The 57,671-nt window shown below is 48.4% G+C and carries 53 protein-coding genes, 6 pseudogenes and 1 riboswitch (1 of these 60 running past the window's edge); of the genes and pseudogenes, 24 read left to right on the top strand and 35 right to left on the bottom strand.

Going from position 1 to position 57,671, the window contains the following annotated elements; translation table 11 throughout:
- On the top strand, positions 1 to 114 hold the 3' end of the coding sequence (prmC, locus tag C8R14_RS01310; protein ID WP_011633917.1) for a peptide chain release factor N(5)-glutamine methyltransferase. The gene continues 768 nt to the left of window position 1, outside the view; 114 of the gene's 882 nt are visible here — the last part of the coding sequence; its start codon lies beyond the left edge, outside the window; it ends in the stop codon at positions 112 to 114.
- 154 nt (positions 115 to 268) lie between these two features.
- Complete coding sequence (grxD, locus tag C8R14_RS01305) at positions 269 to 577, top strand: Grx4 family monothiol glutaredoxin (protein WP_011633918.1); 309 nt, start codon at positions 269 to 271, stop codon at positions 575 to 577.
- Positions 578 to 597: 20 nt separating this feature from the next.
- Here the strand turns inward: grxD and C8R14_RS01300 are convergent, their stop codons facing one another.
- Positions 598 to 1,017 (bottom strand): YqaA family protein, encoded by a 420-nt coding sequence (locus C8R14_RS01300; RefSeq protein WP_011633919.1) that lies wholly within the window; start codon positions 1,015 to 1,017, stop codon positions 598 to 600.
- A gap of 449 nt (positions 1,018 to 1,466) precedes the next feature.
- Here C8R14_RS01300 and C8R14_RS01295 point away from each other — a divergent pair, with 449 nt between their 5' ends.
- The 3 genes from C8R14_RS01295 to C8R14_RS01285 all read left to right on the top strand — a co-directional run bounded on the left by C8R14_RS01295 (position 1,467) and on the right by C8R14_RS01285 (position 3,675).
- Positions 1,467 to 2,099, top strand: a complete 633-nt coding sequence (locus C8R14_RS01295) for a glutathione S-transferase family protein (RefSeq protein WP_011633920.1) — start codon at positions 1,467 to 1,469, stop codon at positions 2,097 to 2,099.
- Positions 2,100 to 2,370: 271 nt separating this feature from the next.
- Positions 2,371 to 2,655, top strand: a complete 285-nt coding sequence (locus tag C8R14_RS01290; RefSeq protein WP_011633921.1) for an Lpp/OprI family alanine-zipper lipoprotein — start codon at positions 2,371 to 2,373, stop codon at positions 2,653 to 2,655.
- Between the two features lie 564 nt (positions 2,656 to 3,219).
- Positions 3,220 to 3,675: a hypothetical protein gene (locus C8R14_RS01285; RefSeq protein ID WP_041353445.1), complete on the top strand. Its 456-nt coding sequence runs from the start codon at positions 3,220 to 3,222 to the stop codon at positions 3,673 to 3,675.
- Positions 3,676 to 3,759: 84 nt separating this feature from the next.
- On the opposite strand, the gene C8R14_RS01280 is transcribed toward C8R14_RS01285, so the two are convergent.
- From C8R14_RS01280 to C8R14_RS01245, 11 genes and pseudogenes are all read right to left on the bottom strand, one after another.
- Entirely contained in the window at positions 3,760 to 4,863 is a 1,104-nt protein-coding gene (locus tag C8R14_RS01280; RefSeq protein WP_256201548.1) for a phospholipase D-like domain-containing protein, read from the bottom strand.
- Positions 4,860 to 6,218: a hypothetical protein gene (locus C8R14_RS01275; protein WP_011633924.1), complete on the bottom strand. Its 1,359-nt coding sequence runs from the start codon at positions 6,216 to 6,218 to the stop codon at positions 4,860 to 4,862. Before C8R14_RS01275 ends, C8R14_RS01280 begins: the two co-directional genes overlap by 4 nt.
- A 289-nt stretch (positions 6,219 to 6,507) precedes the next feature.
- Positions 6,508 to 6,673: pseudogene (locus C8R14_RS13930) on the bottom strand (IS5/IS1182 family transposase); the annotation flags it as partial.
- A gap of 13 nt (positions 6,674 to 6,686) precedes the next feature.
- Positions 6,687 to 6,785 (bottom strand): annotated as a pseudogene (locus C8R14_RS13925) (IS5/IS1182 family transposase); the annotation flags it as partial.
- A 71-nt stretch (positions 6,786 to 6,856) separates the two neighbouring features.
- On the bottom strand, positions 6,857 to 8,062 hold the full coding sequence (locus tag C8R14_RS01270; protein WP_011633925.1) for a J domain-containing protein: 1,206 nt from the start codon (positions 8,060 to 8,062) through the stop codon (positions 6,857 to 6,859).
- 33 nt (positions 8,063 to 8,095) lie between these two features.
- Positions 8,096 to 8,293: a hypothetical protein gene (locus C8R14_RS01265; protein ID WP_041353446.1), complete on the bottom strand. Its 198-nt coding sequence runs from the start codon at positions 8,291 to 8,293 to the stop codon at positions 8,096 to 8,098.
- A 137-nt stretch (positions 8,294 to 8,430) separates the two neighbouring features.
- A complete protein-coding gene (locus C8R14_RS01260; protein WP_011633926.1) occupies positions 8,431 to 9,612 on the bottom strand; it encodes a pyridoxal phosphate-dependent aminotransferase in 1,182 nt (393 codons plus the stop codon).
- On the bottom strand, positions 9,609 to 11,726 hold the full coding sequence (gene ovoA, locus C8R14_RS01255; protein WP_011633927.1) for a 5-histidylcysteine sulfoxide synthase: 2,118 nt from the start codon (positions 11,724 to 11,726) through the stop codon (positions 9,609 to 9,611). Before ovoA ends, C8R14_RS01260 begins: the two co-directional genes overlap by 4 nt.
- Positions 11,727 to 11,942: 216 nt before the next feature.
- A pseudogene (locus C8R14_RS14345) lies at positions 11,943 to 12,339 on the bottom strand (transposase); the annotation flags it as partial.
- A gap of 167 nt (positions 12,340 to 12,506) precedes the next feature.
- The gene (locus C8R14_RS01250) at positions 12,507 to 13,130 is read right to left on the bottom strand and encodes a PEP-CTERM sorting domain-containing protein (protein WP_011633928.1); all 624 of its coding nucleotides are present in this window, start codon (positions 13,128 to 13,130) and stop codon (positions 12,507 to 12,509) included.
- Positions 13,131 to 13,619: 489 nt separating this feature from the next.
- Positions 13,620 to 15,740 (bottom strand): S8 family serine peptidase, encoded by a 2,121-nt coding sequence (locus C8R14_RS01245; protein WP_011633929.1) that lies wholly within the window; start codon positions 15,738 to 15,740, stop codon positions 13,620 to 13,622.
- 83 nt (positions 15,741 to 15,823) lie between these two features.
- Positions 15,824 to 15,904, bottom strand: a riboswitch (cyclic di-GMP riboswitch).
- Positions 15,905 to 16,127: 223 nt separating this feature from the next.
- On the opposite strand from C8R14_RS01245, the gene apaG reads away from it, so the two are divergent.
- Complete coding sequence (gene apaG, locus C8R14_RS01240) at positions 16,128 to 16,511, top strand: Co2+/Mg2+ efflux facilitator ApaG/CorD (RefSeq protein ID WP_011633930.1); 384 nt, start codon at positions 16,128 to 16,130, stop codon at positions 16,509 to 16,511.
- Between the two features lie 12 nt (positions 16,512 to 16,523).
- Positions 16,524 to 17,258 carry an SAM-dependent methyltransferase gene (locus C8R14_RS01235; RefSeq protein WP_011633931.1) on the top strand — a complete coding sequence of 245 codons (735 nt, stop codon included), beginning with the start codon at positions 16,524 to 16,526 and terminating at the stop codon, positions 17,256 to 17,258.
- 84 nt (positions 17,259 to 17,342) lie between these two features.
- On the opposite strand, the gene C8R14_RS01230 is transcribed toward C8R14_RS01235, so the two are convergent.
- The 4 genes from C8R14_RS01230 to cutA all read right to left on the bottom strand — a co-directional run bounded on the left by C8R14_RS01230 (position 17,343) and on the right by cutA (position 21,872).
- Positions 17,343 to 18,611 (bottom strand): dicarboxylate/amino acid:cation symporter, encoded by a 1,269-nt coding sequence (locus tag C8R14_RS01230; RefSeq protein WP_256211894.1) that lies wholly within the window; start codon positions 18,609 to 18,611, stop codon positions 17,343 to 17,345.
- A gap of 265 nt (positions 18,612 to 18,876) precedes the next feature.
- Complete coding sequence (locus tag C8R14_RS01225; RefSeq protein WP_011633933.1) at positions 18,877 to 19,422, bottom strand: TlpA family protein disulfide reductase; 546 nt, start codon at positions 19,420 to 19,422, stop codon at positions 18,877 to 18,879.
- 155 nt (positions 19,423 to 19,577) lie between these two features.
- Positions 19,578 to 21,521, bottom strand: a complete 1,944-nt coding sequence (gene dsbD / locus C8R14_RS01220) for a protein-disulfide reductase DsbD (RefSeq protein ID WP_011633934.1) — start codon at positions 21,519 to 21,521, stop codon at positions 19,578 to 19,580.
- A gap of 12 nt (positions 21,522 to 21,533) precedes the next feature.
- Positions 21,534 to 21,872: a divalent-cation tolerance protein CutA gene (gene cutA, locus C8R14_RS01215; protein ID WP_041353448.1), complete on the bottom strand. Its 339-nt coding sequence runs from the start codon at positions 21,870 to 21,872 to the stop codon at positions 21,534 to 21,536.
- A gap of 119 nt (positions 21,873 to 21,991) precedes the next feature.
- On the opposite strand from cutA, the gene C8R14_RS01210 reads away from it, so the two are divergent.
- Complete coding sequence (locus tag C8R14_RS01210) at positions 21,992 to 22,186, top strand: hypothetical protein (RefSeq protein ID WP_011633936.1); 195 nt, start codon at positions 21,992 to 21,994, stop codon at positions 22,184 to 22,186.
- Between the two features lie 102 nt (positions 22,187 to 22,288).
- On the top strand, positions 22,289 to 22,972 hold the full coding sequence (locus tag C8R14_RS01205; protein ID WP_011633937.1) for a TIGR04211 family SH3 domain-containing protein: 684 nt from the start codon (positions 22,289 to 22,291) through the stop codon (positions 22,970 to 22,972).
- A gap of 37 nt (positions 22,973 to 23,009) precedes the next feature.
- On the opposite strand, the gene C8R14_RS01200 is transcribed toward C8R14_RS01205, so the two are convergent.
- Positions 23,010 to 23,885 (bottom strand): thermonuclease family protein, encoded by an 876-nt coding sequence (locus C8R14_RS01200; RefSeq protein ID WP_011633938.1) that lies wholly within the window; start codon positions 23,883 to 23,885, stop codon positions 23,010 to 23,012.
- 125 nt (positions 23,886 to 24,010) lie between these two features.
- Between C8R14_RS01200 and C8R14_RS01195 the strand changes: the two genes are divergently transcribed.
- The 8 genes from C8R14_RS01195 to C8R14_RS01160 all read left to right on the top strand — a co-directional run bounded on the left by C8R14_RS01195 (position 24,011) and on the right by C8R14_RS01160 (position 29,121).
- On the top strand, positions 24,011 to 24,826 hold the full coding sequence (locus tag C8R14_RS01195; protein WP_011633939.1) for an ABC transporter ATP-binding protein: 816 nt from the start codon (positions 24,011 to 24,013) through the stop codon (positions 24,824 to 24,826).
- A 37-nt stretch (positions 24,827 to 24,863) separates the two neighbouring features.
- Positions 24,864 to 25,661, top strand: a complete 798-nt coding sequence (mlaE, locus tag C8R14_RS01190) for a lipid asymmetry maintenance ABC transporter permease subunit MlaE (RefSeq protein WP_011633940.1) — start codon at positions 24,864 to 24,866, stop codon at positions 25,659 to 25,661.
- Complete coding sequence (mlaD, locus tag C8R14_RS01185) at positions 25,661 to 26,140, top strand: outer membrane lipid asymmetry maintenance protein MlaD (protein ID WP_011633941.1); 480 nt, start codon at positions 25,661 to 25,663, stop codon at positions 26,138 to 26,140. Before mlaE ends, mlaD begins: the two co-directional genes overlap by 1 nt.
- A gap of 15 nt (positions 26,141 to 26,155) precedes the next feature.
- Positions 26,156 to 26,773, top strand: coding sequence for an MlaC/ttg2D family ABC transporter substrate-binding protein (locus C8R14_RS01180; RefSeq protein ID WP_011633942.1), 618 nt, complete (start codon positions 26,156 to 26,158; stop codon positions 26,771 to 26,773).
- Between the two features lie 6 nt (positions 26,774 to 26,779).
- Positions 26,780 to 27,094 carry an STAS domain-containing protein gene (locus C8R14_RS01175; protein WP_011633943.1) on the top strand — a complete coding sequence of 105 codons (315 nt, stop codon included), beginning with the start codon at positions 26,780 to 26,782 and terminating at the stop codon, positions 27,092 to 27,094.
- A gap of 61 nt (positions 27,095 to 27,155) precedes the next feature.
- The gene (locus C8R14_RS01170) at positions 27,156 to 28,070 is read left to right on the top strand and encodes an ABC transporter ATP-binding protein (protein ID WP_011633944.1); all 915 of its coding nucleotides are present in this window, start codon (positions 27,156 to 27,158) and stop codon (positions 28,068 to 28,070) included.
- A complete protein-coding gene (locus C8R14_RS01165; protein WP_011633945.1) occupies positions 28,067 to 28,822 on the top strand; it encodes an ABC transporter permease in 756 nt (251 codons plus the stop codon). Before C8R14_RS01170 ends, C8R14_RS01165 begins: the two co-directional genes overlap by 4 nt.
- A gap of 44 nt (positions 28,823 to 28,866) precedes the next feature.
- Positions 28,867 to 29,121 carry a BolA family protein gene (locus tag C8R14_RS01160; RefSeq protein ID WP_011633946.1) on the top strand — a complete coding sequence of 85 codons (255 nt, stop codon included), beginning with the start codon at positions 28,867 to 28,869 and terminating at the stop codon, positions 29,119 to 29,121.
- A 55-nt stretch (positions 29,122 to 29,176) separates the two neighbouring features.
- Here C8R14_RS01160 and odhB read toward each other — a convergent pair whose 3' ends face one another.
- From odhB to C8R14_RS01120, 8 genes are all read right to left on the bottom strand, one after another.
- Entirely contained in the window at positions 29,177 to 30,469 is a 1,293-nt protein-coding gene (gene odhB, locus C8R14_RS01155) for a 2-oxoglutarate dehydrogenase complex dihydrolipoyllysine-residue succinyltransferase (RefSeq protein ID WP_011633947.1), read from the bottom strand.
- 21 nt (positions 30,470 to 30,490) lie between these two features.
- Complete coding sequence (locus tag C8R14_RS01150; protein ID WP_011633948.1) at positions 30,491 to 33,349, bottom strand: 2-oxoglutarate dehydrogenase E1 component; 2,859 nt, start codon at positions 33,347 to 33,349, stop codon at positions 30,491 to 30,493.
- A gap of 161 nt (positions 33,350 to 33,510) precedes the next feature.
- A complete protein-coding gene (gene gltA, locus C8R14_RS01145; RefSeq protein ID WP_011633949.1) occupies positions 33,511 to 34,794 on the bottom strand; it encodes a citrate synthase in 1,284 nt (427 codons plus the stop codon).
- Positions 34,795 to 34,851: 57 nt separating this feature from the next.
- Positions 34,852 to 35,085 (bottom strand): FAD assembly factor SdhE, encoded by a 234-nt coding sequence (locus C8R14_RS01140; protein ID WP_011633950.1) that lies wholly within the window; start codon positions 35,083 to 35,085, stop codon positions 34,852 to 34,854.
- A complete protein-coding gene (locus C8R14_RS01135; RefSeq protein ID WP_011633951.1) occupies positions 35,082 to 35,777 on the bottom strand; it encodes a succinate dehydrogenase iron-sulfur subunit in 696 nt (231 codons plus the stop codon). The genes C8R14_RS01140 and C8R14_RS01135 overlap by 4 nt, the downstream gene beginning before the upstream one ends.
- Before the next feature lie 128 nt (positions 35,778 to 35,905).
- On the bottom strand, positions 35,906 to 37,336 hold the full coding sequence (gene thrC / locus C8R14_RS01130) for a threonine synthase (protein ID WP_011633952.1): 1,431 nt from the start codon (positions 37,334 to 37,336) through the stop codon (positions 35,906 to 35,908).
- Positions 37,337 to 37,460: 124 nt separating this feature from the next.
- Positions 37,461 to 38,777, bottom strand: a complete 1,317-nt coding sequence (locus tag C8R14_RS01125) for a homoserine dehydrogenase (RefSeq protein ID WP_011633953.1) — start codon at positions 38,775 to 38,777, stop codon at positions 37,461 to 37,463.
- Positions 38,778 to 38,883: 106 nt separating this feature from the next.
- Entirely contained in the window at positions 38,884 to 40,110 is a 1,227-nt protein-coding gene (locus tag C8R14_RS01120) for a pyridoxal phosphate-dependent aminotransferase (protein ID WP_011633954.1), read from the bottom strand.
- A gap of 291 nt (positions 40,111 to 40,401) precedes the next feature.
- Here C8R14_RS01120 and C8R14_RS01115 point away from each other — a divergent pair, with 291 nt between their 5' ends.
- The 3 genes from C8R14_RS01115 to C8R14_RS01105 all read left to right on the top strand — a co-directional run bounded on the left by C8R14_RS01115 (position 40,402) and on the right by C8R14_RS01105 (position 44,089).
- A complete protein-coding gene (locus C8R14_RS01115) occupies positions 40,402 to 40,785 on the top strand; it encodes an Mth938-like domain-containing protein (protein ID WP_011633955.1) in 384 nt (127 codons plus the stop codon).
- A 96-nt stretch (positions 40,786 to 40,881) separates the two neighbouring features.
- The gene (gene ppsA / locus C8R14_RS01110) at positions 40,882 to 43,257 is read left to right on the top strand and encodes a phosphoenolpyruvate synthase (RefSeq protein WP_041353449.1); all 2,376 of its coding nucleotides are present in this window, start codon (positions 40,882 to 40,884) and stop codon (positions 43,255 to 43,257) included.
- Positions 43,258 to 43,261: 4 nt separating this feature from the next.
- Positions 43,262 to 44,089 carry a pyruvate, water dikinase regulatory protein gene (locus C8R14_RS01105; protein WP_011633957.1) on the top strand — a complete coding sequence of 276 codons (828 nt, stop codon included), beginning with the start codon at positions 43,262 to 43,264 and terminating at the stop codon, positions 44,087 to 44,089.
- 41 nt (positions 44,090 to 44,130) lie between these two features.
- Here C8R14_RS01105 and C8R14_RS01100 read toward each other — a convergent pair whose 3' ends face one another.
- Positions 44,131 to 44,649 carry an NlpC/P60 family protein gene (locus C8R14_RS01100; protein ID WP_011633958.1) on the bottom strand — a complete coding sequence of 173 codons (519 nt, stop codon included), beginning with the start codon at positions 44,647 to 44,649 and terminating at the stop codon, positions 44,131 to 44,133.
- 134 nt (positions 44,650 to 44,783) lie between these two features.
- On the bottom strand, positions 44,784 to 46,481 hold the full coding sequence (locus C8R14_RS01095; RefSeq protein WP_011633959.1) for a glutamine--tRNA ligase/YqeY domain fusion protein: 1,698 nt from the start codon (positions 46,479 to 46,481) through the stop codon (positions 44,784 to 44,786).
- 278 nt (positions 46,482 to 46,759) lie between these two features.
- On the opposite strand from C8R14_RS01095, the gene lysS reads away from it, so the two are divergent.
- The 4 genes and pseudogenes from lysS to C8R14_RS01075 all read left to right on the top strand — a co-directional run bounded on the left by lysS (position 46,760) and on the right by C8R14_RS01075 (position 50,747).
- Positions 46,760 to 48,268 carry a lysine--tRNA ligase gene (gene lysS, locus C8R14_RS01090; RefSeq protein WP_041353714.1) on the top strand — a complete coding sequence of 503 codons (1,509 nt, stop codon included), beginning with the start codon at positions 46,760 to 46,762 and terminating at the stop codon, positions 48,266 to 48,268.
- A 101-nt stretch (positions 48,269 to 48,369) separates the two neighbouring features.
- Positions 48,370 to 49,026, top strand: a complete 657-nt coding sequence (locus C8R14_RS01085) for a hypothetical protein (RefSeq protein ID WP_011633961.1) — start codon at positions 48,370 to 48,372, stop codon at positions 49,024 to 49,026.
- Positions 49,027 to 49,461: 435 nt separating this feature from the next.
- A pseudogene (locus tag C8R14_RS14505) lies at positions 49,462 to 50,100 on the top strand (transposase); the annotation flags it as partial.
- Positions 50,101 to 50,219: 119 nt separating this feature from the next.
- Positions 50,220 to 50,747 (top strand): phosphate-starvation-inducible PsiE family protein, encoded by a 528-nt coding sequence (locus C8R14_RS01075; RefSeq protein WP_011633962.1) that lies wholly within the window; start codon positions 50,220 to 50,222, stop codon positions 50,745 to 50,747.
- 461 nt (positions 50,748 to 51,208) lie between these two features.
- On the opposite strand, the gene wrbA is transcribed toward C8R14_RS01075, so the two are convergent.
- From wrbA to C8R14_RS01040, 8 genes and pseudogenes are all read right to left on the bottom strand, one after another.
- Positions 51,209 to 51,832, bottom strand: a complete 624-nt coding sequence (wrbA, locus tag C8R14_RS01070; RefSeq protein ID WP_011633963.1) for an NAD(P)H:quinone oxidoreductase — start codon at positions 51,830 to 51,832, stop codon at positions 51,209 to 51,211.
- Positions 51,833 to 51,925: 93 nt separating this feature from the next.
- Positions 51,926 to 52,546, bottom strand: a pseudogene (locus C8R14_RS01065) (IS6 family transposase).
- Positions 52,547 to 52,722: 176 nt separating this feature from the next.
- The gene (locus tag C8R14_RS13675) at positions 52,723 to 53,553 is read right to left on the bottom strand and encodes a glycoside hydrolase family 3 C-terminal domain-containing protein (RefSeq protein ID WP_011633964.1); all 831 of its coding nucleotides are present in this window, start codon (positions 53,551 to 53,553) and stop codon (positions 52,723 to 52,725) included.
- 2 nt (positions 53,554 to 53,555) lie between these two features.
- Positions 53,556 to 54,608 carry a glycoside hydrolase family 3 protein gene (locus C8R14_RS13670; RefSeq protein WP_256328250.1) on the bottom strand — a complete coding sequence of 351 codons (1,053 nt, stop codon included), beginning with the start codon at positions 54,606 to 54,608 and terminating at the stop codon, positions 53,556 to 53,558.
- Between the two features lie 247 nt (positions 54,609 to 54,855).
- A complete protein-coding gene (locus C8R14_RS01055) occupies positions 54,856 to 56,028 on the bottom strand; it encodes an RtcB family protein (RefSeq protein WP_011633966.1) in 1,173 nt (390 codons plus the stop codon).
- Between the two features lie 80 nt (positions 56,029 to 56,108).
- Positions 56,109 to 56,855: an SDR family NAD(P)-dependent oxidoreductase gene (locus C8R14_RS01050; protein WP_011633967.1), complete on the bottom strand. Its 747-nt coding sequence runs from the start codon at positions 56,853 to 56,855 to the stop codon at positions 56,109 to 56,111.
- Positions 56,856 to 56,967: 112 nt separating this feature from the next.
- The gene (locus C8R14_RS01045; protein ID WP_011633968.1) at positions 56,968 to 57,375 is read right to left on the bottom strand and encodes a TraR/DksA family transcriptional regulator; all 408 of its coding nucleotides are present in this window, start codon (positions 57,373 to 57,375) and stop codon (positions 56,968 to 56,970) included.
- Positions 57,376 to 57,580: 205 nt separating this feature from the next.
- A pseudogene (locus C8R14_RS01040) lies at positions 57,581 to 57,671 on the bottom strand (IS5/IS1182 family transposase); the annotation flags it as partial.

Below are 57,671 nucleotides of genomic sequence, written 5' to 3'. Positions count from 1 at the left end.
GATGTCTGCCGCAGATTGCTGGATAAAACCGGTTTTTCCCATATATTCACCAGATCAGATCTTGCTGGGATAGATAGGGTAACGGGGGGACAGTATGGATTGGTTCCGGCATAGAAGTTTATATCACCATCTGGAAATTATTCTGGATATAAAGATTCAAACAGGATGAGTAGTATTAACCAAGGTTTTGTATAAATTTGTTCCAGTTGAAGTGTTTGCTGTTCAGGAAACAAGTAGCTGCTTTATAAATTTAAAGAGGAAATTAAATATGGATATCGCTGATTCTATTGAGCAACAGGTATCAACGCACCCGGTGGTTTTATATATGAAAGGTACTCCACAGCAGCCACAATGCGGTTTTTCCGCTAATGCTGTACAAATATTGAGTGCTTGTGGCGTTGAGGATTTTTTCGCTGTAAATGTATTGGCTGATCCGGAAATACGACAGGGTATCAAGGATTATTCCAGCTGGCCCACCATCCCTCAGCTGTATGTCAACGGGGAGTTTGTTGGTGGATCGGATATCATGGCTGAGATGTTTCAGAATGGTGAACTGAAAAAACTGCTGGAAAAGTAAATTCGATTGCTTGTGAATTTCTAACTGATTGCTGCAGCGATTACCCAGTAGCGTGCAAATTTTCCGATAGCAATAAAAAATGCTGCGGAGGCCCAGTTGATCCGCAGCCATCCGGCAGCCACACATAATATGTCGCCGATGAGTGGCAACCAGGACAGGAATAGTATGGGTGCTCCACGGCGACGTGTCCATTCCAGCCCATGAACATGGCGGCCAAGCTTTTTTGACAAAGCCTGCTCATCGGGCAGAAAACGACCAATCACGTAAGAACTCAGTCCTCCTAATGTATTTCCCAGCGTGGCAACATTCAGCGCTGGCCAGAACAGATCCGGGTAGGCGATCAATACCCCGACAAGCACAGCCTCGGATCCTCCGGGTAATAACGTTGCGGCAAGAAAACTGCTGGTAAAAAGTGCTAACAAGCTGGCGCTTTCATCCATATAGACAGTAGTGTGGTTTCTTTGTAACAGATGGTTGATCTGAAGGCATTACAGTAAATATCTGCAAGCTACATACTTACTATTGCATCAGTTTACCATCGCGGTTGCCGTTATTCTTCACTGGTGACAAATACTGATGCTGTTAAAAACGTCCTTCAGCGCGGGGGAAGATAAGAATGCTTTAGATGTCGTCATTAGGTTAAGTGGCAGTTAATTTATTATGTTCTTAGCTGCTCTTCCATGCCACGTATTCTAGTTGCATAATTGTATATACTTGATAGTAAGAGTTGAGGGACTGCAAGCCGCCGATACCGGCCAGGGGAAAATGAAAAATTTTGACTTGATGAGATTAAATATTTACTGATAAGACATTCTCACGTGAGTAATAATGAACAGGATGCACACTTTTACCCTTGAAATTGCAGTGACTTCAATAACGGAGTTGATCTATGCTGATCTATGATGCTCATAGCCCTGCGCCACGCTGTCTGCGAATGTTTTTGTTGGAAAAGCGATTACAGTTACCGGCAGTAACAATTGATGTCATGACAGGAGAAAATCGTCAGTCAACGTATCTGGCTATTAATCCGACGGGCCAGACCCCGGCTTTGCGTTTGGATGACGGCAGTATGCTTACGGAGGCTGTTGCTATTGCAGAATACCTTGAAGAGCGCTACCCCTCACCCAGTTTGGTCGGAAACTCACCCGAGCAGCGTGCACAAACCCGTCAATGGTGGCGGCGAGTAGAGCTTAATATCACTGAATTCATACACAATGCCTACCATTATGCTGAAGGATTGGCTCGGTTTGAATCGCGCATTCCAGTCGTGCCTGAAGCAGCTGATGGAATGAAGCGCGTGGCGCAGGATCGTTTGAACTGGTTGGATGGTATGTTCGGAACAGGTCCATATCTATGTGGTGAACGCTTTACTGCGGCTGATATCTGGCTGTATGTGTGGCTGGACTTTGGTCAGTCGGTCAACCAGCCGTTTGATCGCAACCTGCCGAATATAAACCCGTGGTTCGAACGTATCGCGGCGCGGCCCAGTGCTGAGCTTAGTAAGGCATTATTGAAGACATAGAGCAGCACCTCTATGTGCTGTATTTTTCAGGTTTAGAGGATGCAGTGCAGGAAATGTGAAACCTGACCTGAATGGGTAGCTGGTCAAGTGCAAGCAAAATGTCGCCGCATATTGTAACTGCAAAACTGGTTGGAGTTTCGGCCCGTATTACATTTGATTTATTTTTGTAATGTAATACAAACCGAACTGGGTTGCTCGTTGTTTCTCCCGGAGCAGTGAGTAAAAATGTGTAGTAATGTGTGTTTGTTTTTTTATTAAGGAGACGAGTGGTATGGATAAGAAAAGAATGGTATCAATGCTGGTATTGGTAGGTGCTTGTGCAGGTTTGTCCGCTTGTGCGACGACAGGTGATGTTGATGCACTCAGATCCCGTGTGGATGCACTGGAATCCAATGTGTCTGCAGTACAGTCAGATGCAGCGGCTGCCAGGGCAACTGCTAACGATGCAGTAAATATTGCGAATCAGGCAATGGATAAGGCTAACGAAGCCAATGCACGCTCGATTGATACTGAGACAAAAATTGATCGCATGTTTAAACGTGCGATGCACAAATAAAGTAATTGTTTTGTAATTACCTCGGGTTTTGCTTGTTCATTTGTGATTTTGGCTCTTACGCTTATTCATTTGAAACAAAGTAAGGCCCGAGGTGATTCTGGTGTCTGTTTCGGTTAGCAGATTCTTGAAAATATTACAGTATTGCTGACGCTTGTAAGAATTCAGGAGTACTTCAGAGTTATCTATAGCTGGCAGTGATACCACTCGTGTCAAGGGTATCTATCTCACATTGTATTCGCCCAAAATATTCGGAAGCAGTTTGTGGCTACTTGAAAAACGAATGTTCAATATTAACAATATGCTTTACCACAGAAAGGTCAGGAAATGAGTGGGCGGGAACAATACGAGATGCACAAAGACCATATCCGATCAAATGGACTGGATAAGGTTATAAATTTTCAAGAAAACATCGACTACAAAGATAGCGCGTTTGATGCTGTCTCTGGGAAATAAAAAATCCCATTCCCGCCAAAAACTGATGATTTAGTTCGCTTGCACAAGTTAATCAGGCATAGAAGGCCCTTTACAGTCCTTGAATTTGGGCTTGGGTATTCAACTGTGATCATGGCGGATGCTTTGGAGAAAAATCAGAAAGAATGGGAAAATCGGCGTAAGAAACCTGATATACGGAACAGATTTATGTTTCAGTTATTTGTGGTGGATGCTTCCAGTGAATGGATTCAAAATGTAGAAGACCGGTTTCCAGCGCATTTGCTTTCACGTGTGCATTTCCAGCATAGCAATGTTGAAATAGGTACATTTAATGGCCAGCTCTGTCATTATTATAAGAATCTGCCTGACGTTATCGCTGAATTTATTTACCTTGATGGGCCATCCCCCAAAGATGTACAAGGAAGTATTAATGGCTTGAGCTTCAATTGCGACGAACGAACAGTGATATCTGGTGACCTGCTGCTAATGGAATCAACTTTTCTTCCCGGTACACATTCATTCTTGTTGATGGGAGAATCAATAACACACGGTTTCTCCAGAGAAATTTTACAAGAAACTATGATGTGAAGTATGACAAAGAGGGGGATATCACTACGTTTGAATTATTGGAAGAAAGGCTGGGCAGATACAACTTATTAGGATTGGATTTTTTTAATAGCCTGCTGGATCTGATGTTGGCCTGATATATTCACTTTTTAACCTGTCCCAGCAGCGTGCAAAGGACTCAAAAATAGCAGGATTGCTGGAAATGGCAGCAATCTCATGATTCAACCAGAACGATGGCTTGGTCCAATTAAAGCTCCCGAAGATTGACCAGGCACAATTGCCATCCTCAACCAGTACAAATTTGAGGTGCATGGGCAGGGAGTCGGAATGCCGGATGCGTTTAAAACGGACTCCGGCGCTGGTTAATTGCTGCTCCACCTGTGGAGTGACGCGCCTGAGCGTCGATTCTGCCAATATTTCCAGGTCAACGCCCTGCCTTGCCAGCTTGGTCATAATATCAACTGCGCGACCCATCCTTATATGCGAAGCCGCAACCCGAACACGGCCGCTGTTAACATTATGCAGGAATCGCACGATAGGATGAGTATCGACCCGGGGCCAGAAATAGATATCGGTGTCTGCGCTGTGGATACTACTGCTTATGCTCTTGGTAAAACGATAGAAAAGCCCTGGTGGTGACTGGTGTAGCTGTCGTGCATGCTCGGTCAGTTTCTCGACCAGTGTTGGATCCCTAAATCCAACTAAAACGTTATAACCACGATCCTGATCACCGATTTCTAGAATGATATTGGGATCGTCTTCCGAACCGTTTCCGGACGGATTGAATGAACCGATAAAGGCAACCGGTTCAGGGTGTGAAAAACAGTATAGTTTCTCATGCAGCTGGGGTTTCCATGGTTTTGTCGCAGGCGATGGCAACCCGGGGATGGTAATAACGCGTAGTGCATTGCCTATTCCATCTGGCCCTGAGAGCAGGGTAATTACTTCGTCGTTAGCATAGGGAATACGCGGCCTGCCTTCCAGGCTTAGTGTGACACGGACACCACGTTGATGCGCCCGAATGAGTGCTTTCGCCAGACAGATATCACGGAAATAATACGTCACCCAATCAATGGTTCCCCCAGCAGGGACGGCAGCAATTCGGGCTTCCAGCAAATTGCGCAGCTGGCCAACAGGCTGGTTTGGGCCACCAAAATGGACTTCAGGAGAAGAAATTGCTCTGGCTTGTGGTGCCAGAGCTTTGTTCAATGAAATCCACATAACGCTTTAATCTGACCCCATACTGAGTGGGATTCCTTTTGTTTATCTGTTTCGCCAGCTTCTTCTGTTTTCATCCGCCTGGCCTGCTCTTCCAGCAGAGCGACGTAACGCGGCAAAACATCGGCGCCCCCAACGTGCAGCATTTCATTAATGAAGCGCTGGCGATGTGCCTCGATATAAAAATTGTCACAGCCAGTGGTTAAGAATCTATCAATCAGTTTGTATACATCATCGCGGCATTTCAGTTCCGTTTCGGGCATGAAATGCGCGAGCGCAGATCGGCCGGCATGCAAATAATCAGCAGCCAGTACGGGTTTTTTGGCTTTGACCGCTTCAAATACCACTGAAGTGGCCAGGTCGATAATGACATTTGCCCAATTCATCAAGGAAATGGAATGAACACTGTCTTTCGCTATGCTGACGTTTGGAAGGTGGCGCAGGGAGGTGCTACCAGTCAGTGGTTGTCTCCAGCCGCCGCGTGTGTGCGGTTTGATTACCAGTTCTACCCCGGGGAATGCAGCAATCATATTCACAATGATATTAACCTCTTCCCAGAATGTGGTGAATTCACGCTTTCTCAAGAACATGACGATTCTAAGCCGGGTATCTGAGTTGGTACTTAGCTGGTGGGGAGGTGACAGCTTGGCCAGTTTATTCAGCCATTCGTCACAATAGCGCGGTGAACCCAGCACGGCGATTGCCTGATTGTTCAGAAATGGTCGGAAACGGATCGCACATAACTCATTCGGAACCACGAGTTTGTCAAATATTTTTGCATCCGCATACAGGGTATTCGGTTGTATAGCTCGTTCATGATAGCGTATCAGCTGGTTGGCATGAGGGCTGTCGCCATGTGGTAGCGATACCGCACCGAGCCCCTTTGTTTTCGCCATTGTAACAATGGTTTCGATCCACTCGATGGGGATGGGCGAGACGCTAGTGACCCAATCAAACACAATCACACCTTCATCGGTATCAGTAAAAGTGCGTTTCAATAGCTGTTTAGCCGTACTTTGCCAGATCGGATCGCGCTTTCGGGCATCATATTTCCTGGCCAGCACTTCTGCGAGTTTACCAATCAGGAAGATACGTCTTACGCCTCTGATCAGCAAGAATGTCTGTAGACGCCATTGCAAAAACTCCAACGGGGAGAGTAGTTCCCGGATATGCGCTATGCGAACATGGTCGAGGCTACCTAAATATTTAATGCGGTAATCATTCAGGAATTTTTCATGTCCCAGCAGAACCACATCTCCATGATGACCTGATTCAGACCATTTTGAAACAACTGGAGTAATATGATCTATATCGTTGTAGTGACGAAGAAAAAATAGGGCTTTCATAATGAATTATTGCTGAACGCTGGCGGGCGTAAGCAAGTAAAATTTCGTCATTGGTAAATTTATAATCAGAGCAGAGACTGATGTTTAGTCCCACTTTGTGTGGTGGTATGGATTAATGGTTACCTTGAAAACCCCTGTTTTTGAAAATATATTGCTCGTAAAATCAATGTGTTACATACAAATCTTTTCGGAATTTATAGGTTTTTCGAGGTGCCCTAATGATAAATTGCTCTGGTTCATTTTGCCAGCATTTAATGATGTGTTCATAAGATGTGAATCCTAGCAGGACTAAATAGCTACGTTTGGCGATTTGTATTGTCACAAATACTCCCGGGATTTCGCACACTCACCTGGGTGGAAGGTTTACCCACATAGACGCTGTCGCACAGCAAATTTTGTACCTACTGCTGCTCCTGTTTGCAACGACGCAGCGCCAGCAAAGCCCCCGGCCTATCAACTCAGCCGTACTATACGTCTGGGACAGGTCTTCTTGCACGCACTCTCCGGCAACGACTTGCTAATTGCAAATCGTTCAGGATCAATATCGCTCGGATAACTTTTTCTCATGCCCTAAGCTCCTCACATTTCCAGAGACTTTCAACGGTTTCTTAGCCGTTGAGGTTTACCTGGATTGATATTCAGCGCTTGCGGCGACGAGAGGGTGATGATGGCTGTTTAGAAAAACTGTCCAGAAAATCATCCAGCATCTGCAACTCATCAAACTCGTCGGGCTCGTTATCCACCTGATAATGCTTGATAAAAGCAGCAAGCTGTTTGCCATCCTGAAACGCAACCAGATCAATATCAACCTGCCGCAAATTCATCTCCAAACGTGCAACTTCAGCATCTACCGCTTTATCCACACGATCCGGCTTAAGTTTTGGGGTCAACGGTACCAGCGCCCGATAAGGAGCCAATAACGATGCCAGTTCCGCCTTGAGCTTCGCCTGTTGTTCACGTAACACCTGGATATAATGGTCAATCTGTTCAACCGGCAAGTTGGTAAGATAGTCGGTATCAATTTGTTCAATTTCAAGTTGAATATTCAATAGTTCAAGCAAATCGCCTTTATCATAAGCTTGATTGACGCGCTGCATCAGGACGGTTTTTTCATCTGCTGTCAGATTGGCGCTTGTGCGATCAGGATGCAGGCTGCTGGCCAGTTTACGATAGACTTCACGCACTGACTGGATGATCTCTTTTTTTGCCGCAGCACGCTTCTCTTCGGCGGCTGTCTGTTTGGCTGATTTTCGCCGGTGCGAGCTTTGTTTAGCTTCACTTCTGGTTTCTTCCTCCTGCTGTTTGCGCATGGCTTTTGCAAGCATTTCTTCCATGCTGCCATCCGTATCGTCATCATCCAGGTGCACACCAAACAGATTTTCAACTATATTTTGCGAGAATGCCTTATCAAGCTCAGTCTGTTCATCATAAGTGAGATCACTGTATCTATCGTACAGTGCCACAATGTCTTCATCGCGCTGTTCGAGCAATAATTCATGCGCCAGATCAAGCATGATGTCGCGCAACTTGGCACGCTGCTGTCTGCCGCGAACTACATCACGCTGATGAAATTGCGTATCAAACAGATGCAACATGGCGATACGTTTTTCACGCAACTGTGCAAGCAGGGGCATCAATTCACTACCTATGCGCTGATTGTAACGCCCGCCGTAAATGTGCCACTCTGCAACCTGGGTACGTTGCTCGTCAATTTGCTGGATCAAGCGCTGGAAAGCGGCTTGCTGTTTAGTTTGCGGTTTTGTGTGCACCACAACATCGGTAACAGTGAGTTCGTTGCTATTGACAGGATCGAGTAATGATTCCTGACGAGGGATACAGGGCATAGTAAAAATTCCAGAATATGGAAGTCCAAAAATTCATTCAACGCCATTTCCAACAAAATTTCCAGTTTTTTTCAGCATTAGCAAGGTGGTGAAAAGCATTGGTGACGTTGCGAATACCTCGGCATGAAGCAATCCAGTAGTTAAGAGGATGAAGGCACTGGATTGCTTCGCACCAATGTGCTCGCAAAGATGGTGTTTTTTGTGCTCTTCTCCAAATACAAGTGCCACCATACTCCACCCTGTGTTTGCAAGGTGGCTGCAGGCTGACGTGACAATCCAGCACTATTATCTCTGCACTGCAAGATTATTGCCTCGTACTGCTACGTTAGTAAAAACAGGATAAAGCAAATAATATCGCCACACACCATTCAAAAGGAGTTGTTTTTTGTACGTTCAAGTGCGCTGCGGATGCTATTCAGTGCCTGCCTGATCCGGTGGCGGGGAGCTCCAATATTCATGCGCATGAAGCCGCTGCCTTCCCTGCCATAGGAAATACCAGCGTTTAGCCCGATTCCAGCTTCAAATATGAAAAAGTGCTTGAGTTCATCATCAGTCATACCCAGCTCGCGACAATCAAGCCACAACAGGTAGGTTCCCTGTGAAGGAATCAGCCGGATTTGTGGCAAATACTCAGCCAGATAGTGCTGAACCATCTCACGCGAAGATTCCAGATAGGCCATCAGTGCATCCAGCCATTCACCGCCTGCACGATAAGCTGCTTCAAACGCCACTATGCTGAACGGATTGGCGGCACTGATATGCATTATCTCCAGTTGATCGCGAATGGCTGCCCGGTGTTGCGGATCAGGAATAATCAGTGCAGACAAATTGAGCCCCGGAATATTGAACGTTTTACTAGGTGCTACCGCAGTGATAATTGCTTCCGATGAATCTGCCAGGTCAGCCAATATGTGATGCTTGTTACCCGGATAAATCAGATCCGCATGGATTTCATCCGAGACAACAATCAGGTTATATTGCCTGCTAATGTCCAGCAGCTTTTCCAGTTCCGATCTGCTCCACACCCGGCCAACCGGATTATGCGGGGAACAAAATAACAGCATGCGCGCAGAAGCCGCCTGCCGGGCCAGATCAGCAAAATCCATACCGTAGCTCCCCTGTGCCTGTTGCAAGGCATTGTTCAGCAGCTTTCTGCCGGTTCTTTTGACCACCGAGAAAAACGGGTAATACACCGGCGGCTGAACTATGACAGCTTCACCCGGTTTACTCAACGCAAGAACAGATGCACTCAGCGAGGGTACTACACCCGGACAGAAAACGATCCATTCGCGTGCTATCTGCCAGCCATGACGTGATTTCAGCCAATAGATTAGTGATTCATACAGACTGTCAGGAAATTGTGTGTAGCCATAAACAGGGTGAGTGGCGCGCTTGACCAGCGCTTCGGTGACGGCAGGCGGAGCGGCAAAATCCATATCGGCCACCCACAGCGGTATGACATCCGGGCGATTGAACGTTATCTCACGGCCATCATATTTGGTGCTGAATGTCCCGTCCCGGCCGATTTCACGATCAAAATCGTAACTCAAGTGAGTTTCTCCCAGAGAGTCACTTCTGACAACGTATGTTGGAATTTACGTCGTGTTTCACGAATGACAAATGGTACCTGTTGCGGTTCTCCAAGCAAACGGAAATGGCTGCCGAGCATTTCTTTCAGTCCATCCAGCGTGGTGAAATTTTCACCATCGCGCTTGAAACCGCCCACCCAGTGCTCCCGTTTGGTGTGTTCCTCCAGCCAGGTATAAGGTGAGGCCAGCAACAACAACCCGCCCTGATTCAGCCGTTCATGCACCATGGTCAGGAATTTGGCAGGTTCATACAAACGATCAATTAGGTTGGCTGCCATAATCAGATCATAGCCAGTCAATATCGGCTTGAGATTACAGGCATCCCCCTGGAAGAACTCAACCTTGTGCCTGAGCTCTTTCAGGCCGAGCCCGGCAAGGGTGCATTCCCGGTAAGAAACCAGCTCCCCTTCATCTGTCAGGGTATAACGCAGGATGCCACGCCCCGCCAGCATCACACCCTGATTAATAAAGCGTGCAGAAAAATCAACGCCGGTGACATGATCAAAATGGTGCGCCAGCTCGAATGTTGCCCGGCCGGAAGCACACCCCAGATCAAGCGCTTTATGCGCGGGGCGATTTCCCATTGCAGCAATGGCCAGTTTTGCCAATGCCGTCGGGAAATTGGGCACATCAAAATAAGTATTGCCATAGTGAAATTCTGCATACTCCGACAGCAGCTTGTCCGTTTCGTAATGTGAGCTGTGGTGCACAGCAGATGCAGCAGAAATCACATAGCGAAAGCCGGCATGCTGAAAAAAATGTCTGCGGAACGCATAGCGTGATGTGCGAATGGATTCATTTCCGCATGCAATCCATGACCCCCCCTTGATGAGATTATGCTGATCATCAAAAGTGGGTGTGGTGAAATCATCGTACAGTGGGTGGACTTCAAAGCCGGGAAATGGATGCATAGGCGTTTCTGTCCATTGCCAGACATTGCCGATCACATCAAAAAATTCACCGTGCTGGAATTTATCCACCGGGCAGCTGGAGGCATAGTAATCAAGATGGATATTGCCTTGTGCTCGTTCAGTACGGGGTACTTCGCTCAATCCAGCAACATCATATAAACGATACCATTCATCTTCAGTGGGTAAACGCACCGGCTGCCCAGTTGTTTTCGCTTTCCAGTTACAGAATGCCTTGGCTTCATGGTAATTGACCTCTACCGGCCAGTTCCACGGCATCGGTACCTCTTCCGTCATCAGGCGCAATAACCATTGATCCCCCTGCTGCACCCAGAACGTTGGATGAATCGCAGCGCTAAATTTTCGCCATGCCAGCCCTTCCTCTTCCCAGTGATCATCTGTTTTGTAGCCTTGTGCTTCGATAAAACCGAGAAATTCCTGGTTGCTGACCAGATAGCGGCTAGCCTGGAAATCAGGCAGCTCCGCCTCATGGTGGCCATATTCATTATCCCACCCATAAACAAGATCGGTTTTGTTCTTGCCCAGCACCACTTTCCCGGCCGGAACCGTAACCATCCCGTTTTCTGGCGCACTGCCGCTCTCGTGGCAAGGCTGCCAGGCAGAATGAGGCTGCACATAATCAAGTTTGTGCTGGCGGATCAGTACAGAAGACGTTTCCAGGTGAATACGCTCATGCTCCACCCCCATCACAATCGCCCACCACGGGCTTTCCCATGTAATTGGTAGTGTTAGTGATAATGAGCTGATGAGGGCATCTATCTTCTGACGCATGGTACGGCGATAGGTCATCACCTCCTCAACAGTTGGCCAGTCATAATGCGTGGCATCCAGATCATCCCAGCTCATCTCATCCACGCCCACGGCAAAGATGGATTCCAGCCTTGGGTTGATACGCTCCGTCAGCACGCCAGCCAAAACCAGCTTGTTGATAAAGAAAGTGGCGGTATGGCCCAGATAAAAAATCAGGGGATGGCGCAGAGAAATTGGTTTGATGTAATAGGCTGCATCACTGCGCAGAGTTTCGAACAACTGCTCATACCGATCCAGCGTCGTATGAAAATAGGCGCGCACTTCTTCGCGCTTGGCTTCGACATCATCGCCGTCCAGCACGGGTGTTCTTTGAAACAGATCAGGTTTAACAGACATAAGCTATTCAGGACAATGCTCCATCCTTCTTTAGAAATAGCAGATTATAACGCCACTTGTATAACGATCGTCGTGAAAGCAAGCTACTGAACAGGATCAGGCAGCAACAACTACTCCCCGTGCGGTAATGAAGTAATAAAGTCGAGACCAGTAAGAATGGAATGAAAATACCGGGGTAGAAACCAAACCAAGTAAACATGAAATTAGAAGTTGTTATCGCCGGCATTTTTCCGGCCATGAAAAAGTTTGTTCCACAATCCAGCACCTGGGAATGACCGCGAAAGTGTGCGGTTCACTTCTCCTGGCGTCAATGCAGTAATAGCGCCTTTGCGGTCGGTAACCCGCGGTTGTTACAGCAATGGCGTGAGGCAGTCCCAAGGTGTCAGCAGCATATGTCGTTTGATTCCAGACACTTTCTTACCTGCATCTCAGTTCTTTTCCCCGGCGGTATCCGTGTTTTTTATACTCTGGGTATCAACAATCATATGCTTGGGCATGCCTTGCGGCCAGCTTGGATACAGGCCTCTGATACCTGATTTTTTAATGCGCACTCTAACGCACTTACATCATCGACATCAGGGTTTTTCCATTTGGAGAAATACGCGTAAACTGTTTCTCATTTCAGGTGGTCACTGGATGTCCGTCTGCAGTCTCCTCGCAAAGATGAGGGAGTGGGATAAGAAGGTGTGGAGGAAGAGTTTGGGTGAGCGCACAAAAAAAGCGCCGGTTACCCGGCGCTTGAGTTTTATTTTATGAATAGATATTTGTTTTTGTAATGATTCAAGCCTGTTTACGACGGCGATTCAGACCAAGCCCCAAAAGTCCGGCACCAAACAACAACAGGCTGACGGGTTCGGGTATTTCACTGCTGCCGCCACCATTTTGCAGATCACGAACCAGGATGTCGAAATTGGAAAGGCCTGGAAATTGATTACCATTATTTACAAAGTTGATCTGGAAAGTGCCAGCGTTAGTGGCATTAATTGTTCTGTCATCAAAGAAGTAAAAAGCATTGTTATGCCCACCGTGCATATGAATCAGAAAATCCATCGTAAACGGAATAGACGGCGCGGTATTCAGGTCATTATCCGTGACCATCAGTTTCCATATGTCGGGGGTGGGTTGACCATTCTGGCCGTTATCTGCGGAAAGCGTGAAGGTTAAACCTTCATAAACAGCAGATACGGAATTAGTGGTGCCTGTGTTATCTCTTACCAGAAAATCCCATGAACTCCCAAAGTTCCAGCCCGAATTGGAGGCATTTGCGAAACTTTCAATTGAACTGGGGCTCTGGTCACTAGGATTAGCCGTGGGGCCAAAGAAACCATTTGATGCAACGCCATTAAATGTTACATCCGCGTTGGATAAAGCTGCATTCGCAGTACCAACGATCATCGTCAGCATGGCGCAGGCGACGCCTGCCTTAAGCGTAGCTGTCAGACGAGTCGCCTGTTTCTTCCGGGGGGGGCGATATGTTCGCCGTAAAAAGTTTTATCCAGTTTTGTCATTTTAATTTTCCTCCTGAAATCTTATTATTGATTAATGAAATTCTATTTATATATTAAGCACAAAACATGCCATATTGCTAATTGATTGAAATATAATGAATATTTGCAGGTGATCCTCGTCAGCAGGATATTTATGTAAAATTTTCCGACAAAAAACGCCCTGCGGGAGCAGGGCGCTGAATGCTGGGAATCAAAGGTAAGAAAATGATCAGGATATTTTTACAGATCCTGGTATTACGAGACTCTCCAGGCCGTGGCGATTACCAACGCCGCTGGATTACTGCCTGCTTCTCTGCGCTCGCAGTCACAAAGACGATAGTAGCGGCGCCGGATTGCCTTAATCCTGCAGATTGTGTCAGGACAGGATCAAGGTTATACAGCCTCCCTAATTTCTGACGCTGACAGTTTGGCTGACAAATTCACCATCCACGTTACCGGCTTCCACGGTAACGGTAAGCGTGCTGCCGCGCGGGGCGCTATCCCATGTATTCCAGCGGTAATTCAACGAGTTGCCGTCAATAGTGGTAAGGATGTTGCCATTCACTTTCAGGTTGATTTTGCGGGTGTTGTTGTCGGCTTTCACTTTGACGTTCTCAAAAAGGCTGACTTTCTGTCCATCCTTGAGATTGAACTGGTTAATTTTGGGTAAAGGCGCTTTCTGTGGATTGTTGTCGGAATTTTTTACACTGACCACCACCGGTGAGGAAGTGCCCAGATTACCGGCAGCATCAAACGCATACGTCACCAGGGTATAGCTGCCATCGGCCAGCGTGGTGGTATTCCAGGTAAAACGGTTGCCCGGTTCGGTGTCTTCCATCGCCTGCTTACCGTTAATGTGCAGTTCTGTACGCGCCACGCCGATGTTGTCGGAAAAATTTACACTTACGGATACGTTACCGGAGACTGTGCCACCAGTGGGAGAGGTGATGCTGATGGTCGGCGGTGTGGTATCTGCCGCCGTATTTTTTACGGTGATTTTAACCGGGGCAGAGGTACCCTGGTTACCGGCAGTATCAAACGCATACGCTACCAGGGTGTAGCTGCCGTCCGCCAGTGTGCTGGTATCCCAGGCGAAGGCGAAAGGCGGCTGGGTATCTTCGATCGCTTTTCTGCCGTTGACGTACAGCTCTACACGCACCACGCCCTTGTTGTCGGAATAATTGACATCCACCAACACATCTCCCAACACTGTGCCACCAGTGGGGGAGGTGATGCTGATAACCGGCGCAATGTTATCCACGTTAAATTGTGCATGAGCAGCATTCACCGCACCGGCAGCATTAATACGCCCGTGGCCGTAGTAGGCATCATGGCCGGGATCGCCGAGATCGAGAGAGGTGTTTTTGAGTATCTGATCGACATCTGCCGGGGCCAGATCCGGATTGGCAGAGAACATCAGTGCAGCGGTGGCGGCGACAATCGGGCTGGAGAAGGACGTGCCGGAAACGGAGCCGTACCCGCCGCCGCGCGTAGTGGTGTAAATACTTGCTCCCGGTGCAGCAACATCCACTGCGGGGCCGTAGCTGGACCAGCTGGCGCGTGTATCGTTACTGCCTGTTGCTGAGGCAACGATCAGCGCATCACTGGGGGCATAACTGATATATCCGCTGGAATTGCCTGCGGCGACGACCACCACTCCTCCCTTGCTACGCATATAGTTGGCAGCGGATTGCACGGTCAAGCTACCGGCTGCGCCTTCATAGCTGATGTTGGCAACACGCGCGCCGTGATCAGCCGCCCAGCGAATGCCATCTGCCATGGCGCTGAAATAGGCGTAAGCGTTGGGATTGGCAATGCGTATTGGCATGATGCGTGCATTCCAGGCTACCCCGGCGCTGCCAATACCGTTATTGGCCGCTGCTGCCGCTGAACCGGCCACTTTGGTGCCGTGGCCATGTACATCGCTGGCATCGTCGTTACCATTGTAAATATTCCAGCCGGGAACCATGTTGGCGGCCAGATCAGGATGGTTACTGTCCACCCCGGTATCAAGAACAGCAATGGTTACGCCATCGCCAGTAGCAATATCCCAGGCGACAGGTGCCTGGATTTTGGGTAGCGCCCAACTGCTGTTGAATGCGGGATCAGAAACCATTTGCGCTGGGCCAACCAGTTGATCCAGCTCAACCGCCTTGAAACGGCGATCTTTTTTGAGCTTGTTCATGACCTTGATTTCATCCACGCCATCGGGCAATTCGTAAATATGCGCACTTAGCCTGCTGAGTTTACGTTTGGATTTGACGCCATGCGGTCTGATGGCCTTATCAAACTCTTTTGCGGTCAACCCGGCACGCGGAATGAGCAGCAGACGACCTTTTTTCCAATGGGAGGGAGAAGCGGCGGTTTTACTGGTTGATTCAGATCTGGCAGCTTCCCGGATATCCTTGCCTGGATTGGCATGGCTATTGCTGGAGAAGATGATCAGGAGAAACAGAAGAATTGAAAAACTGAAGCAATGATATAAGTGATCTGAAAATGGCGAATGAATTGATCTTGCATTTGACATGCGCGGCTCCTTGGAAAGATAGGTTATAACGAAGCCGACCCGCAGTACGCATACCTGTATGAAGAAAGGGAGTGGATGCGAACTTCGGCAGTCCCGCTTTCCTGATGCAATCAGGATCGGAAACTTTGCGCCCCTGCCTCACGACAGGTTGGCCTTTGTCGGTTCTACATGATGCAAGACTGGATAACGACAGTTTCAGCGCTACTCTTTATACACATTGTGCTTGGCCAGTGTTGCACTGTGCTGGATTGCTTTGCACTGCTGTGCTCGCAAAGAGCGGGGTGGAGTATACCCATATCAATAAATGCATACCCTGCGAATTATAATTTTGGTGGTTTCGTACCAGGTTGCTTGCCGTTGCCCGCAAAATAGTGTGGAATATGCCGCATGAAAAACGACCAAAAATACGACATCAAGGTGCAAGTGCGTACCACTTATCTGCAGGATCAATCCGATCCCGCGCAGGAGCAGTATGTGTTTGCTTATACGATTACGATCAATAATATCGGCAGCGTGGCTTCGCAGCTGGTGAGCCGTCACTGGATCATCACTGGTGGCGATGGGGAGACACGGGAGGTGCGCGGATTGGGCGTGGTGGGAGAGCAGCCGCTACTTAAACCCGGCGAAAGTTTTGAATACACCAGCGGCACTGCGATTTCCTCAATAGCGGGTTCCATGAAAGGTTCTTATCAGATGGTGGCCGAGGATGGTTTTCATTTTTCGGTGGAAATTCCTGAGTTCATTCTGAGTGTGCCGCGCGTGCTGCACTGATTTGCAAACATCATGCCTGCAGATGTTATGCCTTACGGTACGCTATATCTGATCCCGACCCCGTTGGGGGAAGGCGATCTTAGCTGGATACTCCCTGCCGGAGTTCAGCAGCGAATCAGCCTGCTGGGGCGATTCATCGTCGAACATCCTAAAACAGCGCGTCATTTTCTTAAACAGGTAAATCCACTGTGCGTTGTGCAAACGCTCAAACTGGAAGTGCTGGATGAGCATACTCCCGCCGCTGAGTTGGAGGCACTACTGGCGCCATTGCTTGCCGGGGAGGATATTGGTTTGTTGTCCGAGGCAGGTTGTCCGGCGATTGCTGATCCCGGTGGGATGCTTGTCCGGCTGGCGCATCGCAGGCAGATTCGGGTGGTGCCGTTTGTTGGTCCTTCTGCAATTTTGCTGGCGTTGATGGCTTCCGGGCTGAACGGCCAGCGCTTCCGCTTTCATGGCTACCTGCCGGTTGCCCCAGAGGTGCGCAATAAAAAGATTATCCAGCTGGAAAAGGCATCCATCGCGGCGGATGAGACCCAGATTTTTATCGAAACACCTTACCGCAACCGGAAATTGCTGGAGGCGCTGGTGCAGCAATGCCATGTGGAAACGGATTTATGTGTGGCCTGTAATCTGACCCAGGCAGATGAGGTTGTCCTGACGCAAATGATCAGTGAATGGCGGCCAGGCAGCAACTGGCCGGATCTGCACAAGAAACCGACGGTATTTCTGCTGCACGGGCGGAGATAAAGAAAGCTCTGAAGTTGCTGGATCGCTTTGGCGTGCCGCTTCGGGTGTTTAGGGAATCTCTGCACGGTGATTCTCGCCTACTTTTTAAGCAGATCTGCTTTTCATCCAGCGCTCCATAATGACGACAGCGGTGAGATCGCCTGTGACGTTGATAGTCGTGCGGCACATGTCAAGGATACGGTCAACGCCGAAAATAATACCGATGCCGGCGGGAGGTACGCCGATGCCGGATAAAATGGTGGCCAGCACGACAATGCCAACGCCAGGGGTGGCGGGAGTGCCGATTGATGCACCCACGATGACGCACATCAGCAAGGCCATCTCGGTAAAACTCAGATCCACGCCGAAGATCTGACACAGGAAAATAGCAGCTACGGCCTGATAAAGTCCGGTGCCGTCCATGTTGATGGTTGCACCAATGGGGATGACGAAGCGGCTGATATCTTCACTGACACCCAGGTTGTTTTCTGCGGTACGGATGGATACTGGCATCACAGCTGCCGAGCTGGAGGTTGAAAAGGCCAGCAGTTGCACTTCACGGATCGCTCGTAAAAAAGTAGTTGGTGAATGGCCACCAAATACGGTTGCTCCGAACAGATACAAACTGAGAATAATGGCCAGCCCCGATAGTACAGAGGTCATATACCAGCCAATGGCGCTGAGGGCGTCAAAGCCCAGGTGAATCATGGCGTCGGTCATCAGGCCAAATACGGCATAAGGTGCCAATGCCATGGCCCAGTCGATAATTTGCATCGCGGCGCCTTGCCCGAACAGACATAGTGCCTCAAATGGTTTTACGATCTCGCGCGGCATGGTCAGCGCGGCAACACCAAAAAAGATGGCGATGATCACAATTTTGAGCATGTCGACGTGCAAAGCTGCTTCGACAAAATTGGAAGGAATCAGACGGGTAATGCGTTGTGGAACAGTCAGTTCATCCAGTATCGGTGCACTGGCGGTCGATATTGCATCCGTTACCATTGCATGGGCACCGGCACTCATCATGTGTCCTGGCTGGATAAAAAGAGAGAGTGACAGGCCGATTGTGACTGCTACAAAAGAAGTTGCTATGAAATAGGGCACGATAAATGCCCCCATCTTCTTTAGTTGCCGGGGTGAGCCGCTGCTCAGAATGCCCAGTACGATGGAGCAGATGATTAGCGGAATTACTACCATTTTCAGGATTTCCAGAAATACGGTACCGGGCAGGGCAATCCATTCTGCCGCAGTGAGCGCGGTTTCATTTTCCAGCAATGCAAAGCCACCAGGGGATAATGCAAGCCCAGTGATCGTGCCTAATCCCATACCCAATAAGATCCTTGCCCATAGCTGCTGGGCAAGCAAAGAGCGCACAGATGTGAATATTTGCTGGTATCTGAAAAATGTCACGGCTAGCTTGCAAAGATTGGAGGTTGGACGTGACTCGGATTGCGAGTGGCCTTGATAGTTTGTAACGAAACCGGTCGCCAGGTTGTTAGAACCTGTTCAATAGCTTACTGAAGGGCGCATTACGGCGTTGAAATTGAACTCAAAATGCTCAACATACTTCAAGTATGCTCCGCTTTCTTGTTTAATTTTGCCTTGCACTGCATCCCTTGATTGAGACCTTGAATAGGTTTTACAACATTGGTTGAATGATTGCTTCGATTTGCTGTTTTTTAATTCGTCCCAGGTGGGTATCGACGATCGTGCCGTTGCGATCAATTGTAACGGTAAAAGGCAAGGCACCTTGCGGGTTGCCCATGGCTTCCGTCAGGGTAAAGGCATCAAATTCTCCGACCAGTACGGGGTAGTTAATGTTGAATTCCTTGCTGAATGCGGCTACTTTTTCGGCATTATCTATGGCAATTCCAACGATAACCAAATCTTTCTGGTGGTATGTTGCATAGGTATCGATTAATTCCGGAATTTCATCCCGACAGGGCAGACACCAGGTTGCCCAGAAATTGATAACAATGATTTTCCCCCGCCATTGCGACATGGCCTGGGGGATGCCTTCCGGGGTGGATAACGTTGTGTTGAAGAATGTTTCTGCTGCAGTTTTTTTGGCGTTATCCGACAGAGAGGTTGTAATACCCATTTCTCTGGATTTGTAGGCAATACCAGCGGCCAGTGAAAGAATGGCGACAATAATGTAGAACGAAAACTTGTTGGGCTTGGACATAAGGGATTCCGGGAAAAAGTTAGATATTTACGCGGTATAACAGATACCGGATCAATTTGGTATTTACCGTACTGGCGCACTCAAGGCACAGCGTGTACTGCTATATATCTGCAAAATAGTGCAAATGTGGATGGTTGCTGCCTGCTGCCTGGTTGTCAGAGCAGTATTGCATCCAGTACGGTAACAAAGTCTTTTTTGTCGAGATAGCCAATAATCTTGATGTCAGGAATCTCAACTCCCTGTTTATCAAAAAACAGAATTCCAGGCGGGCCGAAGAGTTTGAAACGTTTGAGTAGTTCGGCGTCATCCGGTGTTCCTTCAGTTACGTTGATCTGAACCAGCTCGACATTTTTTAGACGTGCCTGGACCTGTGGATCGGTAAAGGTGAAGCGTTCCATTTCCTTGCAGGAAATACACCAGTCGGCATAAAAGTCGATCATGACGTAATGTCCCCGTGATTGCCGGATGAGTTCGTCCAGTTCTGCAGCTGTTTTTATTTGCTTGAATGGCAGGGGAGCGTTCATGCCAGCCGGCGATTCAGCAAGCTGCGCGGAAGAGGTGGATGCAGTCAGGTTGAATTTTGACAAGGGTTGCAGGATATCCCGGCTTCCGGAAAGTACGCCGATGAGTAATGCAACACCGGTCAGCAATGCAATAACGCCGATCCCCTTGAGAAATTTACTGAAGCCAGAAGCCTGATGAGGTAGCGGATCAAGCGCATGTAGATAGATGGCTGAAATAATCAGCAACGCTGCCCAGAGCAGCATGTGGACGACTTCTGTAATTACGGGAGAGATCAGCCAGATGGCCACAGCCAGCAGCAGGACACCAAAAAATTGCTGAATGGATTTCATCCACGCACCAGCTTTAGGTAATAGTGCACCAGCAGAAACACCGAGCAACAGTAGGGGAACACCCATTCCCAATGCCATGACAAACAGGGCGGATCCACCCAGCACGACATCGCGAGTCTGGCTGATATAGATCAATGCACCAGCGAGCGGAGCGGCAACACAGGGGCTGACGATCAGTGCGGACAGTGCGCCCATTCCAAACACGCCAGCCAGTTGGCCACCCTTGAAATGATTGGCTTCTTCTATCAACTTGTTTTGTATGAAAGCGGGCATTTGCAGTTCGTAGAAACCAAACATGGAGAGTGCCAGTGCAGTAAAGATCAGTGCGAATGTTCCCAGTACCCAGGCATTTTGTAGTGAGGCGGATAACATGGCCCCGGATAAGCCTGCGGCAGCACCGGCTGCGGCATAAGTGATCGACATCCCCAGCACATAGGCCAATGCCAGTATGAAGCCGTGTGTTTTTGACATTTGCTGTCCTTTGCTGGCGATGATGCCGGACAGAATTGGCAACATGGGGAATATGCAGGGCGTGAAAGCGAGTAGCACGCCAATGCCAAAAAAGCCACTCAGAATCAGCCAGAAATTGCCACTGGCGAACAGGCGTTCTATTTTATAGGATTCTGTTTCAAATAATGGGGCAGTATTGCCAGGTGATTGAAACAGTTCGGCAGTAGAGTCAGCATTGGCTGCTTGCACATTGTTGCTGATAGCGCCGGCGGCTGTGTTCACTATGGCCTTCAGGGCGGGCAGCAGTAGTTCATTTTCCTTGTTGATCGGCGCATAGCACACACCGATTGGTTCGTTACAACCCTGGTAGGTAGCAGAGAGGGATAGCTGCTCCGGAGCAGATGATTCGCGGCGCAGTGTGATAACAGCTTCCAATGGCTGGTAGTACACTTCAGTGTTGCCAAAGAGCTGGTCATTCTTCATTTTCCCTGATGGCAGGGTGACTTGCTCAATGTGAATCCCTTCACTCTTTGATTCAAAAGCAATCTTGTCACGATAAAGATAGTAATCCCTGGCTGGTGTCAGGCGGGCAATCAGTGTGTGATCATCCCGTACTTCGAGGGACAGCTTGAAGGCCTCATCCGGTGGCAACAATTCCTGCTCGGTCTGATCGATACTCATCCCCAATCGTTGCAGAATACTCATCAACCCCCCGGACCGGCTTTCTTCGGCCATGGTGTGCGTACTGATCAAGCATAGTGACAGTAAAATCAAAATGAATTTTATCCAGCGCATTGGTTATCCTGGTTAAACATCTGTTTCGGTTGTTTCATTAGCGACCCACTGCAAGTAAGCAGGCAACCCGTTATCGAGAGGGACAGCAATAACTTCAGGGAGTTCGTAGGGGTGCTGTGATTTGATCGTTTGTTCCACAGCTTGGTATCGTTGCCGGGTAGTTTTGATCAGAACCGGTATTTCACTGGCCGTTTCAATTTGACCCTGCCAGCGATAAATTGAAGTGCATCCCTGCAGGATATTGACACATGCTGCCAGCTGTTGGTCAACCAGTACTTTTGCCAGCTTCCTGGCGCTTGTTTCATCCGGAAGGTTGGTCAGAATGAGTAAAATTCGAGATGATTCGGTCATTTCATGTGGTTTTAGGTATTGTTGCCCCGGCATAATAATGATCTAAGTTTCTATGATATTCTATTGTAGTTTAAATGCGGTTTCTCGTGGCAATGAGCAAGATAGTGTGAGACAGTACAATGAAGAATCTGTTTTTGTTACTCCAATCCCTTATGATCATTTTTCCGATTGGTGTTTTCTTTACCTACATCATTATGGATGAAGGTGATCAGTTTACCTATGAACATTATCTAATGACGACACTGAGTTCCATTCCCTTTTTTCTGGTTCTGCTGATTAAATATTTTATATCAGGATTTGATGACAACAAGTAGCGTTAGCGTTTCCAGATCAGGTCCGCGTAAAAACCGGATGTTTTGGTATGTGTTAACAGTGGCCGTACTATTTTGTTTCCGGAACCAGCCACTATAAGTGAAATGAGTAGACTTACCCATCTTCTGATTATTTCTATCGTTTGTGTATGTATATTGCCACTGCCGGCTCGGGCTGAAAAAGGCTATGCCAGCGATCAGGTGGAAGTGTTAGTACGAACGGGCCCCAGTCATAAACATGCAATTGTGAAGGTGTTGAAAAGTGGTGCTGAGCTAGAAGTGCTGGAGCGCGACCGGAAGAGCGGGTATGCCAGGGTCAGGACAGCTGGTGGTGCTGAAGGATGGGTGTTGACACGGCACCTGATGGCCGAGCCGGCAGCGAGAGTGTTACTCGAAGCATTAAGCAACCAGTTTTCAGGCGATGACAATCGCCCGGATAATCCGCGTGCGCAGGCTGATCTTATCAGGCATGAGTATGAAACACTGATGCAACGGGCAACGATGCTTGAGAAGAATAACAATCAACTGGAGGCGGAGCTATCCAAAATAAAGCAGTTGGCCGCCAATGCTGTACAGCTTGATAATCAGAATCAGGAACTACGGCAGCAAACAGATGTTTTAACGGCAAAACTTGGCAAACTTGAGCAAGAAAATCAGACGCTGGGCAAGCAGGTCGAACGTGAGTGGTTTTACGCTGGAGGATTGGTGCTGTTTGCCGGTTTATTTTTGGGGCTAGTTATTCCACGTATTCAATGGCGCAAACGGTCACGCTACAGTGATTTTTCTTAAGGGTACCTCGTCTGAAAGCCAATCTTCAGAAGTGATCTTAATGCAGGATCAATGCACTCGGGTGCTGAATACGTATTGAAAAATGGTTTTTCTTGCGTGATACCCAGCCACGTACCTCCAACGGCTTGTTCAGATAAGTTTCCAGACGTGGGAATAAGGCCAGATCCTGGTTGGCAATAGAGATGTCGATATTTTTGCCGATGATAAGGCGGCTGAATCGGCGATTGCGTTTGAGTGCCGTGACCTTTACCCGGTAGCGCTGCCAACCAAATGGTTTTTCGGTTAGTTTGACCAGCTGACGTGGCTGGTATTGCTTCATTGACCAGATCCCCAGTTTCTTTGTTTCTGCCCGTTGTTGTGCCTTGATCAGGGTATTGGCATGCAGCAGGTTTGGAGATATCAGTGTGACAACAGCTAGCCCTTTTTCCACCAGAGACAGGTTGATATGTTCTCCATCTGCAAGATATAGATGAGCAAGCATTCTTTTATAGTGATCTTGCGTTTGCCGATCATGTTCCAGATAAACACTGCGTCCTTGTAGTTTTCCTTGCAGCCATTTTTTTGCTTCAATCCCGCCTGGCTCTGCCGGATGAAACCGGTTTTCGATCTCGGGTGCATTCACACCCAGCAATCTTACCCGTTTGTTATTCTCAAGCACGACGGTATCGCCGTCGATAACTCTAGTGACCCGATATTTGCTCCGTACTGGCTGAGCAGCAAGTTGCAGAGGTTTTGCAGTTGGGGTGGGGATATCAGAATAGAGGATTCGACCATGGGGATTGATAGAGCGATAGATGGTGTCAGCCAGCCCCGGTTGGGCATGCAGAAAAATCAGAAAGATTGTAAAGAGACAAAATTTCAGGAAAGAGAGTGACGGGTTGAGTGGTATCCGGGGGGCTCTGGTAAAATGCATGAATTGGATTATGTTAGGGGAATGTTCGGGTTGGAATGTCTATGCGGCCAGTATTGGAATTAGGATGCAACCTTGGAGATGTTACGCATGTCACTGAAATTTTGGAAGTTAAAAGACAAAAACTGATGGCTACCAGTCCGTTGATTGAATTCAGGAACGTTAATTTTGCCTACGGTACCCGGCCAATTCTGAAAGGTGTCGATATGAGCATATCGCGCGGACAGGTGATTGCCATCATGGGAGGGAGCGGGTCAGGAAAAACGACGCTATTGCGGTTGATTGGAGGTGAAATCAGGCCTTTGGTTGGATCTGTCAGCGTAGCGGGGCAGGTTGTACATGAGCTAGGCCGGAATGAGTTATTCAAGTTACGACGTAAAATGGGTATGCTATTCCAGTTTGGTGCATTATTTACCGATTTGTCAGTGTTCGATAATGTTGCTTTTCAGATGCGTGAACACACGAATTTGCCTGAATCAATGATCCGGGATCTCGTGCTGATGAAATTGCACGCGGTCGGTTTGCGTGGTGCCCAGCATCTGATGCCGGCACAGCTTTCTGGCGGAATGGCGCGGCGCGTGGCACTGGCGCGTTCGATTGCGCTGGATCCTATGCTGATGATGTTCGACGAACCGTTTACTGGTCTGGATCCAATATCATTGAGCGTGATTGGCAGTTTGATTCGCCGCTTGACCGATACACTCGGCATGACTTCCATTATGGTGACACATGACATTCAGGAGTCGCTGCGGATTGTTGATTACGTTTATTTTCTGGCCGACGGGGTGATTGCTGCGCACGGAACGCCTGATGAGGTACGTGCATCAAAAGTGCCGTTCGTACACCAGTTCGTTCATGGTGAAATAGATGGCCCGGTGCCCTTTCATTACCAGGCACAGGCTTATTCTCAGGATTTGGGAATAGGCGTTGGAAGCAATGCCTGACTGGATATTATCAGCATGAATACAGGGAGTGATCAGTTTGGCTAGACGGATCAGGATCGTTATCGAATCCATTGGGCATAGGATGGTTGATAGCATCTGGCGACTTGGATGTGCAACTCATTTTATGCTGCTGGTATTGCTGAAATCTGTTCCCGGTTTTCTGCGTTTTCGTTTGATTACGCGCGAGATCTATTATGCCGGAGTGATGTCGCTGATTATTATTCTGGTATCCGGGCTATTTGTCGGCATGGTGCTGGGATTGCAGGGTTATGAAACGCTGCAGAAATTTGGTTCCGAATCAGCGGTGGGAACATTGGTGGCGTTATCTCTGGTGCGCGAACTGGGGCCAGTGATTGCTGCATTGCTGTTTGCCAGCCGGGCAGGTTCAGCCATGACTGCCGAAATCGGACTGATGAAAGCAACCGAGCAACTGGCCGCCATGGGTATGATGGCAGTGGACCCGATCGCGCGCATCGTTGCGCCGCGATTCTGGGGTGGAGTTTTTTCGATGCCGTTGCTGGCTGCCATGTTTTCTGTGATGGGTGTGTTTGGTGGCTATCTGGTGACGGTGATTTTTATCGGTGTGGACGAGGGCTCTTTTTGGTCACAGATGCAAAGCTCGGTTGATTTCCGTTATGACATTGTAAATGGTGTCATCAAAAGCTGTTTCTTTGGTGTGGTGGTGACGGCCATTGCCGTGTTTGAAGGATTTGATGCACCGCCAACGGCAGAGGGGGTGTCGGGCGCAACGACCCGTACAGTGGTTACTTCCGCGCTGGCAATTTTGGGTCTGGATTTTGTTTTAACTGCATTTATGTTCAGAGGGGTAAGCTGATGCAACGTACCATGATGGATTTTTGGGTGGGCCTGTTCGTCATGGCGGGGATTGGTGCATTGCTGATTCTGGGGTTAAAAGTAGGTAACCTTACGGATTTTCAGACAGATAAAAGCTATGTACTGGTGGGTAATTTCGAGAATATCGGTGGTTTAAAGGTACGTGCGCCCGTAAAAAGTGCGGGTGTAGTGGTGGGCCGTGTCACAGATATTCAGTTTGATGTGCAGACCTATGATGCGGTGGTAACCATGAAGGTGGATACGCGCTATCGGTTTCCTAAGGATACATTTGCTAGCATTTTGACCTCAGGGTTGTTGGGGGAACAGTATATCGGATTATTACCAGGTGGGGATGAGGAGATGCTCGCAGATGGTGAAAAGATTATGAAAACCAACTCGGCGATTGTGTTGGAGGAGATGATCGGGCGCTTCTTGTTCGATAAGGCTTCAGAGAAAAAAAATTTGGATCCGGAAATTTGAAACAGGCGATAAAACATGAAATTATTATTTAATAAGATTATTTTTCTGGCGTTACTGGTTATTGCGCTCCCTGCAGCAGCACAGGACTCTTCACCTGATGCACTGATTAGAAATACAGTTGATGAAGTGATCACCATACTCAATCAGGATGATGGTATCAGGGCAGGCAACCAGGATAAGGTATTAAATCTTATCCGGGAAAAAATATTGCCGCATTTTAACTTCACACGCATGACCCAGCTGGCGATGGGTAAAAATTGGTCACTTGCCGGTCCGGAACAAAAGAAATCACTGGTTAGGGAATTCCGCACGTTACTGGTGCGAACCTATTCCAACTCGCTGACCAGCTATCGTGATGAGATCATCAAGGTCAGCCCAACCAATGTCAACCCGCAGGATACCAGGGCAACAGTCAAGACTCAGGTGATCCAGGGGAGTGGTAAACAGCCGGTGCCGATCGACTATTCCATGGAAAAAAGTAGCAATGGCTGGAAGGTTTACGATGTAACTGTTGCCGGTGTCAGTCTGGTGACCAATTATCGGGGCACCTTTAACAGTCAGATCAGAAACGGTGGTGTGGATGGTCTGATCACAGCACTTGTGGAGAAAAATACATCCATGCAGAGCAAGTAAACAGGCATGGATACGGAAACCGGTATTCGCGTGGAGAAAGATCGTCTTTTTATTCATGGTCCGATAGTTTACGATAATGCGGTTGAAGTCACTCGAGCAGGTGTGGCGGCAATCAAGCTGGACAATCGGGTGATAGACCTGGCAGAGGTTACCCAGGTGGATTCTTCGGCTGTTAGTATGCTACTTGAATGGGTACGTGCTACTCAGATACACGGCCGGAAAATTGAATTTATCAACCTGCCGGGAAATCTGGTTGGTCTTATTGAGTTATATGACGTAGATACTTTAATTCCATCCGGCTGTACAGGTAAATCCGATTGATCGGGCAGGTGTTACCGTTCCTTGTTTTGTTTAATAAATTCTGATTGTTTCCCGTGATGAGATGACCCCAGCTATCGAGATACAGCGGCTAGGCAAGTGCTATGGTGCGCTGGTTGCGCTGGATAATGTCGATCTGGTTATTCAGCCAGGTGAATTCTTCGCGTTGTTGGGCCCTAATGGTGCAGGTAAAACCACGCTGATCAGTATCCTGGCTGGTTTAACCCGTGCAAGTCATGGGACTGCCAGCGTTATGGGGTACGATGTCTTGTCCGGTTATCGTGAAGCGCGAAAAAGGCTGGGTGTGGTTCCACAGGAACTGGTATACGATCCCTTTTTCACCGTACGTGAAACACTGGTGATCCAGTCAGGTTATTTCGGTCTTAAACGAAATGATGTCTGGATTGATGAAATTTTGCATCATCTTGATCTCACAGAAAAAGCACATGCGAATGTACGCGCCTTGTCAGGTGGTATGAAGCGGCGTTTATTGATCGCACAGGCATTAGTACATAAACCTCCGGTGATTATTCTTGATGAACCGACAGCAGGCGTAGATGTGGATTTACGTCAAAGTTTGTGGCAATTCATCCGGCAACTTAATCTTCAGGGGCATACGATTGTTCTGACCACGCATTATCTGGAAGAGGCCGAAGCCTTGTGTAATCGTGTGGCGGTGCTCAAGCAGGGAAAAATTATCGCACTTGATAGTATGCATAACCTTGTGCACAGCACGCGGGGTTACACACTGGAGTTTCGTTTGTCTTCGGAGAAATTGCCATCCGGTTTACAGGCATGGCCAGGTAAACAGGATGGCTGTCTGCACAGTCTGAAAATAAAGGACAGTTCAGAGATTGAAACGGCGTTGTCAATATTACGAGAATCTGGAATACAGGTGTTTGATATTAAACTGCTTCAGCCTGACCTTGAGTCGGTATTCATGAAGCTTATGGAAGCTGATTCGGCAGGTAGCGCATGACCGGTTTTTATACCTTGTTTTACAAGGAATTATTGCGTTTCTGGAAAGTCAGTTTGCAGACGATACTGGCGCCAATCTTGTCCAGCTTGCTTTATCTACTGATTTTTTCTCATGTACTTGCTAATCGGGTGCAAGTTTATGATGGTGTTACTTATGCTGTATTTCTGATTCCCGGGTTGGTAATGATGACGGTTTTGCAAAACTCCTTTGCTAATTCATCTTCCAGCCTGATCCAGTCGAAAATAACGGGGAATCTAGTATTCGTCCTGCTGTCACCCCTGTCTTACCTGGAAATCTTTCTGGCCTATATCAGTGCCTCAACATTGCGTGGACTCATGGTTGGCATGGGTGTGTATGCTGCTGCCCTTCTATTTTATCCGTTGCCCCTGCAGTCGCCACTCTGGGTTATATTATTTGCGTTGCTTGGTAGCGCTCTGCTGGGAGTGCTAGGCGTCATTGCCGGGATTATGTCGGATAAGTTTGATCAACTGGCTGCTTTTCAGAATTTCATTATTCTACCGCTGACTTTTCTTTCCGGTGTGTTTTATTCCATTCATTCTCTGCCACCTGTATGGCAGCTTCTGTCGCATCTGAATCCGTTCTTTTACATGATCGATGGTTTCCGCTATGGTTTTTTTGGTATCTCTGATATTTCGCCTTATATCAGCATGAGCGTTGTGCTGTGCTGTCTCATCGTGATTTCAGGGTGGGCATTATGGATGCTGAAAAGCGGCTACAAAATACGCTCGTAAGCGAAATGGAACAGCTTTTATATTTTTATGGATAAGGAGTAGTTGTGGTTACAGCAGAGTCAATCGAACATTCAATTAAAACTGCGTTGCCTTGTACCTGGATCAAGGTAGTAGGGGATGACGGCCATCATTTTAGTGCTGTGATCGTCAGCGAGCAGTTTCAGGGGAAGAATATAGTCAAACAGCATCAACTGGTTTATCAGGCGCTTGGTGACCGGATGCGCGAAGAAATCCATGCGTTATCCATGAAAACCTACACGCCCGAACAGTGGGAAACAGCAAAAAAATCAGCTGATTGATTGTATGGCTGTTCCTGATTACGTCAGTCCGCCCAAGACGAATAACATTGTTTCCTCAATCATCGAACAGCGGGCTGGCCGGGTATTCCAGTGCTTCCTTCATGGCTACCAGTGATAGCACGGCTTCACGCCCATCGATAATGCGGTGATCATAGGAAAGCGCGAGGTAGTTCATGGGCCGAATGACGATCTGACCATTTTCAACTACCGGGCGCTCTTTAGTGGCATGGATACCAAGAATAGCACTTTGTGGCGGATTGATGATCGGCGTGGAGAGCATTGATCCGAAGACACCGCCGTTGGTAATAGAAAAGGTGCCTCCCGTTAGCTCTTCTATGGTCAGTTTTCCATCCTGCGCTCGTTTAGCCAGATCAGCAATCTGTCTTTCAATTTCAGCAAAGGTAAGTTTGTCTGCATCGCGAATAATGGGCACAACCAGGCCGCGCGGGCTGGCTACGGCTATGCCGATGTCGTAATATTCGTGATAGATGATGTCGTTTCCATCCACCGATGCGTTGATGATGGGGAATTTTTTAAGTGCTGCGATAGCTGCCTTAATGAAGAATGAGGTAAACCCGAGTTTGATGCCGTGTTCTTTCTCAAAACTGACCCTGTAACGGGCACGTAAATCCAGAATGGCCTGCATGTTGACTTCATTGAATGTCGTCAGAATAGCTGCGGTGGATTGGGACTGTACCAGCCGTTCTGCAATACGCATGCGTAGACGGGTCATGGGCACACGTTTTTCTTGTCTTGCGGATTGTTCTGTTTGAGAGGCTGATGAGGCTGTGTCAGGCTGAATTTTTCTGACAGGCTGATTCGATGAGGAATCTGGTTGTTGGCTAGTGGCAGAGCTTTCTCGATTCTTGATGTGGTTTAATACATCTTCCTTGGTAATTCGTTCACCACGGCCGGTGCCATGTATGGCTGTTATTTCCTTGGCAGTCAGACCATTCTCGTCTGCGACTCTTTTTGCAGCCGGCATAAGCGGGCGGCCTGGTTGTGGTGATACGTCGTCGGTCTTATCAGCTGCTGGCTGTTTGGGATCGTCAACAGATTCAGCCTGAGCGGTTTGTGCAGGTTGCTGTGGATCTGTTTTCAAGCCTTTTGCTGCAGTGTCGATACGAGCGATGATTTCCCCGCTGGTGACGATAGCCCCATCATTTTTGACGATTTCAACCAGAACACCGGATTGCGGGGCAGGGAGCTCCAGAACCACCTTATCTGTTTCAATATCAATCAGATTTTCACCGCGTTCAATATGTTCTCCCTGTTTTTTAAGCCAATTGATCAGCGTACCTTCTGTCACTGATTCTGAAAATACGGGGACTTTGACTTCGATCAGCATGATGATTTCTCCATAACCTTGTCAGATTGTGTCGCGAAATGCCGCTTCAATTAATTCTCTTTGCCTGAATCTATCCATTGCGAAATACCCGACCGAGGGGGAAGCAGATGAAGGCCGGAGTGCATATCCCAGTTTTTGATCTGGTCGCATGTGGCGCAGCAGGTAGTGCTGAATACGATGCCAGGCACCCTGGTTACCTGGTTCTTCCTGGCACCAGAGGATTTCTTGCGTGCGTGCGTAGTGATTGATTTCCGCCTGAAAATCTTCGTGCGGAAATGGGTAAAGCTGCTCCAGTCGAATGATGGCCATATTGGTGATGGCATGTTCACGTCGATAGGCGATCAGCTCATAGTATATTTTTCCGCTGCAGACGATCAGACGCTTTATTTTCTCTGTTGCAAATGTTCCTGTTTCAGAAATAATAGGCTGAAATTGGTCGTTTGCCAGTTCTTCCAGAGATGAGACTGCTTCCTTGTGACGCAGCATACTTTTTGGGGTAATGACGATCAGCGGTTTGCGTATCGGCCGGATCATCTGTCGCCGGAGTAAATGAAAGATCTGTGCCGGCGTGGAAGGGATACATACCTGGATATTGTATTCAGCACACAGCTGCAGGAATCGTTCCAGGCGCGCGGAGGAATGTTCTGGTCCCTGTCCTTCATAACCATGCGGCAAAAATAAAACCAGGCCGCACAGGCGTCCCCACTTGGCTTCACCTGAAGCGATAAACTGATCGATCACAACCTGAGCGCCGTTGGCAAAATCTCCAAACTGCGCTTCCCAGATGACGAGTTCATCCGGTCGCGCCGTGGCATAACCATATTCAAAACCCAGCACTGCTTCTTCTGAGAGGATTGAATCAATCACAACGAAATCAGATTGTTTAGGAGTGATATAGCGCAGAGGAATATATATGCCATCTTCCCATTGATCCTGTTCACGATTCTGGTCATGCAGGACAGCATGGCGGTGAAAAAATGTACCGCGTCCACTATCCTGTCCGGAAATACGCACCGGATAACCTTCTTTCAGCAAGGCGGCATAGGCCAGGCTTTCGGCCATCCCCCAATCAAGCGGCAAGCTGCCTTCACCCATTTTTCGCCGATCTTCAATGACTTTCTCAACCCTGGGGTGTAATTGGAACGTGGCTGGAATAGTGGTCAGGCGCTCAGACAGATGTTTCAGATCTTCAATAGATACACCAGTTTTTACCGGTTGATTCCATTTCGCGGGGGATAAGAAAGGCGCCCAGTTGGCTGTATTGGGTGATTTGTAGTCGTAGCATATCGTGGTGTTGGGGTTGCGGCCTTCATCCATGGCATCCTGATAGGATTGCACCATAGCTTCTGCATCGGCTTCCTTGATGACACCCTGTTGGATGAGTCGGTCAGCATAGAGTTTACGAACCCCGGGGTGTTGATGAATAACACGATACATGGAGGGCTGGGTAACCATGGGCTCATCTTGCTCGTTATGACCCAGTTTTCGGAAACAAACCAGATCAATCGCGATGTCCTTGCGGAACTGCATGCGAAAATCAAGCGCTATTTCAGTTGCCAGTATGACTGCATCAGGATCATCTCCGTTGACATGCAGGACCGGCGCATCAATCATCTTGACGACATCTGTGCAATACAGTGTGGAGCGGCTGTCACGCGGGTCTGATGTGGTGAAACCAATCTGGTTATTGATGACGATGTGAACCGTTCCACCTGTACCGTACCCTCGTGTTTGTGACAGGTTCAGTGTTTCCATAACAACACCCTGCCCGGCGAAAGAAGCATCGCCGTGGATCAGCACCGGAACGATCAGATCACCATTTTTATCGCCAATTCGGTGTTGGCGTGCGCGTACAGAGCCTTCCACCACCGGGTTGACGATTTCGAGGTGTGACGGATTGAACGCAAGCGCCAGGCGCATAACACCACCCGGCGTCATGACTGCGGAAGAAAATCCCTGGTGATATTTGACATCGCCGGAAGTCAGCTCCTGCGGCTGTTTGCCTTCAAATTCCTGAAACAGCTCGGAAGGCATTTTCCCCAGCGTATTGACCAGTACACTCAAGCGTCCGCGATGAGCCATTCCCATGACAATTTCCTGTACACCTGCTGTTCCCGCATGTTGCAGCAGTTTATCCAGCATTGGGATGAGACTTTCATTACCTTCCCCGGAAAAGCGTTTCTGGCCAACGTAACGAGTGTGCAGATATTGCTCCAGGCCTTCAGCAGCGGTCAGCCGCTCAAGAATATGGCGTTTGTACTCTGGGGTGAAATTGGGCTGGGAGCAGACGGATTCGAGCCGGTTTTGTAGCCAACGTTTCTGTTTCACATCCGTGATGTACATGTATTCTGCACCAATGCTGCCGCAATAGGTTTGTTGCAATCTATGCAAAATTTCCTGCAAGGTGGCATGTTCCGGGCCGACAAGAGAGCCGGTATGAAATACCTTGTCCATGTCTACGTCAGTCAACCCGTGAAATTCCGGGTCAAGTTCGGGAACATCCTGTTTTTGCTGCAAATTGAGCGGGTCAAGATTAGCTCTGCGCACGCCCAGGAAGCGGTAGGTGTTGATCAGCTGCAGAACAGCAATTTGTTTACGTTCCTGTACTTCAAAGTCAATAGCTTGCTGTTCCGCCTGTTTTGAGGGAGTGTCGGAAAGGGAAGATTCATGCCGTGCAGCAGATCGAATCAGTGACTCGATAACCGGAGTATGGGAAATGTCCCGGATGGAAATACTTTCTGTTGGCTGCAGTGAGTCGAAATACAGGCGCCATTGATCCGGTACGCTGGTTTGATCTTCCAGATACTGGTCATAGAGCATTTCGATGAATGCCGCATTGGTACCGAACAGTTTTGAATCTTCTAAAAGTTGTTTTATCACGATAGCCACCTGAAGCCTGTGAAATTACCGCAACATATTTTCTGGGGGCAGAGAAAAAGACAAATGGCGAGGTACGGGTAATCTGCTGCTTGTCTTTTATTCTTGCCAGCTGTAGCCGCCAGGTTTGTAAATTTCCTGTTGATCAGATATAGCCATGATTGTCATGGTACATCTCTGCGCGGGACTCCAACATATAATTGGCGGGGTCTACCTATTTTCTGTTCCGGATCAGAGATCATCTCGTTCCACTGCGCAACCCAGCCAACGGTACGTGCGGTAGCAAAAATGGCAGTAAACATGGATGTTGGAATACCCAGCGCCCGTTGTACGATTCCCGAGTAGAAGTCAACGTTGGGGTACAGCTTTCTGGTAATAAAAAAGTCATCTTCCAGGGCGATTCTTTCCAGCTCCAGAGCAAGCTTAAACAGCCGGTCATTATGTAGCCCCAGTTCATCCAGTACTTCGTGGCAGGTGTCGCGCATCAGTGTGGCGCGTGGATCAAAGTTTTTGTAGACCCGATGGCCAAAGCCCATCAGCCGGAAAGGATCATTCTTGTCCTTGGCGCGGGTAATGTATTCATTGATGCGTGAAACGTCTCCGATTTCTTCCAGCATATTGAGGCAGGCTTCATTCGCGCCGCCATGCGCCGGACCCCATAAGCAGGTAATCCCGGCAGAGATGCAGGCAAATGGATTGGCACCGCTTGAGCCCGCCAGACGGACTGTTGATGTGGAAGCATTTTGCTCGTGATCCGCATGCAGAATCAGAATGCGATCCAGTGCCCTGACAATGACCGGGTTGGGAACATATTTCTCGGCTGGCGTGGCAAACATCATGTGCAGGAAGTTTTCCGTAAAGCCCAGATCATTACGAGGATAGATGAAAGGCTGGCCGATATTATATTTATAGGCAATTGCCGTAATGGTTGGTAGTTTGGCAATCAGACGAAATATGGATTGTTCACGATGTGGCGCATCAGAAACGTCCATGGCGTCATGATAAAAAGCAGACAATGCACCCACCACGCCGACCATGACCGCCATGGGATGTGCATCGCGGCGAAATCCGCTGAGAAACTTGATCATTTGCTCATGCAGCATCGTATGGTTTTTGATGTTATTGACGAATTGCTTTTTTTGGTCTGCTGTAGGCAATTCTCCATTCAGCAGCAGATAGCTGACTTCCATGAAGTCACAGCGGGTGGCCAGTTGTTCGATCGGGTAGCCGCGATACAGCAGGATACCTTGATCACCATCGATGAATGTAATGGCTGATTTGCAGCTGGCGGTGGATACAAACCCGGGATCGTAGGTGAACATATTGCTTTGAGCGTATAACGAGCGAATATCAATAACATCAGGACCCTCATTACCGGACAGAATGGGCAGTTCAATCGTTTTCTTGTTTTCACCCGGTGACAAAGTGGCAACATCTTGTGGGGGCATAATTTTCTCCATTTATCCTGCAATTCAAATTTTCCTGATAGATGACCAGGGTTTTGGTTAATTTTCCTGTAAAAGTCTCAATATGGGCCGAAATGCTTCATCAGGTACTCCCGTATTACGGGCAATCATATTCCACAGATCATGATCTGGGTACGTTAGTAGCGCTTCAAACAGTTCATGTTGCTGCTCATCCAGCTGTTCATAATGAGCATCCATGAAGCGCAACAGAACGATATCCAGTTCCAGCATGCCGCGACGACAACGCCAGCGCATGCGGGCCTGGTGGTTCATACCGTTTTATTCAGCATCATGATTTTTATACTTTCTATCGCGGCGGTCGGGTTTAATCCCTTGGGGCAGGCATCGACACAATTCATGATGGAATGGCAACGGAATAAACGGTAGGGGTCCTCCAGATCATCCAGCCGTTCAGAAGTGGCCTGATCCCGGCTGTCGGCCAGAAAACGATAGGCTTGTAGCAATCCGGCCGGCCCGACAAATTTGTCGGGATTCCACCAGAATGAAGGGCAGGCAGAGGTGCAACAGGCACACAGAATGCATTCATAGAGACCATCCAGGCGAGCGCGTTCTCCCTGGGATTGTAAACGCTCGGTTTCTGGCGGCGGGTCATTATTGATCAGATAGGGCTTGATTGAATGATATTGCTTGAAAAACTGGCTCATATCAACAATCAGATCGCGAATAATCGGCAATCCCGGTAGAGGCCGGATTTCCACAGGTTCACGCAGGTCAGCAAGCGGTGTGATGCAGGCAAGATTATTTCGACCATTGATATTCATGGCATCGGAACCGCACACACCTTCCCGACAGGAGCGGCGCAGACTGAGACTGTCATCAATGGCTTTGATACGTATCAGCGCATCCAGCAGCATTTTATCTGTCGGTGCGAGCTCAACGTCATAATCCTGCATGTACGGTTTTTCATCCTTGTCCGGATCATAGCGACTAATCGAGAACAGCATAATGCACTCCTTTTTCCGTTTATTTTAATTTGATCAGAAAAATACCTTGTTCCGAAAGAATACAGATGATTTTATGATAACGTTAAGAAGATGATTACAATGTACCAGGATCGGGGTCAGTTTTTTCGTTATCCGTGCATCTGATTTGATGGCCCAACCTGATGGGCAATGAACCGTTTAACTTGTTCGGCATCTGCTGTCATACGTTCAAAACGCTGGGGCAGTTTCTCCAGGTTATCGTATCCATCCGGTTGTTCCGGTACGAATCCGACTGCTTCCTGGATACTGTCCGCAAACTTGACTGGCAGTGCTGTTTCCAGGCAGATGAGTGGAACATCAGGTTCGCGCAATTCCATACCCACTTTCAGGCCATCTGCTGTGTGTGTGTCAATCAGGATATTGAATTTATGGTGTATCTTTCGAATAGTGGTGATGCGTTCAGCATGGTTGCTGGTTCCAGAAATAATGCCAAAATCCCTGATTTTTTTCCATAGATCAGTATCGGAAAGATCGAATGATCCTCCTTGATCAACCAATTTCCAGAGTTCTTTGATGCGTGCCGCATCCCGACCGGTCAGATCGAAGATAAACCGCTCAAAATTTGATGCTTTGGAGATATCCATTGAAGGGCTGCTGGTTTGCTTCGTTTCAGTTGTTGTGCGGGGACGATATAAACCGGTACGAAAAAACTCATTCAGCACATCATTTTCATTAGTTGCCAGAATCAGTTGCTTGATGGGTAGGCCCATCATACGGGCGACATGGCCGGCAAAAATGTTGCCGAAGTTGCCGGAAGGGACTGAAAAAGATACTGCTTCCCCGTTAGAGCGGGTAACTGCAAAATAGGCCTTGAAGTAATAGATAATTTGCGCGGCGATACGCGCCCAGTTGATCGAATTGACCGCACCGATCCGGTATTTTTGCTTGAATACCTGGTCGTTACTGACAGTTTTGACAATATCCTGGCAATCATCAAATACACCTTCGATAGCAATATTGAAAATGTTGTTATCCTGTAACGAGAACATTTGTGCGGTCTGAAAAGCACTCATTTTTCCGTAAGGTGACAACATGAATACGCGAATGCCCCGTTTGCCGCGCATGGCATATTCTGCACTGGAGCCGGTATCACCAGAAGTTGCGCCCAGGATATTCAATTCATCATTATTTTTTGCAAGCACATACTCGAACAGGTTGCCCAGGAACTGCATGGCGATGTCCTTGAACGCCAGGGTAGGGCCATTAGACAGGTGCAGCAGGTGCAGATTGGATTCCAGTGTCTGGACAGGAGTGACCTCCTCACTGCCAAAAATTTCGTCCGTATAGGTGCGTGTAATTAAGGTGCGCAAATCGTCGGCGGGGATGTCATCCATAAAACGCGACAGAATTTCAAATGCAAGCGACGGGTAGTCAAGCGAGCGCCAGGATTCAAGCTCTGCCGGGCTGATTTTAGGATAAGATTCAGGCATGGCCAGCCCGCCATCCGGAGCCAGTCCGCCTAACAGAATTTCAGTAAATGTTTTGGGCAGCATGCCGCCTCGGGTCGAGAGATAACGCATATTAGTCTGTGATAAACGGGGAAAGAAACAACCAGGTGCTTCGCGTTGGAAGCTGATCAATTCCGAAAGAAATCAAGGATTGAATTGAATATGAATACAGCAAAATTTGAAAGGCTGTGCAATTTTAACTGCCAAGCTCCTCAAGTCGAATCCGAATGATTTTATCAGCCATAGCTGGAAGGTTCTGTATTTTTTCAATAGCTGTATTGATGTTCTTTTCCCTGGTTTTGTGCAAAAGCATAATGATGTTGACCTTGTCTTCCCCATCTGCATGCTCTTTCTGGATCATTGCACTGATGGAGATTTCACTGTCTGCCAGGATGCGGGTGATATCGGCCAGCACACCAGGTTTATCCGTGACCTGCAGCCGCAGGTAATAGGCGGTTTCCACTGCCTCCATCGGTATGATGGGTGTGTCAGACAGCAGCTCCGGCAGGAATGCCAGCACGGGCACCCGGTGTTCCGGGCTGGAGGTGAGCAGACGTGTGACATCTACCAGATCAGCGATCACTGCGCTGGCAGTAGGTTCCGCACCGGCCCCGGCACCATAATACAGCGTCGGCCCGACTGCATCCCCTTTTACGATGATCGCATTCATTACACCTTCTACATTGGCAATCAGTCGTTTGACTGGAATCAGCGCCGGGTGGACACGCAACTCAATGCCATTGGTCGTGCGTTTGGTAATACCCAGCAGTTTGATGCGATAGCCTAATTCTTCAGCATAACGAATATCGTCATTGGCCAGTTTGGTGATTCCTTCGATGTAAGTTTGATCGAACCGAACCGGAATGCCAAAGGCAAGTGCCGCCATGATGGTGATTTTGTGAGCAGCATCGATGCCTTCTATATCATAGGTTGGGTCAGCCTCGGCATAACCCAGCTGCTGTGCGCTGGCGAGAACGGTGCTGAAGTCCAGCCCTTTGACACGCATCTCCGACAGGATGAAGTTACTGGTTCCGTTAATAATGCCGGCAATCCATTCAATGCGGTTGGCTGCCAGACCTTCTCGCAGAGCCTTGATGATGGGAATGCCTCCCGCCACGGCCGCCTCAAATGCGACGATAACATTGCGTTGTTGTGCGGCAGCAAAGATTTCATTGCCATGATTTGCCAGCAGTGCCTTATTGGCAGTAATGACATGTTTGCCGTGAGTAATGGCTTCAAGTATCGCTTGTTTGGCGATAGCTTGCCCTCCGATCAGTTCGACGATGATGTCAATGTCGGGATGTCTGGCAATTTCAAGTGCATCGGATGTGACGACGACATCGTCACCCGCGACCAGAGCACGTGCCTTTTCCTGATCCAGATCGGCGATCATGCGAATGATGATATTGCGACCAGTTCTGCGTGTGATTTCCTGCTGGTTGCGTTTCAGAACGGTATAAGTACCGCTACCAACGGTGCCAACGCCGAGCAGTCCTACATGAATTGGCTTCATAACGGAATTTTTTGTGTATCAATAAGGATAAACCGAAGATTATATACGGAATAAAGTGGAGTACGTTAGTTACCCGCTTGGTTACCGTGCTTTCCAGGAGGTAGGATTAGCAGCTGTGACGAGCGCGATAGCGGCCTAAAAACTGTGCGATACGGCCGATGGCTTCGGTTAGATCGTCACTGTTAGGCAGAAATACAATCCGGAAATGATCGGGCTGAGACCAGTTGAACCCGGTTCCCTGAACGATGAGTACCTTTTCTTCCAGTAGCAGATCCAGTGCAAATTGTTCATCATCTGTAATCGGATAATAGGCGGGGTCCAACCGCGGGAACAGGTACAGTGCGCTTTGGGGTTTAACGCAGGTCACGCCCGGAATGTCGGTGAGCAGTTTCCAGGCCAGGTCACGCTGGCGCTTTAGCCGCCCGGTGGGCATGGTGAGATCGTGAATACTTTGATAGCCACCCAGTGCAGTCTGGATGCCGAATTGTGCTGGAACATTGGCGCACAAACGCATGGATGCCAGCATATTGAGCCCGGCAATGTAATCCCGCGCTCGTGTTTTGTCGCCGGAGACAACTGCCCAGCCGGAACGAAAGCCAGCGGCGCGATAATTTTTGGATAAGCCGTTGAATGTTACAAATGGAACATCATTGGCCAACGAGGCAATTGAAGTATGGCGGGCAGAGTCATAAAGGATTTTGTCGTAGATTTCGTCAGCAAAAATGATCAGGTTGTTTTGTCGGGCAATTTCTATGATATCGCGCAACAAATCATCCGGATACAGTGCGCCAGTAGGGTTGTTGGGGTTGATGATGACGATTGCCCGGGTTCTGCTGTTGACCTTGGCTTTTATGTTTTCCGGATCCGGCAGCCAGTCAGATTGTTCGTCGCATATATAATGTCGCGCGATTCCGCCCGCCAGAGAGACTGCAGCCGTCCATAAGGGATAATCCGGCGAGGGAACCAGCACTTCATCATCATTTTCCAGCAGCGCCTGGGTAGCCAGCATGATCAGTTCTGATACGCCATTCCCGACGTAGATGTCATCCATCCGCACGTTGGCGATATTTTTTTCCTGCGTGTAATGCATGATCGCTTTACGAGCGGCGAACAGCCCTTTGGAATCGCAATAACCGGATGCGGCAGAAAGGTTTTGGATGACATCCTGCAAGATTTCGTCCGGCGCTTCAAACCCGAAGGAAGCAGGGTTGCCGATATTGAGCTTGATGATACGATGCCCATCTTCCTCCATCTGTCTGGCACGATCAAGAACCGGTCCCCGTATGTCATAGCAGACATGGTTGAGTTTGCTGGATTTTTTGATGGGTTGCATGGACGGATAGAGAAAATTCTATTTAAAATACGGAAAAAGCATACCATGTTACGCTGATTTTTATTAAAGGACATTTCTAAAAACTCAGCTGTGCGGGATGTGGTGCAAGGCGTATGGGCGCAGCAACGAGATCTGTCAAACAAGTAACAAGTAGATAGGTGAGGCAGGGAGTACCTGCACAACGTTGCTATTTGTCTGGAAAATCAATTGTTAGAAGTGTCCTGAATGAAAATGGTTGGGCTGATTATCCAGCCGGATCAAAGCTGAATTTTTCGTTACGAAAGGATTTATATGAAATTACATCTTTCGGATAACTCCGGTTTGAACATTTTTTCCGGTTACGGAGATGGTTATGTTGCGGTCAATCAGGTGCGGTATACAGATAGCATGATCGTGCTGCCGGAACAAATTGTTGAACACTGGCCAGTAAGCAGTATTAACCAGTTGGAAATGGAGCATTTTGATCCATTGCTGGCAGTGCAGCCGGAAATTATTTTGCTCGGAACAGGAATATCATTACAGTTTCCAAATGCATCGCTGATAAAAAAAATACTGGCTCGCGGAATTGGATTCGAGACAATGGATACGCACGCAGTATGCAGAACCTACAATATTCTGTCGTCTGAAGGAAGGCATGTTGCTGCCGCAATATTTGTCCGACCCCCAGACAGATAGCAATCCATGGTTCGTTCAGGTTATTTATTTTGATAAAAGAAGACGATAGTGCACAGATGTTATCGTATCCGTTCTGTTTTTCAATGAGAGTAAGTTATGGCTGGTCATCCTGACTATATTTTGTGGCTGGATCAGGTAGGTATGAACGATGTGGCGAGCGTAGGGGGCAAGAATGCCTCGCTGGGGGAGATGATCGGCAATCTTTCCCGCGCCGGGGTGAAAGTGCCTGGCGGATTTGCTACGACAACATACGCTTATCGTGAATTTCTCAGGATCAATGATTTGAATGATCGCATCAATCAATTATTGACCCCACTGGATGTTGACGATGTGGAGGCGTTGGCCGTTGCGGGTAAACAGATTCGCTCTTGGTTGCTTGCCGCCACGCTGCCGGATGATCTGGTAGAAGTAGTGACTCGGGCATACCAGAAGCTCATTGCTGATTCGGGTGAGAAAGTATCCTTTGCAGTACGTTCATCGGCAACAGCTGAGGATCTAGCGGATGCCTCCTTTGCCGGCCAGCAGGAGACGCTGCTGAACGTGCAGGGGCTTGATAACCTGTTCAGTGCACTCAGAAGAGTGTTTGCTTCACTTTATACGGACCGGGCGATTTCCTATCGGACCCATCACGGGTTTCATCATGATCAGGTATTTTTATCTGCGGGCGTACAACGGATGGCGCGCAGCGATAAAGGTGCCAGTGGCGTGATATTTACACTTGATACTGAATCTGGCTTTCGGGATGTGGTGTTTATTACTTCTGCTTATGGTTTGGGGGAAACCGTCGTACAGGGAACAGTCAATCCGGATGAGTTTATTGTTTATAAACAAAATCTTAAGGTGGGATTACCCGCAATTCTTTCCCGCCGGCTGGGAGCCAAGGCAACCGAGATGATCTATAGCGATGAGCAGGCAGGGCAGACGACCGTGGTACAGCCGGTATCGCCGGAACGAAGTCAGCGTTTCAGTTTGTCCGATGAGCAAATTGAATTATTGGCCCGACAGGCGGTGATCATCGAACAGCACTACAACCGGCCGATGGATATCGAATGGGCACTGGATGGAATAGATGGACAGATTTATATTGTCCAGGCCCGCCCGGAAACGGTGAAAAGCCGTGCCGAGCAATCAGTAGAACAATTTCACCTGAGCGGACGAGGCCCGGTGCTGGTGCAGGGGCGCGCGATCGGCCAGAAGATCGGACAGGGAACGGCGCGGGTCATTATGAGCGCGGGGCAGATGGCCGAGATTCAGCCGGGCGACGTGCTGGTAACGGACATGACAGATCCGGATTGGGAGCCAATCATGAAACGAGCCGCAGCGATTGTGACCAATCGTGGCGGGCGTACCTGTCACGCTGCTATTGTTGCGCGCGAGCTGGGCATTCCTGCGGTGGTCGGGTGTGAGCTGGCTACGACAAAAATCAGCGATGGCCAGGCGGTGACCATATCCTGTGCGGAAGGAGATACAGGTTTTGTTTATGAAGGTCTGCTTCCTTTTCAGCATACTTGTTCAGAGATCAGTAAGCTGCCTGAATTACCAGTCAAGATCATGTTGAATATCGGAAATCCTGCGCAGGCTTTTGCATTTTCACAACTGCCCAATCATGGAGTGGGGCTGGCACGTCTGGAATTTATCGTCGCCAACAATATTGGTATCCATCCCCGGGCCGTGCTGGAATTTGATGCGCTTCCGGATGATCTGAAAACATCTGTCAGTAAGCGAACGACAGGTTACCCCGACCCGGTGTCTTTCTATATTGAGAAACTGGTGGAAGGTATTGCCACGTTGGCGGCAGCTTTTCACCCACATCCGGTGATTGTGCGTCTATCTGATTTTAAATCTAATGAATACGCGAATCTGATTGCGGGAGATCGCTTTGAACCACATGAGGAAAATCCGATGATTGGATTTCGTGGTACTTCACGTTATCTTGCTGATTCTTTTCGTGCCTGCTTTGAGCTAGAGTGTCGGGCTTTGCGCAAGGTACGTGATGAAATGGGTTTTACCAATGTTGAAGTGATGGTTCCTTTTTGTCGAACCCTGGAAGAGGCGCAGCAGATTACAGAATTACTGGCAGCTAATGGATTAAAACGCGGAAGCAATGGGCTACGTTTGATCATGATGTGCGAAATTCCTTCCAATGCTGTGTTGGCTGAAGAATTCCTCGAATACTTCGATGGGTTTTCCATCGGGTCTAATGATATGACCCAGCTGGTACTTGGGCTGGATCGTGATTCGGAGCTGGTTGCTCATTTATTCGATGAGCGTAATCCAGCTGTGAAGCGGCTGCTGAAAATGGCAATTGATGCTTGCCATAAACAGGGGAAATATATTGGTATTTGCGGCCAGGCACCCTCTGATTATCCGGATTTTGCACGCTGGCTGGTTGAACAGGGTATCAGCAGCCTTTCTCTTAATCAGGACACGGTAGTGAGCACCTGGCTGCATCTGGCGGACCGGGAGCAGTAGGGCGATGTTACAACGCAGCGTTTTTTTTCTGTCTGATCGTACGGGCATTACAGCGGAAACACTGGGTCATAGTCTGTTGACCCAGTTCGATGGAATAGAGTGGAAGAAGCACTATGCTTCTTTCCTGGACAGTGCAGCTAAGGTTCAGGAGATCATTGATCGTATCAATACAATTGCGAAGCAGGAAGGTCAGCCATCATTGGTGTTTAGCACATTGCTGGATCCGGTTATCCTCGCTTCTGTCCGTCAGGCTGATTGTTATCTTATTGATTTTTTTGAATCTTGTCTTGGTGTGCTGGAAACGGCGCTGCAACAGTCACCTGTGCGCATACCCGGACGCTCCCATATTCTTGGCCAGGATGCTTCCTATTTTCGACGTATTGCTGCGATTCAGTATGCGCTGAACAGTGATGATGGTAGTAACTCTAAAATTCTTGCCGATGCTGACGTGATTTTGGTAGGAGTATCACGCTCTGGTAAAACCCCAGTGTGTGTGTATCTGGCTTTGCAGTATGGAGTGCTTGCTGCTAATTATCCATTTACGCCAGAAGATATGGGAGTCGTGCGTCTTCCTTCGTTGTTACAACCACTGCGTGAGAAATTGTTTGGATTGACGTTGAGCACGTCACGGCTTCAGGCTGTTCGTGTGGAACGGTATCCGGGCAGTCATTATGCTTCATTCGTTGAATGCCAACGTGAACTTCAGTGGCAAAATGAACTGTACCAGCAGTTTAATATCCCGTTTATCGATACTACCGGAGTATCAATAGAAGAGATCAGTGCATCAATTATCAACCGGATGCGGCTGGAAAGACGTTTGTATGGAACCTGAATCAGTACCTATGCTGGATATGATAGGTAACAGTATGATTTTTATATCCTGATGGATTTCCAGTATCTGGATTTCCAGTATGTATTATCCAGGCTGGATATAGTGACTCCTTGACTGGATGAGGCATGAAGAAATTTCTTGCTATCCAGATAGATCCCTACATGCCAGGAACGCCCGCCTGTTTTGAAGAACACCAGATCTCCCGGCATAAGCTCATTCCGACTGATTTTTTCACCAAATTCTGCCTGGGAAAGCGCTGTTCTGGGCAATGTGAAGCCGAATTCTTCCTTGAAGATGATTCTGACAAGCGCAGAGCAATCTACCCCAGTGTGATCTGTACCTCCCAATCGATAGCGTGTGCCACGCCATTCCTGATATTGGCTGTACAGACGTTTCCGCACGAAAGACGGATCATTTTCCAGAATTCCCTGAGGAATCGCAAATCCGGATTTATGGGAATATCGTGAAATCTCATCACGCGTTGAATCTTTGGGAACCGAGCTGCATCCAGCTATCATACCTGCGCCGAGCAACAGAATGACAATGTGTTTTAAGGACATGTTTCAATTCATGTTGTTGGAATAAGAGGCAAGTATAACAAGAAAATAATCTGGTTGTGAAATAAGAAAGGTTCTTTTTAGCGAATGTCCTGGTAATTTGTCATATATGCAAATGTAATTCACACAATTGCTGATTATCCACTGTGCTCCGGCTTGTCCGTGATTTTCACCCAGGTATTGCGTAGTGATACGGTTCGATTGAATATCGGCTTTCCCGGTTTTGTATCTGCCAGATCAGCTACAAAGTAGCCATGGCGTTCAAACTGAAAACGCTGTTCTGCTTGAATTTCAAGTAAAGAAGGTTCAACGTACCCGACAATAATTTTCCTGGAATCCGGATTTAACGAGGTTTTGAAATCTTTACCTTCCGTGTCGGGATGTGCGTCGCTGAACAAACGGTCATATAATCTGATTTCAACAGCCTTGGCATAAGTAGCTGACAGCCAGTGAATATTGCCACGGACTTTTCGGGTTTCAGCCCCGGCAGTACCGCTTTTGGTAGCGGGATCGTAAGTGCAGTGAATCTCCAGGATCTTTCCCTGATCATCTTTGACAAGATGTGTGCATCTTACGATATATGCATAACGTAACCGCACTTCTGCCCCAGGTGCCAGGCGGAAGAAGCCTTTGTCTGGCACCTCCATAAAGTCTTCACGGTCAATATAAAGCCGTTTTGTCAGCGGTAGTTCGCGTGTGCCAAGTTCGAGTTTTTTTGGATGATTGGGTGCATAGCAGGTTTCCATCTGATCATCTGGAAAGTTATCTATGACCAGCAGCACCGGATTAAGGACAGCGATGCGGCGCGGTGCGTTTTCATTAAGGTCTTCGCGTAAGCAATCTTCCAGCACTGTCATATCAATCCAGGAATCTGCCTTACTGATACCGATTCGTTCCGCAAACAAGCGGATTGATTCCGGCGTATAGCCCCGACGGCGCAGACCTGCCAATGTATTCATGCGTGGATCGTCCCAGCCATCTACCAGTTTGTTCTCTACCAGTTCGATCAGTTTACGCTTGCTCATGACACTGTAAGTCAGATTCAGTCGCGCAAACTCGATCTGCTGCGGGTGGCAGGGAACTTTTTCACTTAATTGATCCAGTATCCAGTCATACAGTGGCCGATGATCTTCAAACTCCAGTGTGCAAAGGGAATGCGTGATCCGCTCCAAAGCATCGGAAATACAATGGGTGTAATCGTACATCGGGTAGATACACCATTTATCACCCGTGCGCTGGTGGCGGATATGGCGGATGCGATAGATAACCGGATCACGCATATTGATGTTGGGGGATGCCATATCAATTTTGGCGCGTAGTACGTGCGCGCCATCCGGAAACTCTCTTGCGCGCATGCGCCGGAACAAATCCAGACTTTCGGATGGCGGACGATCACGATAAGGGCTGTTTGTACCTGCTTCAGTCAAGGTTCCACGTAATCGGCGGATTTCATCTGCCGATAGGCTGTCCACATAGGCCTTGTCTTGCGTGATCAGATATTCTGCAAATTCATATAGCTGATCAAAATAATCGGAAGCGTAGTAAAGATGTTCCTGCCAGTCAAAGCCCAGCCAGTGGACTGATTCAATAATGGCATCGACGTATTCCTGAGCTTCTTTTTCCGGGTTTGTATCGTCGAATCGCAGATGACAGGCGCCGTTATATTCAAGCGCAAGCCCGAAATTCAAGCAAATGCTTTTTGCATGGCCGATATGCAGATAGCCATTTGGCTCGGGCGGGAAGCGTGTCTCTACGCGCCCGTTCCACTTACCGGTGCGGTTGTCTTCTTCAATGATATTACGAATGAAATGAGTAGGGGCTGAAGGTGTGTTCACAGATATTTTTCAGTTGAATTCAATAAGATGTTGATTATTTTCATGGAATAAATGACAGTACATAGATCGTAATATGTGCCCAGGCAGCGTGCGATGCCGTGTAACTGTAAGTTTCCTGCCAGATGGTTTTTCGTGAGCCCGTTAGAATGGAGCAGGTAAAGTAACTATATAATACACGTTGATTACGCATGCGGCAGCGGCTCCAGGATGTCCGTGCCGCTTGGTACGATACAGAGAGATTTTATACCAATAAAAATTACATAAAATTTGGAATAGATATGACCCAGGAAGATACATCCGGTATTTCCCAGGATGAAAACAGCCTTATTGCAGAGCGTTATTCTAAATTGACTGCATTGCGCCAGATCGGCAATGCTTTTCCGAATGATTATCGTCGGGATAGCCTGGCTCGTGACCTGCATGAAAAGTATGATAATGACTCAAGAGAAGAACTGGAAAGTGGGCAGGTTAAAGTAAAAGTTGCAGGACGCATGTTGTTTAAGCGTGTAATGGGAAAGGCAAGCTTTGCAACGATCCAGGATATGAGCGGGCGGATACAGCTCTATATCTCCAATGATCATACCGGAGAATCCGCTCACGAAGCATTCAGGCATTATGATCTGGGGGATATTCTCGGCGCGGAAGGTATTTTGTTCAAAACCAGGACGGATGAATTGTCATTACGGGTTACCCGACTTCGTCTTCTGACTAAATCCTTGCGCCCGCTACCGGAGAAATTTCATGGCCTTATCGATCAGGAACAGAAATACCGGCGACGTTACCTTGATCTGATTACAAATGAAGAAACACGCAAGGTATTCCTGGTTCGCTCAAAAATTATTCAGGCAGTACGTGAATTTCTGGTTAACCGGGGCTATCTTGAAGTTGAAACGCCGATGATGCACTCTATTCCAGGAGGGGCTACTGCTCGACCTTTTATTACGCATCATAATGCATTGGATATGTCACTGTATCTGCGTATCGCACCGGAACTTTACCTGAAGCGGTTGGTAGTGGGTGGTATGGAAAAAGTTTTTGAGATTAACCGTAATTTCAGGAATGAAGGTATATCCACTCGCCATAATCCGGAATTCACCATGCTGGAGTTTTATGAGGCTTATCAAGATCATCATTACCTGATGGATCTGACGGAATCCATGCTGCGTGAAGTTGCGCTGAAGGTGTTAGGAACCACTCGCATTGTCTATCAGCAGCGCGAAATGGATCTTGCCCGGCCTTTTGCCCGGTTGACTGTCATGCAGGCCATCCTAAAATACCACCCTGAAAATTCCGAAGCACAACTTAACAACAGGGATGATTTGATCAAAATTTTGCAGGCAAAGGGAATCGGATTCAATCCGGACAGTGGAATCGGCGGACTGCAATTGGCCTTGTTTGATGAAACAACCGAACATTTGCTGTTTGAACCCGTATTTATCGTTGATTATCCGGCCGAGGTATCGCCTTTGGCACGCCGCAATGATCAAAATCCGGAGATTACGGATCGTTTTGAGCTTTATATTGCCGGGCGGGAAATTGCGAACGGCTTTTCCGAGCTAAATGATCCTGAAGATCAGGCCAGTCGTTTCCTTGAACAGGCCAGGGCTAAAGAGGCAGGTGATATGGAAGCGATGCACTATGACGCTGACTATATCCAGGCACTGGAATACGGATTGCCGCCAACGGCAGGTGAGGGAATCGGTATCGATCGGCTAGTAATGTTGCTGACAGATTCTCCAAGCATCCGCGATGTTATTCTGTTTCCGCAGTTACGCAAGGAAGACTAGACGACAGGTACTGATCCCGTGGTGCGGCTCGGGATTCTTCCTCAAGCACGGGGTGTGATTGCCGATATTACTTTGTTTGTGCCGAGTCATGGAGTTCAACTATGTTTACTGGTTCTCTTGACAAACTGATATTCACCGTGCTGTTCTTGATGATTGGTGCGGGATTAATGAGAGTTGCGCTGGCTTCCGGCGCGCGACAAGATAAGATTGTGAATAGCCAGGAAATAACAGAAGAGTATTCAAAACCCCGTCAACAGGTAAAATCTAGTGTAACAGCAACTACTTCCTCTCCCAATAAGATTGATGGGAGTGCAGGCGGGCAGAAACGGTCAACCTATCGTCGTATATACAGCACCGATGCTTCCAGAACCTTGATTAATCCCGCCCGGCTTCCGGCTGATTATTGCGGAGTAGTGGAACACATCGTCCCCGTCATGCTTAACCCTGCCAATGATGGCAATACGGATACATTTATTTCAGGGATAGTCGCAGTTCCATTGGGCAGACACTGGGGAAGTTTTTTTACTGAAGTCGATGTCCTGGGTAATAGCAGCTACGTTCCGCCCGAGAGGAACATTGCCGAGCCGATTTATTACAGAATCAGCTTGCTGGCAAATGATGGCAATCGCTATGTGATAACCCAGCAAGTGCCCCCCGGGTTTCAACCGGGAGAGACAATCAGATTCAATGACGATGGTTTGCTGGAGAAAGCTGGTTGTGTGATGCGCGAACCCGATCCGCATCAGCCGGGCCGGTAAATTTTTCTTACGAATTCGGTCTCCTCGCACAATTCGAAGCATTCTTTCTTTCCTTGCCCCTTTACTCAAATAAGCCCTTTTTTATCAGGGAAGAATTCTGTTCTTTCCGTTCCTGTGTTTCTATTTAGTCACTACAAATTACTCCTGAAAATCACAATAACAGATTGATTTTTATGAGATACGCTATTATTTATGCTGATCGAATCGACCGGGAATGATAAGACCTGCGTTATTTTTCTGGTCGAAACGGTGATTGTCGATGCTCACGCCGAGTAAAATTTCTCATCAACCTAATTTGTTTGCAACCGATCTTTTATGGCAACTTGATCCTACGGATCCACTGTTGCAACTGGCAGTGTTGTCCCCTGGCACGAATTTGATGAAGTATTCTCGGTTCATTACAAGAAAGGAACAGGCGCATCTGGCAATTCAGCAGCGGGTATTTTGATCTGGGAATTACCGCAACCCTGCTTGTTTGAGCATTATCAGCGAGATTTCCTGTTGTATGGACAAGTGCTGCAGCAACAATCCAAAGACAGCAACAAGCTCTATTCACTGCATGAGCCGCAAGTGTACTGCGTGGCTAAAGGGAAAGATCACAAACAGTACGAATACGGTAGCAAAGCCTCCATTGCCAGCCATGAGCAAAATATGCACGACAACCATACGCTCCCGGCTATCTTGCATCATGTAGAAGCCTCGCGCGGCAAAGCCTGCCAGGCAGGCAGCAGTGTGTGATCGCGGTTATCGTAGCAAGCGTGAAGTCAACGGAATCCATCGTACTACCGGGCAAGACCCTCAAACAGGATAACCGTTACCAGCGAGACAGAAGGCGCAAGCAATGTAAAAGACGTGCAACCATTGAACCCATCATTGGTCATTTAAAAGCAGATTACCGAATGACAAAAAATGACCTGAAAGGCGCTATTGGTGATCACATCAACCTCTTGATGGCCGCTTGTGCCTGGAATCTGAAACAATAGCTGCCTGGCCATCTTTTTGCTGTATTTTCCGTGTAGGAAATACAGAAATCACCCCAATCTTCTGATAAAAACCTTAGTTCATGCGAATTAATCTGAATGAGCAATAGAAAATCAGATGTAATTCCAAAAACTGCAATCAGTAGCAAGTGTTTTTCAGTGGCGACTATTTAGATAAACCCTATAAAGAGTCAAGGAGAGGCGAAATTGAGTATGTGGAAGAACATTGCAAAACAGTGGGACATCATTGCAAAACAGTGGAACATCATGACCTTCTATCAACGCTTCGAAAGCGTGATTGCCCTTTTTCTCACACTGCTGATTACGTTAATTGTTATTGTAGCCACCTTCCGTTTATTTACCGGAGTTATCAGTGGCCTCGTGTTTGGTGCCATGGACCCGCTCGACCATAAAATGTTCCAAAACGTCTTCGGCGAGATCATGACGGTATTGATCGCGCTAGAGTTCAACCATACCCTCCAATACACGGTCACTCGGCAACAAAGCGTCATTCAAACGAAGGTCGTCTTGCTCATTGCCCTGCTTGCGATAGCTCGTAAAGTTATTATCTTGGATCTTAAGGAAATAACTGCCGAAAGCATGTATGGCTTAGCCGCTATAACTCTGGCAATAGGTATTGTCTACTGGTTATTGCGTGAGCGTGACGATCGTCTTCCTCAAACGCAGGCACTACAACGTCCCGAGAATACATCGACAGATGCCGAGAGGCATACAGCCTAACATGTCGTTTAAACGGGACGCCGCAAAAGCGCGGCGTAAGTGTCAGCAATGCGTGGAACAAGAGCAAGTCGGCGCACGATCAAAACACCGGCGCTGACTCAGGCACTTCCCTTGCACTACTTTAATCATCTGGGACTGAACACGTATGCAGAAGATCGTCTCTGCGTAACCACCTGATGAAGCGGCACAAGATTCGGAGTCGTAGAGAAGCGTTGCAGCGCTTTCCGCGACAAAAGCTGAAATCCCGCCAGATAAAAATGGCGGAAACGGTAATGCAAAACCAAATGCACCTGTCCTCTACTCTACACGGTTTTGGGCTCCCGTGGATGTAGCAGGCGAGCCGTGGTGAAAGCGAGAAACCGTGGTCTGTCCCCTATTTGCTAGAAGGCTTCGTCATTAGTAATACGCAGGAATTTGAGACGCTTTGTTTTTCAGCTTGAATATAGCGACCTACTGCGGGTTTACTGATGCCCAGTTGCCTGACCCGTTTTAATCCAACTGGCAATTTGTACAGCTCGCCGCGCTTGATGGCGCGCGGCCTCCAGCACTTCGCCTGAAACTGTTACGTCGCGGCTGGCGGTGGCGCTGGCACCATAGGGATTGCCGCCGGATTTATAGATACATTCGTTGGTGTAGCCAGGAGCGACGACGATCGCACCCCAGTGATGCATAATATTGTACAAGGTAAGCGTTGTAGACTCTTGTCCACCATGCAAATTTTGCGCGCTTGTCATTACGGTCGCCACCTTGTTGGCGAGCTTTCCAGCGGACCATAAGCCACCTGTGGAATCAAGAAACATTTTCATTTGTGCTGCCACGTTTCCATAGCGTGTTGGTGTGCTGAAAATAAAAACATCTGCCCAATCCAGATCATCCAGGCTTGCTTCTGGAATACCTTGAGCAGCTTTCATATAATTTTTCCAGCCTTCGTTTGATTCCAATTTTTCTGTCGGAATTAGTTCCATAACACGCGCCAGGCGTACTTCCGCGCCCGCTTCTTTCGCAGCATCGGCAGCAGCTTTAGCCAGTTGCAGGTTGTGGCCAGTAAGGCTGTAATAAATGACAGCAACTTTGATGGATTTCATTATAGTGAAACTCCTTATTAAATAGAATGCAATAATTTTTGACACCAAGACGAACATCCAGGATGCGATATTTAACTAAGCGGATTGACTCTGTCAGCATATAAAATAAAATTGCTCAGCAAAAGACATCTTGTCAGCTCCTTCCATCATCATCTGACCTTTGTGAATCATGTGCATGAGTTCAATGCGAGCCAAGCTATTTTTAGCGGATTGAAAAGATTTGAATCTGAGCATCGGTTTTGTTATTCGCTTCACTGCCAGATGGGCTTGTTCCACAATATTGTTGAGGTATTTGACCTGACGAACCATCATGAGCATCTCTCTGTTGGCATTGATCTTGTCAATTGCTGCTTTATGGGCGCCATTTTTATCCATCGTGATCCTTTCTCAGGAGCGCCATTGGCTTGCATGGCTATGTCAAAAAAGCATTTGGCATCACGCTCGGCCGTTAATTGAAAGTCGATCACCTTACCATCCTGTCTACAGTATGATAGAGGTATTTCCAAGTGCCTTTGATCTTAATATAAGCTTCGTCCATCCGCCAGCCAGGTGCTTATACTTTTTGAAAATTTCCCCCAGTAATGGTAAAAACCAGATCGCCCAACAGTTCACTGTAGAATGATCCACAAATACACCACGTTCCTCTATCATTTCTTCCAGTTGCCGGCAACTTAATGGATATGCCGCGTACCAGCGTATATGGACCAGAATCACCTCAGTCGAAAATCATATTCCTTTTATAACCAGCATGTAACCTCACCATCTTTTCGATGTCAACAGCCTACTACACAGAAGGTATCTATGATCTCGACGAGGCGTTGAGCGACTTCTCTCCGTATCTGCCGGGTCATCGCAAAATCGCTTGTGATGACCCGGGGGACAATGGATGGTTACCGGCGCGCCGAGCGATTGTTGATGCGCGGGAAGGCCATGCCCATACGTTGCACAAGCGGCGTCTCAGCGGATGACCCGCCAACGTGCACCCGGTAGGCGCCAGCGTGCGACACCCACTCTCCCTCGGCCCATGCTGCAAGGTTGTCCGGGTCGTCCGGCACGAACGAGGAGAAGGGGTGGTTGGGGGCGGAGGCGTCTATATCAACGGTGATGCGAGCACTCTCATTGAGCTCGAGGAATACCTTCTTGAATCTGACGAGACGTTTGGATGGTTGATCCGCCTGCCGTGGTAGTTCGAGGTAAATCTGCGATGCCTCAGCACCGGCGACAGAACCGGTGTTGGTAAGAGTGTACTCGACCGTCAATACGGGTACCAGTTCAACGAGCCGACGATAGAAGCGCTGTGGAATGTTTTCCCTGCCGGTGCCCGGAACCGGCACCTGTTCGAACACACGACGATATTTCCGCTTGAGCCTCAGATCGTTGTACTCGAAGGTCGTGAATGAGAGGCCGTGGCCGAAGGCAAACGCTGGCTTGACACCATTGGCCTCGTACCAACCCAAGTTTTCGGAATAGTGGCTGACAAGTTGCGGGCTGCCATCGCCGAGCGGAAATCCGGGGCCGCCGGGCAGACCGTTGTTCTCGCGTGTTCCCGGATACTGCATCTCGGTGGCGAAGGCCGCCTCGTGCTCGCTGGTCGGGAAGCTTACGGGCAGTTTTCCAGACGGATTGATGACCCCAAATAGGATGTCGGCCACCACGTCGCCGTCATCCTGACCCGGAAACCATGCGGCCACGAGGGCAGGCACTAGGTCAAGCCAGTTCATTATCACCCCCCCGCAGAATACAGCACCACGACGTTGTTAGGATTCGCCGCCGCAACCTCGCGCACGAGTTGATCCTGCTCGACACAAACCTCACCGGCCGCTTTTATGGTCCCGGGCAAACCGGAGTCAGAAGGATAGGACGGGTCCGGGTCGGATGGATCGCCATCGTTGGTGCACAGCGTGGGCAGCGTGAGCTTCAACAGATCACGTGTCTCGCGCGGATTGGTCCCCACCATGAGGATGACGACATCGGAATTCATTGCCAGATTGACGGCGGATGCGATATCGGTGCCATCATTGTAGGTCACCGTGGCGGATCCACCGATTTTGGTCAAGGTATTTTCGAGGCCTTGCTTCGGTGTCACCGTGTAGGGCGCCACAACCGTAGTGAGTTCGCTCGGACTGAGGTTGCGCGGTGGCATGGTGGCCGAACCGGCAAACCACTTGTGGCCGATCAAGGCGATTGATTGGACGTTGGGTTTCAATGGCAGGGTGCCGCCGTCATTCTTGAGCAACGTAATGCCCCCTTCCACGAGTGCACGCGCCTTGGCGGCGTTGGTGTCGAGATCCACATTGATGATCTGGTTGAAAGGATTTTCGAACTGGTCGAATTCGAACATTTTGACGTGGCGCGGCCTGAGTGCCGCGTCGATATGCTGTTCGGTGATATCACCCGCTGCCAGCGCTGCCATGATCTTGTTTTCGGTATAGAACCGCGGTTCGGAATCGAGTTCGTAACCAACGCCCGCCAGCAACGCATCCACAGTGCTATGCATCGCGCGCCGGTCACTTTCCACCCATCCATCGAAATCCCAACGCTGGCGTAAGGTCTGTACCAGCAGTGCATGGTTGTCGCAAGCGTAAGCGCCGTTAATGTGCGGGTACGCGCACATTAACGATGCGGGCTGGGCATCCTTGACTACCATCTCGAAAGGTAGCAGATAGAGTTCGTGCAGCGCACGGCTGGGAATGTGCACAGCTGCGGTCCAGCGTTCAAACTGAAACTCGTGTTCGTTGCCCGCAAAGTGCTTTGGCTGAGCCTGAACTCCGAGTATTACTTCGAATTACTTCCCCGTTGGAGTTATTGCGGAGGCGTCTGTAAACACTCCTGCCGATCAGAGGTAAGGCGTATTTTCCTGATTGGCAGATTCGCAGAAGTGTTGGCTAGGGGATATGACGCCCAAAAGTGTGAACTGATCTGGCAAAGTATGGAAAAACGATTATTGAAACGCACGTTTACTGATACCGATGGAGGTGTAATTGTGTTCGACTGAACAACTACCAATTGTTTTTGTGTGAGGGTTACCCCTTGATAACAGCCAGTGGTTGCAATTCAATTTGTACCTCGACCAAGTCTTTTTGGTGGTTCATCACTTCATCGATATCTTTATAAGAGCCTGGCGCTTCATCCAGATCTTTACGGCCGCGGATGGCGTGTAAAACACCGAGATCATCAAGGGCTTGGATTTCTTCCTCTAGGTCTAGTTTTTTGCGGGCTTGGGTACGACTCATAATGCGTCCAGCACCATGTGCGCAAGACTCGAAAGATTGTGCTTCACCTTTACCTTTTACCAGAAAGGAACCGGTACCTTGCGAGCCAGGAATCATGCCCCATTCACCTTTTCGCGCTCGTGTTGCACCTTTGCGATGAACAAGAACGGTTTCGCCAAAATGTTCTTCTTCGGCGGCAAAGTTATGTGGTTTATTAATAAATTCGCTGAATCCAACCTCAGGCCGAATCTCTCTAAATGCCGTTTTTACCCGCTCCATCATTAATTTTCGATTGGCTAGGGCAAACTCAAGGCAGTAGTCCATTTCATTTTTGTACAGTTCGAAATACTCAGATGACTCTGGAAGGTAGGCTAAGTCATTCGAGATATCTTCGCCGGCTGCCTTATTTAATGCTTTTGCTACATCATTGTAATGGTTGGCGACTGTAAAGCCGATATTGCGAGAGCCAGAGTGGATCATAATCCAAATATAACCATCTGAGCCTTTTTGGATTTCGATAAAGTGATTGCCGCCACCTAATGTGCCAATCTGATATAGGGCGCTTTCGTACTCTTGATTGACGATAGGCAGATCGCCTTTCCTTTCGGGCATCCAAGCTTCATCTTGCTGCGTTTTGTGGTGGTTGAAACCCACCGGAATGGTGTTGCGGATGATACTCATGATGGTTTTCAGATCCTCTGTTGAGATATCTGTCAGATTGGTCCGTAGGGAACACATACCGCAGCCGATATCCACACCGACGGCGTTGGGTACGATGACCCCCTTAGTGGCTAGGATAGCCCCGATGGGCATGCCGTAACCTTCGTGAGTGTCGGGCATAATGGCGATATGCTTAAAGGCAAATGGCAAATTGGCAAGATTGCGCGCCTGCTCCAACGCTCCCTCCTCCATTTGATCGGCTTCCAACCACAGCTTTATTGGCAGTTTTTCCGTTGTAATAATTGCTTTTCCATTAGTGTGCATAACAATATCTCCATATAATAATTATTGATAGCGGAGTCAGGTTTGGTCGGTCGAGCTGAAAACAAACAGAACATTTACATTTACCTAAGCTGAATTGAGCCTCCGTCCGCCATTAGTGTTTGTCCAGTCATATAGCGACTATCTTCGCTGAGTAAAAAGGCAACAACTGGAGCAACATCTTTTTGCGGATCGCCAAAACGCTGCAACGGAATATTGCTGGCAGATGCTGCGTATTGCTCCGGGTACTCAGCTTTCCAGTGAGCGACCCCTTCGGTCAAGGCCTTTGGTGAGACTACATTGACACGAATGTTGTCTTTAGCCCATTCGTTGGCGGCGACCCTGCTTAATCCGCGGATAGCTTCTTTGGCTGCTGTATAACTGGCTTGCTGCTCGAGTCCAAGGAGCGCTGCTCCTGAGCCAAAGTTGACGATGGAGCCGCCAGATTTTGTCAGCTCCGGATAAGCGGCTTTCATAAAGTATAACGTTGCATTAAAGCCGGTGCCAAAGGATAAAGCCCAATCTTCTTTGCTCAGCTCTATTAGTGGCTTTTGGGTGGACGCATGGGCATTATTGACCAGCCCTGTCAGCTTGCCAAATCTGGCTATTGCCAGTTCAACGGCTTGCTTGGCAACGGACTCACTGGAGACATCACCCTTTAAAAAAACAATCTGACCTGGATTGCTCTGCGCGATTGCTGTGCCTGCTGCTTCATTGATATCAACGACGACAACAGATGCGCCTCGCTGCGTTAATACAGTGGTGATTGCAGCACCTATCCCAGCGGCACCGCCAGTTACGATAATGACTTGATTTTCTAGATTATTCATTTCTGTTTCCCTTTTATAGGTCGCTGTACTTTGCACTGTCGTTTGAGCAAGTAATTACTGTCGCCTGGGACTGGGAACAGATTTATCCTGATAGACCTATCCCGTTCGATGGTTATCGACCTGTATAAGGAGATGGCGCCAGCAATCTTTCACGGCGTACCTGACAAGTAAAGCAGCGTTTGGCAGTCGGATACGCATCCAGCCTTTTGTAGCGGACAGGCTCTCCGCAGTCGATGCACAAGCCGTACTTCCCGGTTGCGATACGATCCTCAGCAGCAACGATGTCGCGCACCTCACCTATATCGCGAATGACTTCGGCCTCGGTGATGTCGCGGAGCAAGGAAGCTGTCGCCGTATCTCCAGAATCACCAGCTCCGCCAATAAGATCGACATAGTATTCGTTGCGGGAGCGTGCCAATACCTGGCGAATTTCACCAAGTAAAAGGCTCTTGCGTGCATCGATCCGTTGCGCAAAGTGTGTGATCTGTTCTTTTGTCAGGGAATTTTCAGGGGTGTTCATGGCATCGTCCTTAGCAGGTTGCAGGAATGAGTGTCGATTGGTGCCGGCACAATGCACCATCGATAATTCCAAATTATACTTATCGCATATTATTTCCGTGTTACGTTTTGATAGTATTACTTACCTATAATAGTACGTCTTTTGCAGACGCACTCTGAATGAACCGCCCCGGGTTTTGAGGAGGCTCCACTATCTGAGAGTCTGTTCAAAGTCTTTTGAGTAGAAGGGCCAGGAAGGCCAGGTGAATAAACTGCAAGCTGGTGTTGAGTAAGCGCTCACAGTTCTTCCACAGCCGT

The organism is Nitrosomonas eutropha, from assembly GCF_003201195.1.
Lineage (GTDB): Bacteria > Pseudomonadota > Gammaproteobacteria > Burkholderiales > Nitrosomonadaceae > Nitrosomonas > Nitrosomonas eutropha.
The sequence above is the reverse complement of the archived record's forward strand: the minus strand, read 5'-3'. Positions and strand labels throughout refer to the sequence as shown.

Bases quoted from the DNA above. Each gene is read 5' to 3' on its own strand.
- grxD (WP_011633918.1), top strand. From the start codon at position 269: ATGGATATCGCTGATTCTATTGAGCAACAGGTATCAACGCACCCGGTG.
- C8R14_RS01300 (WP_011633919.1), bottom strand. From the start codon at position 1,017: ATGGATGAAAGCGCCAGCTTGTTAGCACTTTTTACCAGCAGTTTTCTT.
- C8R14_RS01295 (WP_011633920.1), top strand. From the start codon at position 1,467: ATGCTGATCTATGATGCTCATAGCCCTGCGCCACGCTGTCTGCGAATG.
- C8R14_RS01290 (WP_011633921.1), top strand. From the start codon at position 2,371: ATGGATAAGAAAAGAATGGTATCAATGCTGGTATTGGTAGGTGCTTGT.
- C8R14_RS01285 (WP_041353445.1), top strand. From the start codon at position 3,220: ATGGCGGATGCTTTGGAGAAAAATCAGAAAGAATGGGAAAATCGGCGT.
- C8R14_RS01275 (WP_011633924.1), bottom strand. From the start codon at position 6,218: ATGAAAGCCCTATTTTTTCTTCGTCACTACAACGATATAGATCATATT.
- C8R14_RS01270 (WP_011633925.1), bottom strand. From the start codon at position 8,062: ATGCCCTGTATCCCTCGTCAGGAATCATTACTCGATCCTGTCAATAGC.
- C8R14_RS01265 (WP_041353446.1), bottom strand. From the start codon at position 8,293: ATGGTGGCACTTGTATTTGGAGAAGAGCACAAAAAACACCATCTTTGC.
- ovoA (WP_011633927.1), bottom strand. From the start codon at position 11,726: ATGTCTGTTAAACCTGATCTGTTTCAAAGAACACCCGTGCTGGACGGC.
- C8R14_RS01250 (WP_011633928.1), bottom strand. From the start codon at position 13,130: ATGCTGACGATGATCGTTGGTACTGCGAATGCAGCTTTATCCAACGCG.
- C8R14_RS01245 (WP_011633929.1), bottom strand. From the start codon at position 15,740: ATGTCAAATGCAAGATCAATTCATTCGCCATTTTCAGATCACTTATAT.
- apaG (WP_011633930.1), top strand. From the start codon at position 16,128: ATGAAAAACGACCAAAAATACGACATCAAGGTGCAAGTGCGTACCACT.
- C8R14_RS01235 (WP_011633931.1), top strand. From the start codon at position 16,524: ATGCCTGCAGATGTTATGCCTTACGGTACGCTATATCTGATCCCGACC.
- C8R14_RS01225 (WP_011633933.1), bottom strand. From the start codon at position 19,422: ATGTCCAAGCCCAACAAGTTTTCGTTCTACATTATTGTCGCCATTCTT.
- dsbD (WP_011633934.1), bottom strand. From the start codon at position 21,521: ATGCGCTGGATAAAATTCATTTTGATTTTACTGTCACTATGCTTGATC.
- cutA (WP_041353448.1), bottom strand. From the start codon at position 21,872: ATGACCGAATCATCTCGAATTTTACTCATTCTGACCAACCTTCCGGAT.
- C8R14_RS01210 (WP_011633936.1), top strand. From the start codon at position 21,992: ATGAAGAATCTGTTTTTGTTACTCCAATCCCTTATGATCATTTTTCCG.
- C8R14_RS01205 (WP_011633937.1), top strand. From the start codon at position 22,289: ATGAGTAGACTTACCCATCTTCTGATTATTTCTATCGTTTGTGTATGT.
- C8R14_RS01200 (WP_011633938.1), bottom strand. From the start codon at position 23,885: ATGCATTTTACCAGAGCCCCCCGGATACCACTCAACCCGTCACTCTCT.
- C8R14_RS01195 (WP_011633939.1), top strand. From the start codon at position 24,011: ATGGCTACCAGTCCGTTGATTGAATTCAGGAACGTTAATTTTGCCTAC.
- mlaD (WP_011633941.1), top strand. From the start codon at position 25,661: ATGCAACGTACCATGATGGATTTTTGGGTGGGCCTGTTCGTCATGGCG.
- C8R14_RS01180 (WP_011633942.1), top strand. From the start codon at position 26,156: ATGAAATTATTATTTAATAAGATTATTTTTCTGGCGTTACTGGTTATT.
- C8R14_RS01175 (WP_011633943.1), top strand. From the start codon at position 26,780: ATGGATACGGAAACCGGTATTCGCGTGGAGAAAGATCGTCTTTTTATT.
- C8R14_RS01170 (WP_011633944.1), top strand. From the start codon at position 27,156: ATGACCCCAGCTATCGAGATACAGCGGCTAGGCAAGTGCTATGGTGCG.
- C8R14_RS01165 (WP_011633945.1), top strand. From the start codon at position 28,067: ATGACCGGTTTTTATACCTTGTTTTACAAGGAATTATTGCGTTTCTGG.
- odhB (WP_011633947.1), bottom strand. From the start codon at position 30,469: ATGCTGATCGAAGTCAAAGTCCCCGTATTTTCAGAATCAGTGACAGAA.
- gltA (WP_011633949.1), bottom strand. From the start codon at position 34,794: ATGCCCCCACAAGATGTTGCCACTTTGTCACCGGGTGAAAACAAGAAA.
- C8R14_RS01140 (WP_011633950.1), bottom strand. From the start codon at position 35,085: ATGAACCACCAGGCCCGCATGCGCTGGCGTTGTCGTCGCGGCATGCTG.
- C8R14_RS01135 (WP_011633951.1), bottom strand. From the start codon at position 35,777: ATGCTGTTCTCGATTAGTCGCTATGATCCGGACAAGGATGAAAAACCG.
- thrC (WP_011633952.1), bottom strand. From the start codon at position 37,336: ATGCGTTATCTCTCGACCCGAGGCGGCATGCTGCCCAAAACATTTACT.
- C8R14_RS01125 (WP_011633953.1), bottom strand. From the start codon at position 38,777: ATGAAGCCAATTCATGTAGGACTGCTCGGCGTTGGCACCGTTGGTAGC.
- C8R14_RS01120 (WP_011633954.1), bottom strand. From the start codon at position 40,110: ATGCAACCCATCAAAAAATCCAGCAAACTCAACCATGTCTGCTATGAC.
- C8R14_RS01115 (WP_011633955.1), top strand. From the start codon at position 40,402: ATGAAATTACATCTTTCGGATAACTCCGGTTTGAACATTTTTTCCGGT.
- ppsA (WP_041353449.1), top strand. From the start codon at position 40,882: ATGGCTGGTCATCCTGACTATATTTTGTGGCTGGATCAGGTAGGTATG.
- C8R14_RS01105 (WP_011633957.1), top strand. From the start codon at position 43,262: ATGTTACAACGCAGCGTTTTTTTTCTGTCTGATCGTACGGGCATTACA.
- C8R14_RS01100 (WP_011633958.1), bottom strand. From the start codon at position 44,649: ATGTCCTTAAAACACATTGTCATTCTGTTGCTCGGCGCAGGTATGATA.
- lysS (WP_041353714.1), top strand. From the start codon at position 46,760: ATGACCCAGGAAGATACATCCGGTATTTCCCAGGATGAAAACAGCCTT.
- C8R14_RS01085 (WP_011633961.1), top strand. From the start codon at position 48,370: ATGTTTACTGGTTCTCTTGACAAACTGATATTCACCGTGCTGTTCTTG.
- C8R14_RS01075 (WP_011633962.1), top strand. From the start codon at position 50,220: ATGTGGAAGAACATTGCAAAACAGTGGGACATCATTGCAAAACAGTGG.
- wrbA (WP_011633963.1), bottom strand. From the start codon at position 51,832: ATGAAATCCATCAAAGTTGCTGTCATTTATTACAGCCTTACTGGCCAC.
- C8R14_RS13675 (WP_011633964.1), bottom strand. From the start codon at position 53,553: ATGAACTGGCTTGACCTAGTGCCTGCCCTCGTGGCCGCATGGTTTCCG.
- C8R14_RS01055 (WP_011633966.1), bottom strand. From the start codon at position 56,028: ATGCACACTAATGGAAAAGCAATTATTACAACGGAAAAACTGCCAATA.
- C8R14_RS01050 (WP_011633967.1), bottom strand. From the start codon at position 56,855: ATGAATAATCTAGAAAATCAAGTCATTATCGTAACTGGCGGTGCCGCT.
- C8R14_RS01045 (WP_011633968.1), bottom strand. From the start codon at position 57,375: ATGAACACCCCTGAAAATTCCCTGACAAAAGAACAGATCACACACTTT.